The sequence below is a fragment of the Amycolatopsis pithecellobii genome (genome assembly GCF_009707865.1).
GTDB classification, from domain to species: Bacteria; Actinomycetota; Actinomycetes; order Mycobacteriales; family Pseudonocardiaceae; genus Amycolatopsis_E; species Amycolatopsis_E pithecellobii.
In genome coordinates, this window is record NZ_WMBA01000060.1 from 1 (window position 1) to 47889 (window position 47889).

Consider the following 47889-nt stretch of genomic DNA (forward strand, 5'->3'; position numbering starts at 1 on the left):
GTCGTGGGGTGGGGTCGTGGCCGTCACCGGGGTGGTTGTGCTGCTGCTCCTGGTCGACCTCGCGCTGGCCGGCGGCGTGCGTCAACTCACCTTCGCCCGCTCGGGCGCGACCTCGACTCGCCTTGGTGAGCCCGCCGAAGTGCAGCTCACCATCACCAACCCGGGCAGCCGCCCCATTCGCGGGATCGTGCGGGACGCGTGGCCGCCCAGTGCGGGGGCCCAGCGCGACCGTCACCCTGTCGACATCCTGCCCGGGCACCAGCGCACGATCACCACCACCCTCCGTCCCACCCGGCGCGGGGAACGGGCCGCCGCGCGGGTCACCGTGCGCTCGGTCGGGCCACTCGGGCTCGCCGCCCGCCAAGGGGCGCACCGCGTCCCGTGGGCCGTCCGGGTCCTGCCACCGTTCCACAGCCGCCGCCACCTGCCGGCCCGGCTCGCCCGCCTCCAGCAACTCGACGGCCGCCAAGCCGCGCTCATCCGCAGCCCCGGCACCGAGTTCGACTCCCTCCGCGAGTATGTCATCGGCGACGACGTCCGCTCGATCGACTGGCGCGCCACCGCCCGCGCCGCCGACATCATGGTCCGCACCTGGCGCCCCGAACGCGACCGCCGCGTGCTGCTCGTCCTCGACACCGGGCGCACCTCAGCCGGCCGCGTCGGTGACGAGCCGCGCCTCGACGCGATGCTCGAAGCCGCACTTCTGCTGGCAACACTGGCTTCCCGCGCCGGCGACCGCGTCGATCTACTTGCCTACGATCGGCAGCTGCGGGCGAAAGTCACCGGCGGCTCGCTCCCCGAACTCGTACACGCGATGGCGCCGCTCGAACCGAGCCTGCTGGAAACGGACGCCCGGGGCCTGGCCGGCGAAATCCTCAGCCGCCAGCGTTCCCTCGTCGTGGTCCTCACCGCACTGGACGCCGCGCCGCTCGAAGAAGGACTGCTGCCGATCCTGCCGTCGCTGACCGCACGGCACCGGCTGCTCGTCGCCTCCGTCGCCGACCCGCGCATCGCGGAAATGGCTCAGGGACGCGGAAACGCCGAAGCCGTCTACAACGCCGCGGCCGCCGAACGCACCCTCGCCGAGCGTCGGCACGCCACGACGTTGCTGCGCAAGCACGGCGTCGAGGTCGTCGACGCCATGCCCGCGGAGCTGCCCCCGGCCCTCGCGGACCGTTACCTGGCCATGAAAGCTAGCCGGTGAAACCGCGGAAAAGGTTCGTGAATTCGTACTGCGCCTGGGAAATACTGCTGCACGTCGGTGAAACCCCGCCGCCGGGGCACGATCCGTTGTCCCGGCCCGCGGACCAGAACGCGAGCCGCCCGATGTGGTTCGCATTCGCCCAGCTGACCAGTTGCGCCGCGTCGCTCTGGTCGAAAACCTTGCCGTTGTAGTTCCGGCCGATCATCGGTGTCACCCCGAGATGCCGGTGCAGGTCGGCGTCCGACATCCCCGGCCACACCTGTTTCAGCTGCCCCAGTGTGCTCTGCGCGGCGGCGATCACCGCGTCACCCCAATCGGGCCTGCTCGTGCCGAATTCCATCGTCATCGGGTTCACCAGCACATCGACCCCGTGCGCCGCCGCACTTTGCAGCACCGTCACCGAATACGGATCCATCCCGAAATCGTCGCCCTGTACCCGCATCGTGTAGCTGATCGTCGTGCCGCGCTCTCGCTGGATCGTGGCCAGGGCGTCGTTCACGGTGTCTTGCGGGATGGTCGCCTCGACGTCGACATCGAGACTGTTCGTGCCCACCGTGTCGAGAATCTTGCGGTACGCGTTCGCCAGCGCCGTCGCGTCACCGCAGGTGTACTCCAGATACGGCCCCGCGGCACCGCCGGTCGCCACGATGACCTGCCCGCCCATGGCCTGAAAAGCCTTGATATCGCTCAGAATCCGGGAATCGTCGAGCGGGATCACCCCGCCCCACGACGGGTTGCAGCCGGAACTGTCGGCGAGCACGAAGGCCAGCGTGAAGGTCTTCTGCCCGGTGGCGTTGGCAATGTCCACAAGGGACGGTGTAGCCATCGTGATGTCGAGATAGGGAGCCGATCCCGGCGAGGTCACCGCCGCTTGGGCGGGACTCGCGAAACCGAGCACGGCCAGCGCGGCCGCGAAGCAGAGTCCGATCCGGGTCTTCCAGTGGGCCACGTCGACCACCTCCACCGGGTGTGTGATTTCCCAACGGTAGATGGTCTAGACCAAGTGAGTCAAGACGTGGTGAGCACCATGAACAGCCTCGTGTTCACGGTTTCCAGCAGCTGCCCGGAAATCTCGCCGGCGAGTTCGCCGAGTGAGTCCTTCGGCAGATGGTCCAGCCGGGTGTAGGAGATGTGCAGCCCGTCCGGTGTCGTCACCGTGAGGGGATCGGGCGTGTCCACCACATCCATCGTGATGACATACGGCACGGCGTCGAGATCGTTGAACATGTCGCCGCTGTAGACCAGAACGCGACGCCGGTCCGGGCCGGCGACCGTCCACAGCTGCCCTCTACGCGGCCGAGGTGCCACGCCACTCCTGGCGGCGGTGGTACGCGGCGGTTTCCGCACGCGCCTCGTCGGGATGGGCCTGCCACCACTCGTCGGTCTTTTCGCACAGCTGCCGGAACGCCTCGCGCTCGACGGCAGCGACGATCCACGCGTGCGCCGACACGCCCGCCTCCGCCGCAAGGGCCTTCACCTGGGCATGCGTGTCGTCCGACAGTGACAACGCCAGCCGCTTCCCCATGCCGTCACCCTACGACGGCATGCCACGACGTCGGCTGAAGCGCGGCGGGCGTGTCGTTCACCCCGCCTCCGGCCGCACGTCACCCCCGTAGGCGGCATCGACGTCGCCGGTCACGCCCGCCCGCGCGGCCCGCCTGCCGAGTACGAACACGTACGTCAGGAACGCCAGCTCGGCCACCGCGCCGATGCCGATACGGGCCCACGTCGGCAGTCCGGACGGGGTCACGAACGCCTCGATCACCCCGGACACCAGCAGCACGCAGGCGAGCCCGAGCGCCATCGCCGCCGTCGCGCGGCCCTCCTGCGCGAGTGCGACGGCGCGGCTGCGCGGGCCCGGGTTGATCACCGCCCAGCCGAGCCGCAGCCCGGTGCCCGCCGCGACGAACACGGCGGTCAGCTCCAGCAGGCCGTGCGGGGTGATGAGGCCGAAGAAGATGTCCAGCCGCCCGGCCGCGGACATCAGGCCCGCGGACACCCCGACGTTCGCCGCGTTCGCCCACAGTGCGGCGAACACCGGAATCCCAGCCAGGACACCGAAAAACAGGCACGTCGCGGCGACCCACGCATTGTTCGTCCATACCTGCGCGGCGAACGAACCCGCCGGATTCGACGAGTAGTACGTTTCGAATTCACCGCCCGGCTCGGTCAGCCTGCGGACCTGCTCGGGTGCGGCGATACTTGCCTGTACCCGGGTGCTGGTGGCGACCCAGGCGGCGAGCAGTCCGCTGACCACGATCGTCACCGCCGCGGTGGACAGCCACCACCGGCGGGCACGGTAGACGGCGGCCGGAAACCGTTGTGCGAAGAACAATCCGACCTCGCGCCAGGCCGGGTTGTGCGTGCCGGTGACCGCGGAGCGGGCGCGCGTGACCAGTGTGGAAAGCCGGGACAGCAGCGCGGGATCCGGTGCGGACGAGCGCAGCGCCGACAGGTGCGTTGCCGTGCGCTGGTAGAGCGCGATGAGCTCGTCAGCCTCGGCGCCGGACACCCGGCGCCGCGCGAGCAGCTCACCGAGCCGGTCCCATTCGGCGCGATGGGCCGCGACGAAGAGATCGACGTCCACGCGGCCAGATTACCAATCCGACCAAAAGCAGGCAGACCCCGAGCAATACGTAACCGTTGCTACGCAAGCAAGACAGCCATGACAAACGGCGCAGTACAGTGAGCGGGTGAGTCCCGAACCCGATCTGGTGACCGGCGACGCGGTCGTGCTGGATCTGCGGCTGGCCCGGCTGGCCAGCCGGGGGCTGGCGTTCGCGATCGACGCGGTCATCCAGCTCGGCATCCTGCTCGCCGGGTTCTTCGTGGTGCTCATCGCGGGGCCGGATGACGAGGCGCTGCGTGCCGCCGTCCTGCTGAGCATGCTGGTGCTGGTGCGGGTCGGTTATGCGCTCCTGTTCGAGGGGCTGGGCCGCGGTCGCACCCCGGGCAAGGCGGTGTTCGGGTTGCGTGCGGTGCGGGACGACGGCGGGCCGATCCGGTTCCGGCACGCGCTGACGCGGGCGCTCGCGAACGCGATCGTGGACTTCGGGCCGGTGTTCATCTGGGGCGCGGTGGCGCTGATCTGTTCGCTGGTGTCGGAGAAATCCAAGCGGGTAGGGGACTTTCTCGCCGGCACCGTGGTGGTGCTGGAACGCGCGCCCGAGGAGCTCAGGGTGGACATCGTGATGCCGCCGCCGTTGATGTCCTGGGCCGCGGGGCTCGAGCTGTCCGGGCTGCCCGACGATCTCGCGCTCGCCGTGCGCCAGTACCTCGCGCGGTACTCCTCCCTGCGCCCGGAGGCGCGGGACAGCCTGGGCCTGAATCTCGCGCACGAGGTCGCGGGCCGGATCGGCGCGCCGGTGCCGCCGGGCGTGCCGCCGTGGGCGTATCTGATGGCGGTGCTCGCCGAGCGTCGCAACCGCGCGGCGGGATGGGTCAGCTGACGTCGGCGTCGGCGGCGGCGAAGGTGTTGCACTGGGCGAGCCGGTCGCTCTGCGCGCCCTTTCGCCACCAGGCCGCGTAATGCGCGTTGGTGCCGTGGTCGTGGCTGCCGGAAGTGTTGTCACCGCGGGTGTCCTGGTCGTACCAGGCGGTGTCGAACACGGCCTGCGTCACCGTGCCGCCCTGGTTGGCCGTCGCGCCGAGGAACATGCCCGAGAAGCACTGCGCCTGCAGTTCCTTGCGGCGCGACATCTCCAGGCCGTTCGCGCTGTCCTGGCCGTCGGTGTAGATCTGCTGCCACACCGCGTCCATCAGACCGACCAGGTCCTGCACATGATGCCCGTATTCGTGGGCGAACAACGCGAGGTAGACGCCGGGTTTGTTGCCGTACTGGTCGGTCTGCAGCCCGCGATACGGGACGTACAAGTGGTCCTTGCAGTAGTAGGACGCGGTGGACAGGCCGACGTCGATCGTGCCGCACTCGGTGGTGAAGCTGGGGCCCGACGGGAATTCCAGCTGGGGCGGGTGGAACGGCAGGTTCATCGACGTCAGCAGCTGGCCCCACCGGGCGTTGAGGCAGTCGGCCGCCGCGGTGAAGAACGCCTTCGACGCGGCCGGGCTGCTCGGCCAGCCGGGCACGGAGCAGGAGGCGTTCGACAGGCCCGCGGTCGGGTTCGTCAGCAGCGGGTGGTCGGCGAGGGTGTAGATCTTCCGCGGCACGGCCGACGACGAGCGCGTGGTCGTCGTGCTGGTGGTCGTGGTGGTGGTGGACGAACGGGTGGTGCTCGTGCTGACCGGAGCCGGCGTCGTGGTGTCGTACGAGGACGCCGTGCTGGAATGGGACGAACCCGAGGTCAGCACGATGACGAGGGTGACCGTGAGCAGCACCGTCGCACTCAGTGAGATGGCGACGATGGCGCCGACGGGTTTCTTCTTCGGCGCGGGCGGCGGGTAGGGAGTCCACGGCGGCGGCCACTGGCCCGGTGGAGGTTGGCTCATGGCCGGCTCGTCTCCTGCTGCTCGGGGTGCGGTTGCAGCATACGGGCCGGCGCCGATTCGATCATCGACGCGCTGCCCGGTGGCCACTCCGTGGCCGTAGAGTGGGGCGCATGCCCGACAACTCGCGCTTCACCCTGGCCAACGGCTTACGCGTCGTGCTCGCGCCTGACCCGACGGCGCCCGTCGTCGGCGTCTCCGTGCACTACGACGTGGGTTTCCGTTCGGAGCCCGAGGGGCGCACCGGTTTCGCGCACCTCTTCGAGCACCTGATGTTCCAGGGCAGCGAGAGTCTGGAGAAGCTGGCGCACTTCAAGATCGTGCAGTCCAGCGGCGGCACCTTCAACGGTTCGACGCACCCGGACTACACGGACTACTTCGAGGTGCTGCCGTCCGCGGCGCTGGAGCGGGCGCTGTTCCTCGAGGCCGACCGGATGCGCGCGCCGAAGCTGACGCAGGAGAACCTCGCCAACCAGATCGACGTGGTGAAGGAGGAGATCCGGCTCAACGTGCTGAACCGGCCGTACGGCGGGTTCCCGTGGATCCTCCTGCCTCCGGTGCTGTACCAGACCTTTCCCAACGCCCACAACGGCTACGGTGATTTCACCGATCTCGAGCAGGCGAGCCTCGACGACTGTGCGGCGTTCTTCGACACCTATTATTCGCCGGCGAACGCGGTGCTGACCGTCGCCGGTGACTTCGAGCCGGATCGTGCGCGTGAGCTGATCGAGAAGCATTTCGGGGACGTGCCGCACCGCCCCGCGCCGCCGAAGCGCTCGTTCGCCGAGCCGCGGCCGTCGGGTGAGCTGCGCGGCAGCCACACCGACCCGCACGCCCCGCTGCCGGCGCTCGCGGTCGGCTACCGGATGCCGGACCCGGTCAACGAACTCGACGGCTACCTGGCGAACCTCGTGCTCGCCGGGGTGCTCACCGATGGCGACGGCGCCCGGCTGCAGCAGCGGCTCGTGCACCGCGAGCCGCTCGTCACCGATATCGGCGCGGGTGCCGGGTTGTTCGGCCCGTTCGAGGCGCGTGACCCGGACACCTTCTCCATCACCGCGATCCACACCCCGGACGTCTCGCCGGAGCGCGTTCTCACGGCGGTCGACGAGGAGCTCGAGAAGCTCGCCGCGACCCCGCCCGAGCCGCAGGAGCTGGCGAAGGTCACCGCCCGCTGGAGCGCGAGCCTGCACTCCGAGCACGACCGGCTGGTGTCGCGCACCCTCGGCCTCGGGTCGTTCGAGCTGCTCTACGGCGACCCGTCCTTGATCTACCGGCTGGCGGACCGGATGGCCGCCGTCACCGCCGAGGATGTCGCGGCGGCGGCGAAGGCCCTGCGCCCCGATTCACGCGCGGTCCTCGTCGTCGAGCCACAGAACGGAGAAAGCAAGTGAGCACTGCGACGCATCGCGACGCGGCGGAGATCGGCCGGACGGACAAGGGCCCGCGTCCCGTGCCGCCGCTCGGGGACCAGCGCGCCGCTGCCGATCTGTCCTCCGTGGACACCACGCTCGGCAACGGGCTGCGGGTGCTGGCCGTGCGCAAGGCGAATGTGCCGCTCGTCGAGGTGCGGCTGCGGATTCCCTTCGCAGGCAGCGATCCGCTCCACGCGGCGACGGCCGAAGTGCTGTCGGAGACGCTGTTCACCGGTACCGCGCGGCGCGACCGCGTCGAGATCGACACCGAGCTGGCGCTGATCGGTGGTGAGCTGAGCGCGAGCGTCGACCCGGAACGCCTTGCCATCACGGGGAACGCGCTCGCGAGCGGGCTGCCGACACTGCTGGACGTGCTCGCCGACGTGCTCACCTCGGCGTCCTATGTGGACAATGAAGTGGGCCGGGAGTCGGCGCGGCTGGTCGAGCGGCTCGCCGTGTCACGCACCCAGCCGCGAGTGATCGCGCGGGAGGCGCTGCTCAAGCACGTGTACGGCGAGCACCCGGTCACCCGCGAGATGCCGGAGGCCGAAGACGTCGCGAAGGTGACCCCGGACGCCGTTCGTGCGCTGCACGCCAATGCGGTGCTGCCGCGCGGTTCGACACTGGTGATCGTCGGTGACATCGCGCCGGATGACGTTGCCGGCCAGCTCGAAAATGCCTTGCAGAGCTGGCAATCCGGTGCCGACGCGGCGGTGCTGCCGGAGCTGCCGGCGCTGAGCGGCGGGGACGTGCTGCTGGTGCCGCGGGCCGGTGCCGTGCAGGCGCAGATCCGGCTCATCGCCCAGGCGCTGCCGCGGACCGATCCGCGTTACGCCGCGTTGCAGCTGGCGAACCTGGTCTACGGCGGGTACTTCTCGTCGCGGCTGGTGGAAAACATCCGTGAGGACAAGGGTTACACCTACAGTGCGCACTCCGGGTTCGAGTTCACCGGCGCCACGGCCACGGTCGGGGTGGATGCGGACACCGCGAACGACGTGACGGCCGCGGCGGTGCTGGAGACCTTCTACGAACTGGGCCGGCTCGCGCTTGTGCCGCCGACTGAAGAGGAAGTCGAGTCGGTGCGCCAGTATGCGGTCGGCTCGCTACTCACCTCGACCGCCTCGCAGGCCGGCTTGGCCAGTCAGCTGTCCGCGCTCGCGGCGGCCGGGCTCGGCGCGGAGTGGCTCGCCGAACACCCGGCGCGCCTGCAGGCCGTGACGGTGGACGAGGTCGCGCAGGCCGCGCTGGACTTCTTCGCACCGGCGCGGTTCACCGGCGTCGTCGTCGGTGATGCGGAAAGTCTCGCGCCGAAGCTGGCCGCGCTCGGCGGATTCACGGTGGGAGAGCCTGCGCAGCGATGACATCCCCGTTTCAGCTCGGCAAGCTCCCCACCCTGTCCCGGTCCACTGTGGACCGTCACGAACAGCTGCGCGCCAACCCGGAGCAGCGCCTCGCGCGCTGGTCCGAGGCTCAGGTCGTGGTGCTCGACAGCAAGGCGCGCACTCCGGTCCGGGAGGGCGAGCGGGTGCTCGCGACCCGGAAAGCGCTTACTTTCGGGGACACGCCGCCGGATGAGGCGTTTTTCCTCGGTGAGTGGGAAGGCGTCGACTACTGGTCGTTGCCGGGTGAGCCCGCCGGTGAGCCGGAGCTGCTGGAGGCGAGCGGCAGCTGGGGCTTCGCCGAGCAGATCCCGCGCTACGACGGGGAGTTGTGGGTCGACCTGCGCGCGTATGGTGAGCGGCTCGACGACACGTCGGCCGGTTTGTTCACCACGGCGCAGTCGCTGCGCCACTGGCACCGGAGGGCGCGTTTCTGTGCGCGCGACGGCAGCCCGACCCAGCGGATCCTGTTCGGCTGGGCGACCCGGTGCGAGGCGCAAGGGCATGAGGAGTATCCGCGCACCGACCCGGCGGTCATCTGCCTCGTGCACGACGAGGTCGGCGTCAACGGGGAGCATGTTCTCCTTGCCCGCCAACCGATCTGGCCGAAGGGCCGGTACTCGGTGCTCGCCGGTTTCGTGGAAGCGGGGGAGTCACTGGAGGGCTGCGTGACGCGGGAAATCCGCGAGGAGGTCGGCATCGAGGTGCGGGATGCGCGGTATCTCGGCAGCCAGCCGTGGCCGTTCCCGCGCTCGATCATGCTGGGTTTCGCGGCCTGCGCGGAATCCTCGGCCCCATTGACGCCCGCCGACGGCGAGATCGAAGAGGCGCTGTGGGTCTCGCGTGCGGACGTCCGCGCGGCGTTCGAGAACGAGGGCCGGCCGACCCCGATCGGCGATGGCGCGGCGTCCATGATGCTGCCTGGCAACTCGTCGATCGCCCGCGTGATGCTGGAAGCCTGGGCGAACGCCGACTCCGGCGCGTGAAGTGCGTTTGCTGAACGAGGGTCTGGCCTTTCTGCTGGAACTGCTCGCGTTGGCGGCACTGGCGTACTGGGGATTCACCGCCGGTCACGGAATCGGCTGGAAAATCGGGCTCGGCGTCGGCGCTCCCGTGGTGGCCGCCGTCGTGTGGGGCTTGTTCGCCGCGCCGCGCGCGACGTTCAGCCTGCCGGTCGCGGCCGTACTGGTGGTGAAAGCGCTCGTCTTCGGCGCGGCAGTCGCGGTCCTTTTCCTGACCGGAAATATCGTGATCGCCGCGGTTTTCGCGGTATTGGTGGTCGCGAACACCGCTTATGTGACCGTGGCCCGTCGTTGACCACGGCCAAGATCAGGTCGGTTTCAGCGCGTTGAGCGCCAGCCGGATGATCTCCTCCGGCGTGTCGGTGATATTCACGACCACCCCCCATTCGCCGGCTCCCAGCGGCTCGAGGTCGGCCAACTGAGAGTCCAAAAGGGACACTGGCATGAAGTGGCCGGGGCGGGTGGTCATCCGGGTGGCGATGAGCTCCCGAGGCCCGTCGAGATGGAGGAACAACACGTCGCCCCCAGCACGGAGTACGTCGCGATAGCGGCGTTTGAGCGCCGAGGACGACACGACACCGCCGCTGTCCTGGTGGTCCCGGATCCACGCGGCGATCGCGTGCAGCCACGGCCCGCGATCGGCATCGGTCAGCGGGTGGCCTGCCGACATCTTCTCGATGTTCGCCTTCGAGTGGAACGTGTCGGCCTCGGCGTACTCCACACCGAGCCGCGCCGCCAGCTCCTGCCCGACCGTCGTCTTCCCCGAACCGGCCACACCCATCACGACAACGACCGTCACGACAGCAGTATGAAGCAGGCGCCCGGCGAGGTCGTCGCACAGTTCGAGTAACCTTCGCCGCGAACACGACTACGGGGGCATTGATGGACGCGGCGCGAGCGGTCGGGCTGCTGCTGGGGGCGGCCGCCGACGGGGTGATCGAGCGACGTGAGCCGGTGCTGGCCGGGCGCAAGCTGCCGGCCGCTGGACTCGCAGGCGGGCTCGTCGCGGCTGGAATCGTCGTCGAGCGGGTCACCCGGCGCGGCCCGGTGTTGCAGGCGCTCGGCACCGCCGTCGCGACCTGGGCGGTGCTCGGCGGCGCGAAACTGGCGGCCGAAGGCACAGCACTGGCCCGGGATCTCGAAGAGAGCCGCCTCGACGACGCCCGTGCCGCACTCGCCGACCTCGACCCCCGGCGCACCGAAAGCCTCGACGTCATCGGGCTTTCCCGCGCCTCGATCGAGTCGCTCGCCCGGCACACGTCGGATTCCGTTGTGGCGCCGATGTTCTGGGGCGCGGTCGCCGGGATTCCCGGTCTCGTCGGCGCGCGGGCGCTCGGTCTGCTGCGCCACGACCGCCTGGTCGGACGCCTGCACGAACTCGCCGGCTTCGTCCCGGCCCGGCTCGCCGCGGCGCTGACCGTCGCGGGCGCACCGGTCGTCGGTGGCTCGGCCCGTGGGGCGTGGCGGGCGTGGCAGCGGGACACGGTGGCGCATCCGGACCCGAACACCGCCCGCGTCGACGCGGCGTTCGCGGGCGCGCTGGAAGTGCGCCTCGGCGGACGCGCGGTCTACCCACACGGGATCGAGGAGCGGCCGGTGCTGGGGGAGGGACGCAACCCCGACGCCGGGCACGTGACCCGCGCGGTCGAGCTGTCGCGCGTCGTCGGGTGGCTGGCCGCGGTCAGTTCCGCCGTGCTGGCCGTTCTGACGGGTCTGCGGCGGCGTTCTCGCTAGCGTTGTCCTCGGCCAGGATCTGCGCGACCGACTTCCGCTTCCGCTTGGCCCGCTCGCCCATTTCGGCCAGCGCCCCACCCGGTTTGAGTTCGCGGACGGTGAAGTACGTCAGCCCGCCCAGCGCCATCACGCCGAACGCGATCCATTGCAGCGCATAGGAAAAGAACGGCCCCGAGTCCAGTTGCGGCAGCGGCAGCGCGTTCAGTACGCCGGGTGCGCCCTGATCCAGCTGGAAGTAGCCACGCCGGATGTCCAGCCCGCTGGACGCGGCGACCACCCGGGAATCCACGACGTAGCTCTGCAGCTTGCCGCCGGTGGAGGCGTCCGCGAAGGCGGGCCGGTTCTTCGGGTCGGTCTCGTCCTGCCGGACCCTGGCCACCACCTCGACGGTGCCTGCGGGCGGCGCGGCATACGGCGGCACGGAGTTGTGATCGCCCGGCTGGACATAACCGCGGTCGATCACCACGACCTCGCCGTTCGCGGTGCGGAACGGGGTGAGGATCTCGAACGCGGGCTCACCGAGCACGGTGCGCAGCCGCGCGACCACCTCGTCCTGCGGCAGGTAGCTGCCGGTGATGCTGACCCGGGTCCACTCGGTGTGCTGATCGGGCACGGCCCCGGGCGCCAGCACGCTGTCGAGCGGCTTGGGCTGGGCGGTCATGGACGCCTGCACGGCGCTGTTCTGGGCCTCACGCTCGGAGTTCCGGCTGAACTGCCACGGCGAAAGCAGGTAAAAACAGGCGAAAGCGAACACCAGCACTCCGGCGAACAACGCCAGCCAGCTGGGCCGGAGCAAGAACTTCCACCGCACGCTCCCACGGTAGCCCGACGCGCTCAGCGTGGCGCCGCCCGGGCCGCCGACAGCGCTTGGCGGACGTATCCGCCGCCGAACACCGCCGCGTGCATGAGCAGCGGAAACAGCTGGTGTACCGGCACTCGCTCGCGCCAGCCGTCGGCCAGCGGCCTGCCCTCGTCCTGGGCGCTTTCGGTGTACGCGCCGAGAATGCGGCTCAGTTGCGACGTGCCGAACAGCTGGAGCATCGCGAGGTCGCCTTCGCGGTGCCCACCGTGCGCGGCGGGGTCGATCAGCCACACTCCGTCACGCGCCCAGTGCACGTTGCCGCTCCACGCGTCGCCGTGGATCCGTGCGGGGGGCTCGGGCTCGGCCAGCTCACCGAGCCGTTCGCACACGTCGTCGAACACCTGGACCTCGTCGGTGGTGAACAGCTTCTGCTCGACGCATTCCCGCAGGTACGGCAGGACGCGGTGCTCCGCGTAGAACGACGCCCAGTCGGGGCACACCTCGTTGCGCATCGGCGCGACGCCCATCCACGCGTCCACCGGCCCGCCGGGCGGCGGGCTCCCGAACCCCTCGGCGCCACGCAGATGCAGCTTCGCCAGGTTCCGGCCGAACGCCTCGGCCGTCTCCGGGGTGGGCGGCGCGGGCGGGACGTACTCCATGACCAGCCACTCTTCGTCGTGCTCGTACACCCGCGGCACCAGCACGTCGCCGGACTCACCGAGCCAGCGCATACCGGCGGCCTCGGCCCTGGTCGCGCCAGGTCCGACCCCGCGTTTGGCGATCACGGTTTCGCCGTCGTCGAAGCTGACCAGGAAAACCGAGCCGTCCGACTGCCGGATCCCGGTGACCCGCCCACCATGCAGTCGCTCCACGGCTTCGCGGGCGTTCACGGGAGGAGCTCCGTGTGCCTCGTCACGCGCGTAGTTTGCCCAACTGAGCCCGCGTCCAATCGAGCAGGGCGGGAACGGTGCGCTCGATCATCGCCAGCACCTCGTCGAAACCGTCGTCGCCGCCGTAGTACGGGTCGGGCACCTCGGCGCCGGCGGGTGCCGACGGGTCGAACTCGCGCAGCAGGTGGACCCGGGACGGGTCGTCGAGCTTGCGGCGCAGCTCGCGCACGTGCCCGGAGTCGGCGGCCAGGAGGAGGTCCGCGTCCAGGTGTTCGGCGCCGACCTGGGCGGCGATGTGCTCACCGCCGTAGCCGTGGGCCTCGAGAGTGGCCAGCGCCCTGGCGTCGGCCGGCTCCCCGACGTGCCACGGGCCGGTCCCGGCGCTGGTCACCCGCACGTCATCGGCGAGCCCCTCGCGCCGGAGGTGCTCCCGGACGACGAGGGCGGCCATGGGGGAGCGGCAGATGTTGCCGGAGCAGACGAAGCAGATGTGCAAAGCGGTCACGCCGGATAGCTTGCCGGGTGGGCCCGGATGATCGCTTCGACGGTGCCGGGGTCGTCCGGCGTCACGAACGGGCGCACCGTCCGGCCGACGTCGAGGATCAACCCGACCTTCTTGTGGGGGCGTGCCGGGTCGAGGCTTGCCCAGTACCGGAAGTTCGCCGTGCCCCAGATACGTCCGCGCCCGGTGAACGCCCCCATCTCGACCCGGCGCACCGACCGGATCGACCGGTACGGGATGCGTTTCGTGCCCCACGGGAAGTAGTAGCCGCGGATCCGGATCTCCTCCGCGGTGCATTCGATCCACCGGTCGCGGTACTCGCTCATCGGCTCAGCCTGACACCGGGTCGCGGGCGCGGCAATCAGTGAGTGCGAAGATCCCCGGTATGCCCGCACTCGCACGAATCATCGACGCATTGGCGCACGCCTACCCGCCTGAGCTGGCCGAAAGCTGGGACGCCGTCGGGCTCGTGTGCGGAGATCCGGCCGAGGACGTGGACCGGGTACTGGTATGCGTCGATCCCGTCGAGGCCACCGTCGACGAGGCCATCGAACGCGGCGCGCAGCTGATCGTCGCGCATCATCCGCTGCTGTTGCGCGGGGTGCACGGCGTGCCGGCGGACACCACGAAGGGCCGGCTCGTGCACCGCATGATCCGCGCCGGGATCGCGCTCTACTGCGCCCACACCAATGCCGACTCCGCCAGCCCCGGTGTTTCCGACGCGCTCGCCGAGGCGATCGGGCTGCGCGTGCTGCGGCCGCTCGAGCCCACCGGGGAGAGCACCGGTATCGGCCGGATCGGGGAGCTGCCGGAGGCGGAACCGTTCGCCGTCTTCGTGCAGCGCGTGGCCGAGGCGTTGCCGGAGACCGAGCCCGGTGTGCTCGGTGCCGGAGCGCCGGACCGTCCGATCAGGACGGTCGCGGTGTCCGGCGGAGCGGGCGACAGCTACCTCGCCGCCGCGGCCGAAGCCGGTGTCGACGCCTACGTGACCGCCGATCTGCGCCACCACCCCGCGGGCGAGCACTTGGCGGCGCCCGGCCCGGCGCTGGTCGGCGTGACGCACTGGGCGAGCGAATGGCCGTGGTGCGAGCAAGCCTCGGGGGTTCTGCGGCGCGCCTTTGCGGGTAACGTCGACATCCACGTGTCCACCCGCCGCACCGATCCGTGGACCATCCGAACTTCAAGGGAGCGCAACCAGTGAAGGCAGAACCAGCCGTTCAGCGTCAGCTGCTCGAGCTCGCGAAGGTGGACGCCGAGCTGTCCCGCGTCGAGCACCGGCGCCGCACGCTGCCCGAGCTGGCCCAGATCGACGACGCCGAGAAGCTGGTCCGCAACCGCCGCGACGCGCTCGTCTCGGCCCAGACCGCCGGCTCCGACCTTGACCGCGAAATCGCGCGCCAGGAAAAGGAGATCGAGTCGGTGCGCGCACGCGAGGACCGCGACCGCAAGCTCATGGAGTCCGGTTCGGTGCAGGCCAAGCAGATGACCGACCTGCAACACGAGCTGGACACCCTGGCGCGCCGTCAGTCCGCGCTCGAGGACGACCTGCTGGAGCTGATGGAGCGGCGCGAAGCCCTCGAACTGGACGCGCAGCGCACCGGCGCCGAGGTGGACAAGGCCGAACAGGATCTGGCCGACGCGCAGCGCCGCCGCGACGAGAGCGTCGCCGATCTCGACACCACGCAGGCGCGTCGTGACGAGGACAGGGTGAAGCTGCTGCCCCGTTTCCCGGAGCCGTTGTTGAAGCTGTACGAGCGGGTGCGCGGGCACAAGGGCATCGGTGCGGCGTTGCTGCGGGCCCGCCGCTGTGGTTCCTGCCAGCTCGAACTGGACCGGAACACGATCGCGGAGATCAAAGCCGCCGCCGACGATGAAGTCGTGCAGTGCGAGAACTGCGACGCAATCTTGGTGCGGACGCTGGAGTCCGGTCTGTGAACGTCATCGTCGAAGCTGACGGTGGTTCGCGGGGCAATCCGGGGCCCGCCGGTTACGGCGCGGTGGTCAAGGACGCCGAGACGGGCTCGATCCTGGCCGAGCGCAAGGAAGGGCTCGGCGTGGCGACCAACAATGTCGCCGAGTACACGGGTCTGATCGCCGGACTCACCGCCGCCGCCGAGCTCGGAGCGTCCACTGTGGACGTACGAATGGACTCGAAGCTCGTGGTCGAGCAGATGTCCGGGCGGTGGAAGGTCAAGCACGCCGCGCTGCAATCCCTTGCGCAGCAGGCGCGGGAGCTGGCCGCCCGATTCGACCAGGTGCGCTACGAATGGATTCCCCGCGCGCGGAACGCGCATGCGGACCGGCTGGCCAACGAGGCGATGGATGCCCAGACGACGCCGGCCAGCACACCCGCGCGGTGGACCGGCGCGCAGGGCAAGCCGACGCGATTTCTGTTGCTGCGCCATGGACAAACCGAGTTGTCGATCGACCGCCGCTACTCCGGGCGAGGGGATCTGCCGCTCACCGAGGTGGGCAGGCAGCAGGCGGCGGCCGCGGCGAAACGGCTCGCCGGGATGGCCGGTGGCGAGCCGATCCCGGTGGTTTCCTCGCCGCTGACCCGGACGTTGCAGACGGCACAGGCCGTCGCGGACGCGATCGGGGTCCGCGTCGAGACGAACCAGGGCTTGGTGGAGACCGACTTCGGCGAATGGGAAGGCCTGACGTTCCGCGAGGCGGCGGAACGGGATCCGGAGCTGCACGGGCGGTGGCTGCGGGACAGTTCGGTCCCCCCGCCGGGTGGGGAGAGCTTCGACCGGGTGCACCGCCGGGTGCTGGCCGTCCGCGACGAGCTGGTCGCGTCGTACGCGGAGCGCACCGTGGTGGTGGTCAGTCACGTGACTCCGATCAAATCCTTGCTGCGCCTGGGTTTGGACGCCGGTCCGTCGCTGTTGTTCCGGCTGCACCTCGATCTTGCGGCACTGTCGATCGTCGAGTTCTACCCGGACGGGAACGCTTCGGTACGGCTGGTGAACGACACCTGTCACCTCGCTTGAAGGGCCAGCCACAACGCCACGACCGACGCGGCGAGTGTGGCGGGCACGGTCAGCGCGCCGAGGAGCGTGAAGTCGCGCCAGCGGGGCTGTTGGCTGCGCGGCAGCACCCGGCGCCACAACAAGGTCGCCAGTGAACCGAGGTAGGTCGCGTTCGGGCCGAGGTTCACGCCCAGCAGCACGGCGAGCAGCAGCCCCGGATTGTGGTGCAGCAACGGCAACAGCAGCAGGGTCGCCGGCAGGTTGTTGACCAGGTTCGCCAGCACGGCCGCGATGAGCGCGGCGAGCAGGAGGTCCGGCAGGCTGGTCCCGTCCGGCAGAAGCGCCTGTAACGGCTCGCCGAGCAGATGCGCTGAAAGCGCTTGCACCACGACGGCCAACCCGATGACGAACAGGCACAGCAAAGGATTCGCCTCGGCGACGAGCGTCGTGAGTTTCACCCGGCGAGCCGAAAGTGCCCGCGTCGCAAGGACTGCGGCCGCGATCGCGGCGACCGCCACCGGCTCGACGCGCACCAGCGGCGCGATCCCGAACCCGGCGAGCGTCACGCCCAGCACCACGAGCGCGAACACCGGTGCCGGCGGGTGTTCGCCGGGCTCGGCGCCGGTGTGCCCGTTGAGGTCGCGGGCGAAGAACCGGAGGAACACCGCCAATTCGACGGCGATCGTCACCAGCCACGGCAACGCCATCAGCGCGGTGAACCCGGCGAAGCTCAGCCCGGACACCGAGAACGCCAGCAGGTTCGTCAGGTTCGATACCGGCAGGAGGGTCGACGCCGAGTTGGCCAGATGCGCACACGCGTAGAGATGCGGTCGCAGCGGCAGTTCGAGCCGTTTCGCCGTCAGGAACACGACCGGGGTGAGCAACACGACCGTCGCGTCGAGGCTCAGGACCGCGGTGGTCCCGGCGGCCGCGGCGAACGTCAGCACCAGCAGCCGCCGCGGGCTGCCCCGGCAGGCGAGCGCGAGCCGCGAGCCGAGCCAGGTGAACACGCCGTCGAGATCGGCCAGGTGCGCCAGTAGCAGGATCGCGGCAAGGAAGCCCAGCGTCGGCAGCAGGGTGAGAATCTCGTGCCAGGCGTTGGAAACGCTGACCCAGCCCGCGGCGAGCACGATCCCGGCAGCGGGGAGCGCGATCGTCGCCTCCGGCAGCCCGCGTGGCCGTGCCGTGGCGAACCCGAGTACCGCGATCAGCAGGGCGAGACTCCCGGCGGCCGCTGGCACCTGGTCACGCTACCCTGGACGCGCGGACGAGTTGGCCGGGCGGCCGCGAGGGTGTGAGCCTTCGAGGAAAGTCCGGACTCCGCAGGGCAGGGTGGTTGCTAACGGCAACCCGGGGCGACTCGCGGGACAGTGCCACAGAGAACAGACCGCCCCAGCGTGGCTGGGGTAAGGGTGAAACGGTGGTGTAAGAGACCACCAGCATCCCGGGTGACCGGGATGGCTCGGTAAACCCCACCCGGAGCAAGGCCAAGAGGGCACCTTCACCGGTGCCTGCGCAGGCGTTCGAGGGCTGCCCGCCCGAGCCTGCGGGTAGGCCGCTCGAGCCCGCCGGCAACGGCAGGCCTAGATGGATGGCCGCCACCGCTTCGGCGGTACAGGATCCGGCTTACAGGCCAACTCGTCCGCCCGCGTTGCGCGAGTTGAACGTTCGCGTCGGGTGAGTTGAACGTTCCGTGCGACCGGAACGCGCAACTCGGACGCACGGAACGTGCAACTCGCGTGAGGCCACCGGGTGACGCGGCATGATCGACTACGCAGTCCGTCCGGTCATCGTCGGGGAGAACGCGTGCCTCCGAACGGGTCATGACAAACTATGTCCCGCTGCCCCCGTGCGGCAGTTCGGCCAACTCAGAGTGAGCAATACGCCCAGCAGGTGGCCGAACTACGAAATACGGGTGGACGGGGTTAATCCTGAGCGGCCTTGCAGGCGATGATGGAGGGCGACGAGTTCAGGGAGAGTGGCCGTACTGTGCCTGGTGAGGAGTGGCAACCTAAGACGGAGAGCACTTTGACCGTTACGGGTAGTCACGCCATGATGATGTAGGCGCCAGACCAGACAACTCCAACCCCGTGGGCCCCGCCCGGCGAGACCCATCCGACCACGCTCCTCGCACCCGGGAGTACGCGATGACCATGATGACGCTTGTGCAGCACCTCGCACAGGGCGAGATCAAGACACGAGGCGTCCAGCAGTGGATGCTTGACAACGTTATCCCGCTGGTACTGCTGGCCGTCGCGTTGCTGCTGCTCTGGCTCGGCGGCGGCAAGGGCGACAACGCCGGGGTGATGCGCCGCCTGGCTGGTGTCGTGATCGCGCTGGCGATCATCGGCCTCGCGGTCAGCGGGCTCGGCGTGAACGTCGGCGAATGGATCGCCGGCCTGTTCACCGGCTGACGGAGCCCCGGCGTGCGGATTCGAACCGATGACGAGGTCTACCGGGTCGACGCGGTCTGGCTCGGCCCGCCGAAGGCCACGTTCCCCTGGCGCGCCCGGTATGTGGCGTGGGGTGTGGGCATCGCGATCTTCCTGATCGTGCTGACGGTGGAGCGGCAGCTCGGCGTCGGGTTCGGGTTCTTCTCCACGGCCTGGGCCTTCGTGGCGACGATCTTGATCACCAGGCTGATCACGAGAAAGATCAGCCACGAGCGCCCACTCGGCGCCGTGTTCACGATGTGGCTGCGTGAGCTGCACACCCCGCGCGAGCGGCCACGAGGGGACGGCGGTGCGGTCACCGCCGCCAAGCTCCGGGTCCAGCCGCGCCGTCCACTGCCCAAACACAAACGCGCGGTGGGGGTGGGCCCCCGCCAGGGGGCCGGAAATGACACTGCCAGGTCCCGAGCACGCCAACGCCACCCCCGTGGCCGCGGCGAGGAGGTCACTGTTGTTCGGTCGCGGTAAGGACCGGGAGCCCGACGCGGGCGGCGCCACGCAGTGGCAGCCGCGGCCCGGCCGTGGCGTGCCGCTGGACGCCAGGAAACCGAAGCAGAGCCGGCGGTTACCCGGCGAGCAGGCCATCCCGAGCTACACCCCGTCCATCGGTGCGCGCAGCATCGATGGCCACCTGCTGCGCACCAGCCATGAGGTGTACGCCTGGTACCGGCTGGCGCCGCAACGCTGGTCGTTCCGCTCCGATTCGCAACGCCGCGACCTGATCGCCGCGATCGCCGGGCAGTACGCGGAGCTGCAGGGCCGCTGGCTGCACCTGCGCGTGACGACCCGGCCGTACCCGATCCGGATGTGGGCCGAGGCGCATGTGCACAACGCGGTCGGCCGCCCCGCCGACACTCCGGGCACGCTGTCCTTCGACGACTACCTGATCGGCGAGCAGCAGCAGCTCATGGGTCGCTCGATGGCCGAAAAAGAGGTCTACATCGGCGTTCAGGTGCAGACCCGCCGGATGGTGGACCGCGCGGTGGAAAGCGCCGCGCCGCTGCTGCGCCGCATCCTGCCGGAGGCGGTGGACGCGGAGCTGACCGCGCTGGACTCCGAGGTCGAGCATCTCGACCAGGTCATCGGCTCGTCCGGGTTGGAGGGCCGCCCGGTGCATGCCGAGGAGATGTCCTGGCTGATGCACCGCTCGTGCTCTCTCGGGCTGCCCGCGCCGCGAAACATGCCCGCGGTGCCGGGCGCGGAATGGGAGCCGGAGGACCTGGCGAGCTTCACCGACGCGGCGGACTTCCACGCCGAGCCGTACGCGCCGACGCTGACGGTGCGCGGGCGCACCGGGTCGAATGCCGGGGTGCGCCGCCATGTCGCGGTGCTGACGGTGGGCCAGATGCACGGGTTGCAGATCCCCGAGGTCGACGACCCATGGGTGCAGCACGCCGACCGGCTGCCCGCCTCGGTCGAGTGGTCCGCGCGGATCTACGTGCGCCGTCCCGAAGAGGTGGCCGGTGAGCTCCAGCGCCAGATGAACAAGGTGCGCTCGCAGGTCAAGCACTACACCGACGAACACGAACTGGAGCCGCCGCAATCGCTTTCCCGCCAGGCTTCCCGGGTGCTCGAGATCGACGACGAGATGACCTCGGGCTTCACCGCGCTGGCCACCCGGGTGCGTTCGTGGTGGCGGCTGGCGGTCTCGGGCCCGACCGAGCGGGACGCGTTGCGGCTGGCCCAGCAGTTGCTGGACCTGTACAAGCCGAAGATCGCGATCGAGCATCCCGAAGCGCAGTACGCGATGGCGCGCGAGTTCATCCCCGGCGAGCCGCTCGCTTCCTCGGCGTACATGCGCCGCGGGTCGGTCGTGTGGGCCGCCGCCGCGGTGCCCACGGCGACCGCGGAGGTGGGCGACCGGCGCGGCATCCTGCTCGGCGAGACGGTCACCGCGACGCGGCGGCCGGTCGCCTGGGATCCGTGGATGGCGCAGGAGATCCGCGACGGCTCCGGGCTGACCGCGATGGTCGCCGGCCTCGGTGGCGGCAAGTCGTTCCTCGGCGGTGGCATCGTCTACAAGACGCTGCGTTCCGGGGCGCATTGGACGCTGCTGGACCCGTCGGGCCCGCTGTCGAGGCTGTGCGAGCTGCCGGAGATCAGGCCGTACGCGCGGCCGATCAACCTGCTCAACGCCCAGCCCGGCATCCTCAACCCGTACCGCGTGGTCGCCGAGCCGCTGCTCGAACACTTCCTCGACGAGGAGAACCCGGAACGCGCGTGGCGCCGCGAGCGGGCGCTGGCCGGGGCCACCCGGCGGCGGCTCGTGCTCGACGTGCTCACCGGGATCCTGCCGTACGAGGTCGCGCGCATGCCGCAGAGCCGGATCGTGCTGCTTCGTGCGGTCCGCGCGGTCGGTGGCCGCTACGACGCCGACCCCGGGCAGGTCATCGACGCGCTGCGCCGTGACTCCAGCGAACATCACGAGCACGCGGTCGTCGTCGCGGACTTCCTCGACGAGATGCGCGAGCGGATGTCCTTGCTGATTCCGGAAAACGACGCCGACCCGTACTCCGAAACCCGTGACGACCGGCTGACGGTATTGACCATGGCCGGGCTGACCCTGCCCAAGGACGGGGTCGGCCGCGAGCACTGGACCGACGCCGAGGCGCTCGGTGTGGAGATGCTCAACCTCGCGGCGTGGCTGACCCAGCGCTCGGTGTACGAGAAGCCGAAGGACCAGCGCAAGGGTGTCTGGATCGACGAGGCGTTCTTCCTGTCCGAGGTGCCGACCGGTCGCGTGCTGATGAACCGCTTCGCCCGTGACTCGCGCAAGTGGAACGTCCGCGTGCTGCTGTCCTCGCAGATCCCGGCGGACTTCCTGAAAATCCAGGGTTTCGTGGCGCTGCTGGACTCGGTGTTCGTCGGCCGCCTCGACGATGACGAAGCGCAGGCGGATGCGTTGCGGTTGTTGAAGGTTCCGGTCGGGGTCGGCTACGAGCAGGTCGTCGCCGCGCTCGGCCGTCGTCCCGGCGCGCACCGCGATGTCGAACGTGACCGTGAGCCGCGGCAGTTCATTTTCGGTGACGGGGCCGGTGGCGTGGAACGTATTCGCGTCGACTTCTCCGGCCCGCACCTGGAGCATCTGCGGGCCGCGATGGACACGACCCCAGGTTCGAAGGACGCGTTGCCCGCGGACAACCGCGCGACGCGCGAGGCCGAGCAAGAGGAGGCCGCGTACGTGCCCGTCCCGCCGCTGGATGACGACATCGAGCAGGACCTGGAGCTGGCGGCCGAGCGAGAGGTCGGCCTGACCGAGGAGCAGTTGCTCGCCGAGGAGGTCCCCGGCGGGAACGGCACCGAGCCGGAGGGGGAGCACGCGACCGCGGGCAAGCGGGGCGGTCACGGCCGGGACGCCGCATGACCACGCTCCTGACCCTGGGAACCGTGCTGGCCATCGCCTGGGGCTGGTACGCGCTCAAGGGATTCGTCCGCCGTGGCGGGTTCCGCGGCAGGCGGCCGGGACGCTGGGCGACCACGTTCGCCGTCGCGCTGCTGCTCGGATTGCAAGCAGTGGCAACGGCTCCGGCCGCGTCCGCCGCGGCGTGTGGTGACGCGCCGACGCCGGAACGGCCCGGCGCGGGCATGGTCGGCGCGATCGACCCGCCGGCCACGCACGGCGAGAACGGCAGCGCGTATCTGGATTACAGCTACGCCGGAATGGTCTGGTACGTCTACCAGACCGACTGTGGTCCGCTGTCCGGGATCACCAGCCCGAACTCGACGATCGACACCTGGGCCGGCAACGCGCTGTTCAACATCGGCAAGAACCTCGTCGGGGCCACCAACTCGCTGCACTACACGGTGATGGAAGGCGGGCTGCTCAACCCGATCTACAACGCGGTCAAGAGCGGCGCGGAAAAGGTCTACAACAACATCTACGGCCAGCTGTTCGGGCTCGCCGCGCTCCTGCTGGCGATCATGATGTTCCGCAACATCTGGCGCGGTGACCTTTCCGCGGTGTCCAAACGCGCGTTGTACGGGCTGGGCGCGGTGTGGCTGGCCGCGTCGTCGCTGGCGATGTTGCGCTACTTCGACCCGATCGACAAGGCGATTGTCCAGACCACCACGAACATCCAGGCCGGGTTCGTCGACGACTCCGGTGACCGGGTGGTCCGCGAGATTCTCCCGACCGAGCTGCACACGCAGGTGGTCTACAACAACTGGCTGCGCGGCGAGTTCGGTGCGCCCGACGCGTCGCAGGCAACCCAGTTCGGCAGGCCGCTGCTGGACGCGCAGGCCTTCACCTGGGACCAGGTCCGCAACGGAGACGACGCGAACCAGGGCGTGGTGGACGCGAAAAAGGCCGCGTACAAGAACATTTCCACCCAGCTCGGCCCGGCGACGCCGTACTTCACCGGTGAGGGCGGCAGCCGCACGGGTTCCGGTTTCCTCGCCATGCTGCAAAGTCTCGTCTACGCGCTGTTCCAGTTGCTGGCCAAGGCTTCCGTGTTGCTGGCGCAGGTGCTGATCCGGCTGTTCGCACTGACCGCGCCGCTGATCGGCCTGGTCGCGCTGGTGCATCATGACATCCTCCGCCGGGTCGGGAAGGTGCTCGGCGGTGTCGCGTTCAACCTGATCGTGCTCGCGGTGCTCGCCGGGGTGCATGCCTTGCTGCTGCAGGCCATCTTCACGGCGGGTAACTCGCTGTCGATGCTGACGCAGATGGCGATGGCCGGGCTGGTCACCGTGTTGCTGTTCCTGGTCGGGCGCCCGGTGCGGCGGCTGTGGCAGATGGTCGAGATGTCCGTCGGCATGGTCGGCTCGTCGATTCCGGCGCCCAGCGGCGGGATCTTCTCGCGGTTGCGCCGCAAGCAGGGGCCGACCCCGCAGGACGAGTTCTGGCAGAACGTCCGCGAATCCGACGACAGCGACCTCGAAACGCGTGGCCCGATCGGCGCGACGGCCGGTGGTGGCCGGTACCGACCGGAGGCGACGATTTTCGCGAACTCGCAGCGGCTCGACGGCGCCGGTTCGATGGCCGGTCGCCCGGCGGCCGCGTGGTCGGGTGCGCCGTGGCCGGGTGGGGGAGCCTTGCCGGGCAACGGAAATCGCGCTGCGCTGCCCTCCGGCGGCGGGCCCGGCCTGTACCCGGGGCACGCACCGCGTGGCGGTGGTTCGGACGACTACGTGTACTCGGCCCCGCCGGGCACAACGCGTCGCGCCGACGCCGGGTGGGCGCCGCCGCAGCCGCAGAGCCGGCGCGTGGACACCTCACCGGTGTTCACCCGGGACGATCTGCCGGACTCGGTCGTCGTGCCGTCGCGCATGCGGCACACGCCGTCGGCGCCGCGGGTGCCGGTCCAGATGCGCCGCGCCGAACGGGAACTCGTCGGCGGCAGGCCGGTCCACGTGATCTACCGGCCCTCCCGCGGGATCGAGGTGCGGGACGAACCGCGCGACACCGAACAAGTCGTGAGGTAGCAGATGCCGATCAGGACCAATCGTGGCCGGGCCGCGGTTTACCGCCGCCTGTGGGGATTCCCGTTGCGTTCGCCACGGCATCTCGCCGGTACCGCGATCGGGGTGGCGATCCTGATCATCGCCATCGGCATCCTCGTGCCGCAATTGCTGGGGCCACGGCAGGACAACTCGGTCACCCCGGCCCGGATCCCAGACCCGGCTTCGTCGGCGGCGGCCCGTCCGCCTGCCGGCTCCTCGGTGCCGGTGTCCACGCGGCTGACTGCGCCGCTGGCGCAGCCGACGTCGGCACTGCCGAGCGCGGATGCCCTCAACATCGCGAAATTGTGGGCGCTGGCGTGGGTCAACCACCCGGCCGGGATCACCAACGCGCAGTGGCTGGACGGGCTTCGTCCTTACACCACGGACGAGTTCCTGCCGCAGATGTCCACTGTGGACCCCGCGAACATCCCGGCGAGCCAGGTGACCGGTGAGCCGGCTGCCGCCCAGTCCTACACCTCTTCCGTCCTCGTCGTCGTGCCGACCAACGGCCCCAAGCTCAGCATCACCGTCGCGCAGACCACCGCCGGCTGGCGGGTGGCCCAGTACGACCAGGCGAGCTGAGCATGCGGCTGGGGGTTCTGATCGGGGTAGTGGTCGCCGCGCTGTTCGCGGCGGTGGTCACCACCGGCGTCGTGGCGAAGGTCGTCACCGACCAGCAGGCCGCGCAGGCGCAGGGGGTGCGCAACACCAGCTGCGACGCGGCGATCGGCCCGACCAACCCGGGGCAGGCGCAGACCTCGCAGGGACAGGCGAACAACCTCGACGACGAGCAGCGGCAGATCGTGCGGCAGATCGTCGACATCGGCAAGCAGCGCGGGCTTTCCCCGCGCGCCTGGCAGGTCGCGATCCAGGCCGGGATGACCGAGTCGGGGCTGCACAATCTCAGCTATGGCGACCGCGACTCGCTGGGCATCTTCCAGATGCGGCCGTCGATGGGCTGGGGCACCGAGGCGCAACTGCGGGACGTCGGATACGAGGTCAACAAGTTCTACGACGTGCTGCTTGGTGTGCCGGGCTGGGATCAGCAGCGCCCGGGGTCCTCGGCGCAGGACGTCGAGCGTTCGGCGTTCCCCGACCGGTACCACCGGTGGGAGCCGATGGCGGCGTACCTGGTGGAGAACGTCGGCCAGGTGGCCGACATGGTCGGCTGCGGGCAGAGCGCCGGGCTGGTGCTGCCGCCGAACCAGGCGGCCGCCGCGGCGATCGCGTTTGCCTTGGGGGAGCGGGGAAAGCCGTACGTCTGGGGTGCGACGGGGCCGAATTCGTATGACTGTTCCGGCTTGATGTTGCGGGCGTACCAGGCTGCCGGCATCACTCTCGACCGAGTGTCGCAGGACCAGTACCACGACGGCGCGATGTTGCCGGTGCGCACCGCCCAGCCTGGTGACCTGCTGTTCTGGGCCTATGACCCGTCGAACCCCAACACCATTCACCATGTGGCGATGTACCTGGGCGATGGAAAAATAGTGGAGGCCCAGCAGACCGGGGTGCCGGTGCACGTGCGGCCGGTGTCATTCGACGAGAACGAGCTCGTGCCGCAGGCCGTGCGGCCGGGTGTGTGACCAACGGAGTGTTCTGTGGCCAAGAAATTCGGGAAGAAACGCAGCCCCGGCAAGGACCCGCGGGATCTCTTCGGTGCGCCACCGCCGCCGGCCCGGTCGGCCGCGCGGCCGGCGTCGAGCACCCCGCTGGCCGACTACCTCGCCCCGGACTGGCCGGGGGTGGACGAGAACTACGTCGTGCTGCCGCGCTCGCTCGCCGAGGGCATGTCCTTGCCGTGGCAGCAGCAGATGTCCGCGTTGCTGGCGCAGTTCCACCAGGCGCACCAGCGCCTGTCGTGGCCGGTCTACCGCGTGGTGCCCTCGCGGTACGAGAACCTGGTCGACCTGGACGAGGAGCAGCTCGCCGAAGCGGGGTACCTCGTGGAGATCGACGCCGACGGGGACATGGTGTACCGCGAGCGCAGTGGACGGAAGGTCGAGGACCCGGAGCACACGCGGGTGCTGGTTTCGGTACTCGACCCGATCGCGCCGCGGACGGCCAGGCCGGTGCCGACGGAGCCTGAGCCCGAGCGCCCGCGTGCGGCGCCGATGAACATCCCGCCGGCCCCGGTCTGGCGCACCACGCCGAAACAACCGCCGGCGGACATGCCGCCGTTGCCGCAGCCCAGCCGGATGCAGGAACCGCGCGTGGAGCCGGAATCGCCTGTGGAGCCGGAGCCGCGTGCGGAGGAGCAGGCCAAGCCTCGGGTGGCGCCATTGGGTTTCGATCCCGCCGTCGTGGAAAAGCCCGCCGAGCCCGTTGAGGAGCCCGCCGAGGAGTCCTCGTGGCAGGAGCGGGCCGCGCGGCTCGAGCCCGAAGCTGCCCAGCCGGAGGACTCCGACACCCCGCAGCGCGGCATCCCGCAGTCCGACCGTGGCTGGTTCGACGAGTTCCCCGAAGACACGCCGACGCAGTTCGGCCCGACCGGGCAACCGACCGAGCTCCCGTACCGCTACCGGCCATGACGGCGACGGCATGACAGCGGGCGCGCGACATGCGACGCTGGCGGGCATGAAGGATCCAAATCCGGACCAGGGTTGGTACTACAACACGAAAACCGGCGAGGTCGAGCATCTCGACCGCTCGCGCGCGATCGACCTCCTCGGCCCGTACCCCGACGAGGCGACCGCCCGCCGCGCACTGGAGATCGCCCGCGAGCGCACGAAACAGGCCGACAAGGAAGACGCCGACTGGAACTGACCGGGCGCGAGCCCCGTCGTGGGACGTGCGTCAGTGCGTCACCGCGGCTGGGCCGGGTACGAAGTCCGGATCCACCTGGGCGGCCAGGTCCTGGCCCGTCCGGTCGTTGCCCCACGACCGCGCGTTGCGCAGGTGGAATTCCACGGCCTGCTGCTGGTACCGGGTCCAGTCCCGCTCCACGGAGTCCACAGTGGACACCAGCTTTTCCAGTGCCGCCAGGTTTTCCGGCTCCAGCGTATCGATCGGCCGCACCTGTCCACGCTCGGTCGCGCGGACGTGTCCGGAGCCGGTCAGCCAGCCCAGCAGTGCGTCACCGAGCTGCTCGCGCAGGAACGCGACGTCCTCTTCGTCGGTGACCTTGTTCCCGACCACCGCGAGCCGCACGCCGAAATCGCGTGCGTAGTCGGCGTACTGCCGGTACACGCCGAGGCTGCGCATCGTGGGTTCGCACACCAGGAACGTCACGTCGAAGCGCGTGAACAGGCCGGAGGCGAACGCGTCCGCGCCCGCGGTCATGTCCATCACGACGTATTCGCCCGGTTCGTCGACGAGGTGGTTCAGCAGCAGCTCGGCCGCGCCGACCTTCGAGTGGTAGCACGCCACGCCCAGATCGTCCTCGGTGAAGCGGCCCGTGACGCCGAGGCGCACCCCGCTCACCGTGCGGAAGCACTGGTCCAGCAGCGGGTCCGCGGCGAACGGCCGCAGCAGACGCGATCCGCTTCCCGGCGGGGTGGTCTTGATCATCGCGTCCGCACTGGTGATCCGCGGGTTGTCCCCGCGCAGGTGCTCCTTGAGCTCCGGTAGGTGATCTCCGAGCGTCGGCAGCGTGATCGCTTCCTCTTCGCTCGCGCCGAGTGCCACGGCGAGGTGCTGGTTGATATCGGCGTCGATGGCGAGCACCGGTTTGCCCCGTGCCGCGAGGTAGGCGGTGAACAGGGAGGTCAGCGTCGTCTTCCCGCTGCCGCCCTTGCCGACGAAAGCGACCTTCACGGTGTACTCCGTTCGAAAACGATATCGGTTTTCATTACTGTCGCGGAAGATACACCCGAGTGGCCCAACGACGAACAAGGGATCAACTCGGCGCCGGCGCGTCACCAAGCCGACCCGAAAGCAGGCCGACCCGATCAACGGGCAGCCGGCCTGCGTTTGGTCGATTGCCGTGACTGCCGGTCGGCTTGGTGACTACAGACACAGTAGGGTGAGTATGTGCCTCGTTTCACGGCCGGCTCGCCTGCGGCGGACGGGGGCTTCGGTCACCTGCGCGCCGAGTTCGAGCTGCCGGATTCCTTCACCGCGGACGTGCTCGCCGAGGCCGAGGCGGCGGGCGTGGACCCGCGGGAAACCGTGGGTGAGGACGCCACCGACCTGCCGCTGGTGACGATCGATCCGCCGGGCGCCAAGGATCTCGACCAGGCCATGCAGCTTTCCCGCCGCGGTGACGGGTTCCGGGTGCAGTACGCGATCGCCGATCTGGGCACATTCGTCGCACCGGGCGGGCCGGTGGACCGCGAAGCCCGCCGTCGCGGCCAGACGTTGTACCTGCCCGACGGCAATGTCCCGTTGCATCCGCCGGTGCTGTCCGAGGGCGCGGCGAGCCTGCTGCCAGGGGAGATCCGGTCCGCGGTGCTGTGGACGATCGACCTGGACTCGCGCGGTGAGCCGGTCGCGACCAGGGTCCGCCGCGCGCTGGTCCGGTCCACCGAGCAGTTCGACTACGAAACCGTGCAGGCGGCGCTGGAAGCGGGCACCGCGCATCCCTCCATCACCGCATTGCCGGAACTCGGCCGCCTGCGGCGGGAACTGGCCGTGCGGCGCGGTGCGGTCGAGCTGCAACTGCCCGAGCAGGCCGTCAACGGCGGCGCCGGTGATGGCTGGGCGCTGGGCACCCGGCCGAGGAACGACGTCGACGCGTGGAACGCGGAGATCTCGCTGCTGACCGGAATGGCCGCGGCCACGATGATGATCGACGCGCGGGTCGGCGTGCTGCGGACGCTGCCCGAAGCGGACGACGACTCGATCGCGTGGTTGCGCCGGTCCGCGCAGGCGCTGGGTATCGAGTGGCCCGATGCCACGTCGGTTTCGCAGCTGCTTGCCGGCCTGGACCCGGCGCGGCCCGAGTCGATGGCGCTCTACACGTGCACCACGAGGCTGTTGCGCGGCGCGGGCTACACGTCGTTCGCCGGGGAGCTTCCGCCCTCGACCACGCATGCGGGCATCGGTGCGCCGTACGCACACGTGACCGCGCCGATCCGGCGGCTCGTGGACCGGTTCGCCGCCGAGGTGTGTCTTGCGGTGAGCGCGGACCACGACGTGCCGGAGTGGGTGCGGGCCGCGCTGCCGAACCTGCCGCTGCTGATGAGCACGTCGGACTCGCTGGCCGCCCGCGTCGAGCGGGCGTGCATCGACCAGGTCGAGGCGTGGATGATGGCCCAGCGGATCGGCGGCACGTTCGAGGCCGTGGTGTTGCGCGCGGACGAGGCCCGCGCGGAGATCCTGGTGGAGGACCCGCTGGTGATGGGCAAATGCGCCGGCGAGAACCTGCCCGAGGGTGCGCGGATCACGGTCCGGCTCACCGCGGTGGACGTGGTGAAGCGCAAAGTGTCGTTCGAGCGAGCGTGAGGATGGACTGGACCGCGAACGAACGTGAGCTGGCGGAGCGGTTGGACGCCGGGCGCGCGATCCTGGTCAACGTGCGGAAGTCGGGGCCACACAAGCATCTTGTGCTCCTGCTCGCCGAGCGCGGGCTGGTCACGTACATCGGGCACGCCGGGCCGAGGCATTCCTGGCCCGAGTCGGACTTCGCGAATCCCTTTGTGCGCGAAGCGAAAACCGGCCGCGAGGCGATGGTCCGCCACTTCCGCGAGTATCTCGAAGGGCGGTCCGAGCTGCTCGCGCGGTTGCCGGAGCTCGAGGGGCGTGCGCTCGGCTGCTGGTGCGCACCGCGGCCGTGTCATGGCGATGTCCTGTTGGAGCACCTGAAATGACCCTCTTCGACGACCTCGGTGAGGACGTTCCGCTGCGGGGCGTGCCGCGCCGAGTCGTGTCACTGGTGCCGTCGCTGACCGAGGCGATTGCGACCACGCTGCCGGGCGTACTCGCCGGTGCGACGGACTACTGCACGCATCCCCCCGGCCTCGACGTGCCCCGGGTGGGCGGGTCGAAGTATCCGAAGGTGGACCGGGTGCTGGACCTGCGGCCGGATCTCGTACTCGCCAACTCCGAGGAGAACCGCCCGGAAGACGTGGAACGCCTGCGCGCCAACGGGTTTCCGGTCTGGGTGACGGAGGCGCCCGCCACCGTGCCGCACGCGCTGGCGTCCCTGCGCCGCCTGCTCACGCAGGCGTTCGAGGCCGGCGAGCCGGAGTGGCTCGTGCGGGCCGAAGAACTCTGGCGAGACGTCCCGCCGGTGCGCCGGCACGCCGTGGTGCCGGTGTGGCGCAAGCCGTGGGTGATCCTGGGCCGGGACACCTTCGGGGGTGACGTGCTCCGGCGACTCGGTGTGTCCATTGTGTACGGTGAGCACGAAGACCGTTATCCGCGCCCGAAACTGGACGAGCTGCGGTCGTGGTTCGCTTCGGGGAAGGCAGATCTTCTCGTGCTTCCCGACGAACCGTACGAGTTCACCGCCGCCGACGGACCTGAGGAGTTTCCCGGCGCCGGTTACGTACTGGTGTCCGGGCGTTACCTGACGTGGTATGGACCGTCCCTTGTGGACGCACACCGGGAGCTCAGCCGGGCACTGTGACCCGCGCCGGGCTCCTTTGCCATCCGCTCATCTTGCCTCGGGTACCTTCATGGCGGATTACCGCGTCGCACTGAGGGAAAGGCCCCCATGTCCGCTGTGACATATTTCGAGGCAATTGTCGTGGGCGCGCTGCAAGGTGTGTCTGAATTGTTCCCGGTGTCCAGCCTTGGGCACAGCATTCTGCTTCCGGCGTGGCTCGGGGGCAAATGGGCACAGGACCTGAGCATGGGCCACGACTCGCCGTATCTCGCGGTGCTCGTCGCGATGCACGTGGCCACCGCGATCGCGCTCGTGGTCTTCTTCTGGCGCGACTGGGTCCGCATCGTCCGTGGCCTGTGGACGTCGATCCGAGACCGTGAGGTCGTCGACGCGGATCAGCGGCTCGCCTGGCTGCTCGTGCTCGGCACGATCCCGGTGGGCATCGCGGGTCTGCTGCTGGACAAGGTCGTGCGCGAGTACCTGGGTACGCCCATCCCGACGGCGATCTTCCTGACGCTCAACGGTGCCGTGCTGCTGGCGGTCGAGCGGTTCAGCAAGGCACGCAAGCAGGTTCCCGTCGCCGCGGAGCAAACCGTCGACTTCTCCGCCGAGGTGACCATGCCGATGCGGGCGATCAGCGTCGAGGAGGCGTCCGACATGCGGTTGTCCAAGCTGCGCGTCGGCGAAGCCGTGCTGATCGGCGCCGCGCAGATCCTCGCGCTGTTCCCGGGAATCAGCCGGTCCGGCATCACGATGGTCGCGGGTCTGCGCCGCGGCCTCGACCACACCGATTCCGCCAGGTTCGCGTTTCTCCTTGCCACACCGGCGATCCTGGGTGCCGGGGTGGTGAAGGTGCCGACCTTGCTGACCGCGGATAACCGGGCGTCACTCGGACCGGCGCTCGCCGGCAGCCTGGTCGCGGGGATCGCGGCCTATATCGCAGTGCGTTTCCTCACCTCGTATTTCGAGACGCGTACGCTGAACCCGTTCGCGATTTACTGTGTGGTCGCCGGAATCGGTAGTTTGGTGTATTTCGTGGCATGAATGTCCCACTTTCCTGGGGGCGAGTTTTCGGGGCCTGGACGGTCGATGTCCCGGCGATCGTTTTCGTCTTCGTGCTCGGCGCGTGGTACGTACTCGCGGCCCGCCGCGTGCCGGGGTGGCCGCGGGGACGGACGACGGCGTTCTTCAGCGGCCTGGCCACCATCCTGCTGCTGACCTGTTCGTTCCTCGGCGTCTACGACGACACGCTCTTCTGGGCGCGCGCGGTGCAGGTCGTCGTGCTGCTGATGGTCACTCCGCTGTTGCTGGCCCTCGGCGCTCCGCTGACGCTCATCCTGGCGACAGCGCCGTTCGCGGACCGGCTGCGCGTACTCGGCCGTAGTGCGGTGGCGCGGGCGCTGACGTTTCCCTTGGTGATCACGGTTTTGCTGATCGTGCCGCCGTTTGCGCTGTACCTGACGCCGCTGTACGAAAGCACGCTGCGGCATGCGGCGGTCGATGAGCTCGTCCGGCTCGGGCTGCTGTGCTGCGGGTTCGTGTACTTCTGGACCCGCCTGCGGGTCGACCCGACCCCGCGCGAGGACCACCACCTGGTGTCGTTCAGCATCAGCTTCGCGGAGGTCGTGGTGGATGCCGCGCTCGGGCTGATCCTGTGGCTGGGACCGCTGCGCGCGGCCGGCTACTACCAGGAGCTGGCCCGCGCGTGGGGGCCTGATCTGCGAACCGATCAGATCATCGGCGCGGGCATCCTATGGATCGGCGGAGACCTGGCCGGCCTGCCGTTCGTCGGCGCGTTGTTCACCCGGTGGATGCGCGACGACGACCGGCAGGCCGAACGGATCGACCGTGAGCTCGACGAACAGCCGCAGACGGGCGGTCTCTGGTGGGAGAACGACCCGGAGCTGGCTGAGCGTTTCCGTCGCCGCAATTAGTGGAAAGTGTGCTCGGGCGCGGGGAATTCGCCGCGCCGCACCTCCTCCGCGAACGCCGTCGCGGCACCGGACAGCACTCCGGCGAGGTCGGCGTAACGCTTCACGAAGCGTGGCGACTTGCCGCGGCGTAGCCCCGACATGTCCTGCCACACCAGCACTTGCGCGTCGCAGTCCGGTCCGGCGCCGATGCCGACGGTGGGGATTTTGAGTTCATGCGTGATCCGCTTCGCGACCTCCGCCGGCACCATCTCCATCACGACGGCGAACGCGCCGGCTTCCTGTAGCGCGAGTGCGTCCTGGACCAGTACGTCACCGGCCTCGCCGCGGCCCTGCACCCGGTAACCGCCGAGGTTGTGCTCGCTTTGCGGGGTGAACCCGATATGGCCCATCACCGGCACGCCGGCGCCGGTGAGCGCCTCGACATGCGGGGCGAACCGGCGGCCACCCTCGAGTTTGACGGCGTGCGCCCGGCCTTCCTTCATGAACCGGACGGCCGTCGCGAGCGCTTGCTCGGGGGAGAGCTGGTAGGACCCGAAGGGCAGGTCGGCGACGACGAGCGCGCGTTTGGTCGCCCTGGTGACGGCGCGGACCAGCGGGAGCAGCTCGTCCACCGTGACCGGCAGCGAGGTGTCGTAGCCGAACACGTTGTTGGCGGCCGAATCGCCGACGAGGAGCACGGGAATCCCGGCTTCGTCGAAGAGCTCGGCGGTGTACATGTCGTAGGCGGTGAGCATCGGCCACGGCTCGCCGCGATCCTTGAGTTCCTGCAGATGGTGGATGCGAACCTTCTTGACGGGCGCCGCCTGCTGTGGGCCGTTGCCATAAGGTGCGCTGAGCTCACCAGTATGGGTGGACATCGTCGTCGACCAACCTTCCCTCGAGGCCCTCGTCGGGTCCCCGGGTCGTGGATCTGGGAACACCAGCGTGACACCGCGGAAGCGGCGCCCCCAAGCGGCTGCGATGAGCTTCACATGTGGTTTCGCCGGCGCGCGTCGCGAGCCGGAAAACTGTCGTACCCCGGTGCGAGGATGCCTCTACGACCGCATCCGAGAAAAAGGAGCACCCGATGTCCGGCAACGTTCGCCCTGTCCGTGATGAGCGCGATGGTTTGCTCGCTTACCTGGCACAGCAGCGTTATGTCCTGCGCCTCGCGGCGTACGGCCTGACGGATGAGCAGGCGCGGCTGGTGCCGACCCGCAGCGCGCTGAGCGTCGGTGGCCTGATCAAGCACGTCACGGCGACTGAGCGTGGCTGGATGGATACCCTGCTGCAACGGGAACCACCAGGGACGCTGGAGGAAAGAACGCGGAAGTACCAGGATGATTTCCGGTTGACCGAGGAGGAGACGCTGGCGGCGGTGATCGCGGACTACGAGCAGGCAGCACGCGAGACGGAAGAGATCGTCGCGGGCATCGCGGATCTGGGCCAGCCGGTCCCGGTGCCGAAAGGTGTGCCCTGGTTCCCACCTGATGTAAAGGCCTGGTCGGTCCGGTGGGTTTTGCTGCACCTGATCCAGGAAACGGCTCGCCACGCCGGCCATGCCGACATCATCAGGGAACACATCGACGGCGCCACAGCTTTCCCGCTGATGGCCGCGGCCGAGTCGTGGCCCGCGTCCCCCTGGCTCAAACCCTGGCAACCGAGCCCAAGCTGACCGGTTAGCGGCCCCCGCGTCGCGTCGCGCTTCTGGGCTTTGTGCCGGCCGCGCTTCTGTGCCGCCGCGATTCTGGGGCCGCCGCGCTTCGAGTGTGGCCGCACTTCTGGCGCGGTTGCGATTCGGGCCGGTTGTGCGGTCCAGGTGCCGCCACGTGTTCGTGTGCCCCGGTTCTGATTCCGTCGCACGCGATCCAGGAGTCGCCGTGCTTGTCATGTTGTTACGGCGCGCGTGCTGTCACGGGTAACGCCGTTGCGGTCACGGTGCCGTCGCCGTGTTGGTCCGGTCGCCCTTGTGTGCCGCCGCAGTTCTCGTGTCGTCACGGTTGGTGCCGCCGCTCTTCACGTGCTCTCGCCGCCGCGCCCACCGCGTCGCCATCGAGTCGGCCGCTCGCGCTGGCAGGTTCCCCGCTCCGCTACTGGGTCCGGTTCCTGCCTGCGTTCGATGTCGGTGATGGGTCGCGCTCGATACGCCCGCCACGACCAACAAGCGCCCGACTTGCGGAGCGCCACGCTGCGCTGCTCAGCCCCGGGTTGATCAGAAGAGTGTCGGCTCGTCGGCCCGGGCGCCTTCGATCACGAGCATTTTGCGCTTGGTCTCCACCCCACCGGGCGCGGAGAACCCGACCATCTTCCCGTCGGCGCCCAGCACCCGGTGGCACGGCACGACAATCGGAAAGGGGTTGCGTCCCAGCGCCCTTCCCACAGCCTGCGCCGACCCCGGCATCCCCAGCCGGCTGGCGACTTCACCGTAGGTGAGCGTCTTCCCCGGCGGGATGGTGCGCGCGATCTCGTACACCCGGCGATGAAACTCGGGCACACCGTCCAGGTCGAGCGGGACCGCCAGCAGATCCCGCGATTCTCCACGCAGCAACGCGACGATCTCCGCGATCGCCCACCGAACCGCCTCAGGCGGCTCGGTCTCGACAGCGTCGGGGAAGTTCGCCCGCAACCGCGCCCGCGTGGTTGTCGCGCTGCCCTCGGGCAGGCACACACTGACCACGCCACGCTCGCCCCAAGCGATACCGCAGTGCCCGATCGCGGTCTCGAACACCGCGAAGCCCGTGCCCGTCATAATCATCCCATTCTGCGCCGGTCAGCACCCTTCCGGCCAGCACCCGACCTGCAATAGCCGCGCCGCCCCGCGGCGCGGAGTCATGCCCCCGAAGCCGCGTCGGGTTCATCGCAGAGGCACTCGCCCGCCGAACCCGCCGCCCGCCAAAGCCGCACTGACCCGCGAACGGGATCCGCCTGCCGAAGCAGTACCCGCTCCCGAAAGTACGGATCCCAACGCCAGCCCCCCAAAAAAACTCAGTCCCGCTGCGCTCCTTCGCGCCAACCGTTCGTGATGGGCAGGCGGCGGTCCCGGCCGAAGGCCTTGAACGTGATCTTCGTGCCGATCGGGTACTGCCGCCGTTTGTACTCGGCTCGGTCGACCATCCGGATCACGCGGTCGATGGTCTCCGCGTCGAAACCGGCCGCCAGTAGGTCCGCATAGCCCCGGTCGCCCTCGACGTAATCGTCCAAAATATCGTCCAGCAGCGGATAATCCGGCAACGAATCGGTATCCAGCTGGCCCGGTCGCAGCTCCGCGGACGGCGGTTTCGTGATCGAGTTTTCCGGGATCGGCGGCGTCTCACCGCGCTTCTCCGCCTCCGCGTTCCGCCACCGCGCCAGCGCCCACACCTGCGTCTTGAACACGTCCTTGATCGGCGCGAACCCACCGACCGCGTCACCGTAGATCGTCGAGTATCCGACCGCCAGCTCGGTCTTGTTCCCCGTCGCCAGCACCAGGTGACCATCCAAATTGGACAGTGCCATGAGCAGCATGCCACGTACCCGCGCCTGGATGTTCTCCTCCGCGAGCCCGGTGAGGTTCAACTGGTCCACGTACACCCGCACCATGTCCTCGACCGGCTCGGTCCGGAAGTGGCATCCCAGCCGCCGCGCCAGTTCCGCCGCATCCGACCGGGAATGCTCCGACGAATACGCCGACGGCATCGAAACCCCGTACACCGCATCGGCCCCCAGCGCGTCCGCCGCGAGCGCCGCCGTCACCGCCGAGTCGATCCCGCCCGAAAACCCGAACGTCACCGAGCGGAACCCGTTCTTGCGCACATAGTCCCGCAGCCCGACGACAAGCGCCGACCACACCTCGGCCTCGTCCGACAGCGGTTCCGAAATCGGCGCGGCCAGCGGTTCGTACGCCGGCACCGGCTCCGAGGTCAACACCCGGCGCCGCACGGAAAGACCCTCGAAGGACCCCTCGGCGCTGTGCCCACCAGCCGGCAGGTCGAGGTCCACCACCAGCAGATGCTCGACGAACTGCGGCGCCCGCCCCAGCAGCGAACCGTCCGCGCCCACGACGATCGAGTCCCCGTCGAACACGAGATCGTCCTGACCGCCGACGAGATTGGTATAAACCAAGGGCGCACCGGCCTCGGCGGCGCGCCGGGCCACCAGTGGCAGCCGGATGTCGTCTTTGGACTGTTCGTACGGCGAGGCGTTCGGCGCCACCACCAGATCGACGCCCGCCTTGCCCAGCGCCGACACCGGCCCGCCGTCCTGCCAGATGTCCTCGCAGATCACCATGCCGATGTCGAGCCCGCGCAGCCGGACCACGTCGAGCGTCTGCCCGGCCTTGAAGTACCGATGCTCGTCGAACACGCCGTAGTTCGGCAGGTGGTGCTTGAACTGCCGCCCGACCACTTCGCCGCCGTACAACGCCGCTGCGGCGTCGCGCGGCCCCACGTCGTCAAGGTCGAGATATCCCAGATACACCAGCAGTTCGCCGCAGCCGGCCTCGTCGAGGCGCCGCGCCAGGTCGTCGACCGCCGCGCGGGAGGCCTGCGCGAACGTCGTTCGCAGCGTCAGGTCCTCGACGGGATAGCCGGTCAGCGACATCTCCGGGAACACCACGACCTGCGCACCCGCCTCGGCGGCTTTCCGTGCCCAGTCGACGTGCAGTTGTGCGTTGCCCTCGATGTCGCCCACCGTCGAGTTGATCTGGGCCAGCGCGATCCTCAGTTGCGGCATGCCCACATTCTTGCCCACCCGCGGGCGGTCCACACCAGAATGTGCCCAACGGCAATCGCGTTCAGTCGCGCCCGCGCTTGAGCACGCTGCGCACCTGTTTGAGGGTCTGCTCGAAGTCCGAGTCGAACGGGCTGTCGTGCACCAGGTACGTCCAGGTCGAGCTCGGCCGCCGTACACCCGAGGCCGACAGGTCGAGCGCGCCGTCGCTGATCTCGGCCTCTTCGAGCGTTTTCACCGAACGTTCCTCGAGCGCAGGAATGATCTTGTGGAATTCGGGGATCGCGAGCCGGTGGAACTCGTCAAGCGGTGTCTCGCGTGCGATCGCCCGCAGGTGGATGCTTTCCCGCACGTCGGTCAGGTACGCCAGGTGATCCGACCACAGCTCGTCCAGCTGGAACAGCATGATTTCGCGGCACACCTGTGCCAGCGCCTCGTCGTCGAGTTCTTCCGCGAGCTCGCCGAACCGTTTCGGTGCTGCGTCTTTCAACGTCGTGGCGGCAAGATCGGTCCGCAGCAGCTTGTCGCGATGCGCGAGCAGCTCGTTGCGCTGGTGCTCGATCAGCCGCGTGTACCGCCAGGTGTTGCGGTGGATTTCCAGGTGCACGCCCTCGGCGACCCGCTGCGCGTGGTTGATCTGCCGCTGCGCCGCGGAATCGGTGATCTCGCCGGTCTCTTCGTCGGCGCGGATGCCCTCGGGCACATCGGGCGCGTTCGACAGCACCAGCTCGTCGTTCAGCGAAGCGAAGAACACCGCACTGCCCGGGTCGCCCTGACGACCGGACCGCCCGCGCAGCTGCCCGTCCAGCCGGCTCGACGGGTACCGCGCGGTGCCGATGACGTGCAGGCCCCCGAGTTCGGCGACGCGTTCACGATCCTTGCCGTCCGCCCCGCCGAGCCGGATGTCCGTGCCACGGCCGGCCATCTGTGTCGACACGGTGACCGCGCCGTACGCGCCGGCCTCGGCGATGATCGCGGCCTCTTCGGCGTCGTTGCGTGCGTTGAGCACGACACACGGCAGATCGACCTTCGCGAGTTTTTCCGCCAGTTCTTCGGATTCGGCGACGTCCTGGGTGCCGACCAGGATCGGCCGTCCGGTCTCGTGTACCTCACGGATCTCCGCCTCGATCGCGCGCAGCTTTTGCGACGGCGAGGCGAAAATCCGGTCCGGCCGGTCCTCGCGGATGTTCGGCTTGTTCGGCGGGATCACCGCGACCTCGAGCTTGTAGAACTCCCGCAACTGCTCGGCGACCGCGACCGCCGTCCCGGTCATGCCCGCCACCAGCGGGTACCGCGCCATCAGCGCCTGCACGGTGATCGAGTCGAGGATCTCGCCGCGATCGGTCGCCTCCAGCTGTTCCTTCGCCTCGACCGCCGCCTGCAGACCGTCCGGCCACCGCTGCAGCTCGGCGATCCGCCCGCGCGAAGTGTTGATCAGATGGACCTTGCCGTCACGAACGATGTAGTCGACGTCGCGGGTCAGCAGCGCGTGCGCGTGCAGCGCCACGTTGACCGCCGCGAGCCGGTCGGAACCGGAGTCGCCGTACAGGTCGATCCCGCCGAGCGACTTCTCCACGACCGACGCGCCGGCCGTGGTGAGCCACGCGTTGCGGCCGTCGGAGTCGGTCTCGTAGTGCAGGCCCAGCCGCAGCCGACGGACCACGTTGGCGACTTCGACGTCGGCCTCCGCGTGGTCCACCGAACCCGCCATCACCAGCGGCACCCGTGCCTCGTCGACCAGCACCGAGTCCGCCTCGTCGATGATGGCGACTTCCGGTGCAGGTTGTGTGAGGTCTTCGACGCGGGTGACCAGCCGGTCGCGCAGCACGTCGAAACCGATCTCGCTGACGGCGCCGTAGGTGATCTCCTTCGCGTACGCCTCGCGCCGCTCGTCCCTGGTCAGCACCGGCTCGACCCAGCCGACGGACACACCGAGCAGGTCGTACACCGGTTTCATCCACTCCGCGTCGCGTCGCGCCAGGTAGTCGTTGACGGTCGTGACGTGCACTCGCTTGCCTTGCAGGGCGTACCCGGCGGCGGCCAGCGCGCCCGCAAGCGTTTTCCCCTCACCGGTCTCCATCTGCACGACATGCCCGGTGAGCAGGCCCATGGTGCCCAGCAGCTGGACGTCGAACGCGCGCTCGTCCAGCGCACGCCGCGCGGCCTCCCGGCCCAGCGCGCACACCTCGACGAGCTGGTCTTCGCCGAATTCGGCTTCCAGGCGCAGTTTCCCGGCGCGCTCGGTGAGCTCGGTGTCACTGAGCGCTTCCAGTTCGGCTTCGAGCTCGCCGATCGAGGGCAGCAACGCCTCGTACCTGGTCAGCTCGGCGCTGCCCGGCCGCTCGATGAGCCTGCGCAGGCGCTTGCCCATCCGGGTGATCAGTGCTGGCACCCTGGTCTCCTGTCTCGTTCTGCGATCGACCTGCCAACGAGGTGGTGGCCGTCCCGTGTTCCCCGTCAGGATGGCACGCTTACGTTGTGCCCTTCCTCCAGCGAGCCCGGTCGCGAACCGCGAGTGCAGCCGTCCTCACCGGTATCTGCCTGCTGACTCCGCTCGCCGCCTGCGCCTCGACGCATCCGAGCACCGCGCAACCACAGAGCGAGACGGAGCAGAAGGGACCGGCCGGTCCCGTCCCTGCTGGTCTGGACAAGTTCTACGCGCAGCCGTTGACCTGGGCCGACTGTGCACCCTACGCGACGTCCGACGACGCGAGATCCCTCTTTTCTAGCCAAGACCTGCAATGCGCGCGACTGACCGTGCCACTGGACTACGCCGCTCCGCAGGGGGACACCATCACCTTGGGGGTGTTGCGGCACAAGGCTTCGAACGACCGGATCGGCTCGCTCGTGCTCAACCCCGGCGGGCCGGGCGCGTCCGGCATGGTCGCCGCGGCATCCCTGGCGTCCCAGGTCTCGAACACCGAACTGGGCCAACGGTTCGACCTGGTCGGTTTCGATCCGCGGGGAATCGGCGCGAGCGAACCGGGGGTGACTTGCCTGACCGACGCCGAGCGTGACACCGAGCGTGCCGAGGACCTCGACACGGACGGTTCGCCCGCCGGGGTCGCCAAGCAGGAGGCGGAGGCCAAGGACTTCGCGGCCAAGTGCGCGCAGCGGACCCAGCACGGCACCGCGATGCTGGCCAACCTCGGCACCCGTGACGTGGCAAGGGACCTGGACGTCCTGCGCTCCGTCCTCGGCGAACAGAAACTGACCTATCTGGGCTATTCGTATGGCACCCGCATCGGCTCGACCTACGCCGAGGCGTTCCCGGGCAACGTCCGCGCGATGATCCTGGACGGCGCGCTCGACCCCAACCAGGACGAGACGGCGTCGCTTGTCGCGCAGGGCGCCGGCTTCGGCTTGGCGTTCAACCAGTTCGCCGCGTGGTGCGCCGCACGGCAGGACTGCGCGCTCGGCCGCAACGCCGCCGGCGCCACGAAAGCGTTCCAGAACCTCGTCCGCCCGTTGACGCAAAACCCGGTGCGGCTGAACGACGGTCGCGTGCTCACGTTCGACGACGCGACACTCGCCGCGATTCAGGCGCTGTACTCCCAGCAACTGTGGGAGTCGCTGAACACGGGTCTCAACGAGTTGCACCGGGGGACCGGCGCGACCCTGATGGCGCTCGCCGACCAGTACAACGAACGCGACAGCAGGGGGCACTACACGAACACGCAGGACGCGTTCACCGCAGTGCGCTGCGTCGACGACCCGCGGGTCACCGACAAGACCGAGATCCTCAACGCCGAGAACCTGTACGACCGGGTCGCGCCCTTCCTCGACGACGGCAGGTCCAACGGGGCGGCGCTCGACGCGTGCGCGTTCTGGCCGGTGCCCAACACTTCCCAGCCGCATGAGCCGAAGGTCGCCGGTCTCCCGCCGGTCCTCGTGATCTCGACGACAAAGGATCCGGCCACCCCGTACGAAGCGGGCGTGAACCTGGCGAAAGCGATGAACGGCGCACTGCTGACCTTCGAGGGCACGCAGCACACCGTTTTCCTGCAAGGAAATTCCTGCGTCGATCAGGCGGGCACCGACTATCTCGTGAAGGGGACACTCCCACCGTCCGGCAAACGCTGCGCCGGACAGTGACGAGACTGGCACGATGTGAGAGATGCCTTTCCGCCGCAGCCGGTTGCCGGCCGCGCTGGGCCTGGTGCTGTGCCTGCTGATCGCATGCACGCCGGACCAGGTTCCACCGCGACCGCAGCCTTCACCCGTGTCCGACGTCCACGTACTCGATCGGTTCTACGACCAGAAGCTCGCCTGGGGTGACTGCGCGCCATACGCGACGGAGGCACAGCAGCAGGACGCGTTCCGCGCCAAGGGTGTGGAGTGCGCGCGGTTGAGCGTGCCGCTGGATTATGCGCGGCCGCAAGGGAAAACGATCACAGTTGGCGTGCTTCGCCATCGCGCGGCCGACCAGCAGGACCGGATCGGTTCGCTCGTCATGAACCCGGGCGGCCCCGGTGGTTCGGGGATGGAGGCGGCGGCGCGGCTCGTGCCCGCGGTCGCGAACACGGCGATCGGGCTGCGGTTCGATCTCGTCGGGTTCGATCCACGCGGAGTCGGCGCGAGCCGGCCGCAGGTGCAGTGCCTGACCGACGCGGAACGCGACGCGGCGCGGGCGAAGCATCCCGGCGACGGCACCTCTGTGGAATCGGCCGCGGCGTGGGCGGCGGACGCGCAGGATTACACCGCGAAATGCGTGCAGCGCACGGAAAACGGCGCGGAGATGCTGGCCAACATCGGCACCCGGGACGTCGTGAAGGACCTCGACGTCCTGCGGGCCGCGTTGGGGGACCGCAAACTCAGCTATCTCGGTTACTCGTACGGCACGCAGATCGGTTACAGCTACGCGGAGGCCTTCCCGGCGAACGTCCGGGTCTTGTTGCTGGACGGCGCGATCGACCCGACCGAGGGCGAGATGCAGTCGCTCGTCGGCCAGGGCGCGGGTTTCGCGCGGGCTTTCGGGCTTTTCGCGGCCGAGTGCGCGAAGCACGCGGGGTGTGGTGTCGGCCCCGACCCGGCGAAGGCCGTTGCCACCTTTGAAGACCTGACCAGTCCGTTGCCGGCAACCCCGGCGCCGGCGGCGGGCGGTCGCAAGCTGTCCTACGACGACGCGATGACCGGTGTCGTCGAGGCGATGTACTCGCAGCAGTCCTGGCCGATTCTCAGCACCGCGCTGAACTTGTTGCGTGCCGGGGATGGGAGTCTGCTGCTCAAACTCGCCGACGACTACTACGAACGCGGCAGCGATGGCCGGTATTCGTCGCTGCAGGACGCCTACTATGCCGTCCGGTGCGTCGACAACCCGCAAGATCGTGACGCCGTCGCCGCGACTCACCAGCAGATGCTCGCGGCCGCGTCCTTCCTCGGTGGCGGGCGCCCGGACCAGGGCGAACCCGATATCTGTGCGTCCTGGCCGGTGCCGAGCACGTCCCGGCCGCACCGCCCGGTCGTGCCCGGGGTGCCGCAGCCGCTGGTGATCTCCACGGTCGACGACCCCGTCACCCCGTACCAGGCGGGGGTGAACCTCGCCGCCGAAATGAACGCCGGCCTGCTGACCTACGAAGGCGCGCAGCACACCGCATTCCTGCATGGGGACCGCTGCGTCGACGTCAACGGCCTCGCCTACCTCGTCGACGGGACACTGCCCCCGCCAGGCACCCGCTGCCCTTAGCCGGGTGGCGTCGTGGTCGGGGCCGGCGTGTTCAGCCCGGACAAGCCCAGCTCGAGCATCACGGCGCCCTCGTTCGGTTGCCGCGGCGGTACCTGCACCCACACCCGCACCAGCGTGTGCGGCTCGGCCCGGGTGACCCAGAACTTGACGTCCACATCGGACCAGATCTGCGGCAGCACCGTGGTGATGACCGCCTGGCTCAGCGTGCCGGTCACGCGGTAGGTCTCGACGCCCTTGACGTCTTCGCGCGTCTCCGTTTTCAGCCCGGTCGCGCTGGTCAGCAGTTTCGGCAGCCCGCGCCCGGCGGTGAGCAGCGTCGCCGGGTTGTACCCGGCGGGCGCCGGCTGCTGCGTGCGTATCCCATGCTGATCGGTCAGCACCAGCTGGTTCCCGCTGATCTCGTACCTGAGCTCGAAGCGGTTGGCCGACTCCTGCATGTCCGCCTGGCCGGTGGAGGTACCGGCGGGCCCGCCGTCGCGACTCGCCCAGCCGGTGACCTCGCGGACGTCGAGCCCGGGCACGCTGCCGCTGATGCTGAAGTCGTAGTGAAAGCTGCGTACGCCACCGAGCGTCGCGGCCGCGGCGTTGACCAGTTCGCCGGCGTCCGGCAGCGGACCGCGCGTGTCGGGCGAAGACGAGCAGCCACTGGCAACGGCCAGAATCAGCAGGAGCACACCCGCGGTGTGGCGCCGGAGCATGCCGAACACGGTAGCGGGGCCGGTCAGGTGCTCGAGAAGGTGCGCCGGTAGGCGAGCGGTGCGACGCCGATCGAGGCGTGCAGGTGCTGGCGTAACGACGCGGCCGTGCCGAGCCCGGACTCCGCGGCGACGCGGTCCACCGGCAGGTTCGTGGTCTCCAGCAGGTGACGCGCGTGCAGGACCCGTTGCTGGTTGAGCCAGGCGCGGGCGGACATCCCGGTTTCGGCGCGGAACCGGCGGCTGAACGTTCGCACGCTCATCCGCGCATGCTTCGCGAGCGAGTCCAGGTCGAGCGGTTCGCTGAGCCGTTCCAGTGCCCATGCGCGCGTGGCGGCGGTGCTGCCTTCCTCGGTGGGCAACGGCCGCTCGATGAACTGCGACTGGCCGCCGTCGCGCCATGGCGGCACGACGCAGTACCGCGCCGCCTGGTTCGCGACCGCGCTGCCGTGGTCGGAGCGGATCACATGCAGGCACAAGTCGACGCCCGCGGACAGCCCAGCCGACGTGAACACGTCCCCGTCGTCGGTGAACAGCACGTCCTCGTCCAACTTCACCTCGGGGTACAGGCGACGGAACTCCGCGGCGTGTGCCCAGTGGGTCGTCGCGCGGCGCCCGTCGAGAATTCCGGCGGCGGCGAGGACGAAGGCGCCGGTGCAGATGGACATCACGCGGGCGCGGGCGGGGATGAGCGCCAGCGCGTCCGCGAGCTTGCCGGACACCGTGCCTTGGTGACGGGGGCCGGTGGCGCGCGTGCCCGGGATGATCACCGTGTCGGCCTCGGCGAGTACCTCCGGCCCGTGGTCGAACCGGGCCTCGTAGCCGTAGCTGACCCGCACCGGCCGGTTGTCGATCCCGCAGATCCGCACGTCGTACAGCGCCCGCCCGTCCTTGCGCGCGCTGCGGAACACCTGCGGCGGGATGTTCAGGTCGTAGCCCACGACCTCGGAAACCGCGAGTACCACTATTCGGTGCATGGCCGGATTCTTTCACATATTGGCGCTTCGGCCACTCGATCAACGTCGTGAAATCTCGCAAGCTGGCCGGGTGACAACTCGAACGGGGATGCACCGTGCCTGGCTGGTGGCGTTCGCCGCCTTCGTCGCGCTCGTCGGAGCGGCCGGTTTCCGCGCCGCGCCGAGCGTGCTCATCGATCCATTGCACGAGGAATTCGGCTGGTCCACCGCCATGATCTCGTCCGCGGTCTCGATCAACCTCCTGCTCTATGGCCTGACCGCGCCGTTCGCCGCGGCGCTCATGGAACGGCTCGGCATGCGCCGGGTCGCCGTCGGCGCGCTGCTGCTGGTCGCCGCGGGCAGTGGGCTGACCGTGTTCATGACCGCGAGCTGGCAACTGTTGTTGTGCTGGGGCGTGCTCGTCGGCACCGGCACGGGGTCGATGGCCCTTGCGTTCGTGGCCACGGTGACGGGTCGCTGGTTCGTCCGGCACCGCGGGCTGGTGAGCGGTGTGCTCACCGCGGCGGGCGCGGCCGGTCAGCTGGTGTTCTTGCCGGTCATCGCGATGCTCGCGATGGATCGCGGCTGGCGCTCCGCGTCGCTTCTGGTCGCCGGTGGCGCACTCGTGGTGGTGCCGATCGTGCTGATCCTGCTGCGTGACCATCCCAGCGAAGTCGGCACGACGGCATATGGCACGACCGAACCGGAGGAGAAGCCGCCGCCGTCCCGCGGCAGTGCCGCCCGCGCGCTGACCGCACTGCGTGACGCCGCGAAGACCCGCGTTTTCTGGTTGCTGGCAGGCGGTTTCGCGATCTGCGGGGCATCGACCAACGGCCTCGTCGGCACACATTTCGTGCCCGCTGCGCATGAACACGGTATGCCGCCCACGACCGCGGCTTCACTGCTCGCGCTGGTGGGGCTCTTCGACGTCGCGGGCACCATCGCGTCGGGCTGGTTCACCGACCGCGTCGACCCGCGCCGGCTCCTGGCCGGTTACTACTTCCTGCGCGGAATCTCGCTTTTGCTGCTGCCGCACCTGTTCGCGCCGACGACCGAGCCGCCGATGTGGGCGTTCATCATCTTCTACGGTCTGGACTGGGTGGCCACCGTGCCGCCGACGGTCGCGTTGTGCCGCGAGCGGTTCGGCATGAGCGGTCCGATCGTCTTCGGCTGGGTGTTCGCCTCGCACCAGATCGGCGCGTCGATCGCCGCGTACGGCGCCGGCCTCATCCATGACCGGCTGGGCAGCTACGACCTGGCCTGGTATCTCGCCGGCGGGCTGTGTGGCCTCGCCACCCTGTTCTCGATCGCGATTCCCTCCGTCGGGGCACGGAGAGAACCAGGAAACATGGCGTTAACAAGGCGCGCATAGGGTGCGTCCATGGATCGCCAGCAGGAGTTCGTGCTGCGCACGTTGGAAGAGCGGGACATCCGGTTCGTTCGGCTGTGGTTCACCGACGTTCTGGGGTTTCTCAAGTCGGTGGCGGTCGCCCCCGCGGAGCTCGAGGGCGCGTTTTCGGACGGGATCGGGTTCGACGGATCGGCCATCGAAGGCTTCGCGCGCGTCTACGAATCGGACATGATCGCCAAGCCCGACCCGGCCACGTTCCAGGTGCTGCCGTGGGAAACGGAGGAAGGCGGGCACTACTCGGCACGCATGTTCTGCGATATCGCGATGCCCGACGGCTCGCCGTCGTGGGCCGATCCGCGGCATGTGCTGCGCCGCCAGCTGTCCAAGGCCGGTGAGGCGGGTTTCACCTGCTACGTGCATCCGGAGATCGAGTTCTTCCTGTTGTCCAAGCTGACCGAGGACGGGACCGAACCCGAGCCCGCGGACAACGGCGGGTACTTCGACCAAGCCAGCCACGCGACCGCGACGCACTTCCGGCGGCATGCGATCGAAACGCTCGAGGCGATGGGCATCTCGGTCGAGTTCTCCCACCACGAGAACGCGCCCGGTCAGCAGGAGATCGACCTGAGGTACGCCGATGCGCTGACGATGGCGGACAACGTGATGACGTTCCGCTACGTCATCAAGGAGGTCGCGCTCACCCAGGGCGTGCGAGCCACGTTCATGCCGAAGCCGTTCACCGCGCAGCCGGGTTCGGGCATGCACACCCACGTCTCCCTGTTCGAGGGGGACCGCAACGCCTTCCACAATCCCGAGGACCCGTTCGAGCTTTCGGAGACGGGCAAGGCGTTCGTCGCCGGTCTGCTGCACCACGCGCGGGAGATCTCGGCGGTCACCAATCAATGGGTCAACTCCTACAAACGGCTGATCAGCGGCGGAGAAGCCCCGACGACCGTGTCATGGGGCCGTGCCAACCGTTCGGCGCTGGTGCGGGTGCCCAACTATTCGCCGGGAAAGGCGTCCTCGCGCCGGGTCGAAATCCGCACGATCGACTCGGCGTGCAACCCGTACTTGACGTATTCGGTAGTGCTCGCCGCTGGGCTCAAGGGGATCGAGAAGGGCTACGAGCTGCCGCCGCCCGCCGAGGACAACATCTGGTCGCTGACCGACGCCGAGCGCAAGGCGGCCGGGTACGAGCAACTGCCGCAGAACCTCGGTGAGGCGCTGGCGGAGATGGAGCGTTCCGAGCTGTTGCCCGAAGCACTCGGCGAGCACGTCTACGACTTCTTCCTCCGCAACAAGCGAGTGGAGTGGGACAACTACCGCAGCTCGGTCACGCCGTACGAGCTGAAGACCTTGCTTCCGGTGCTCTGACCAGGCGTTTCACCGTTAGTGGACCCCCCTGTTCGCAAGGGGTTCCGGCCTGTGTAATCTTTTCTTCGTCGCCAGGAACACCGAGCGGACGGGGCCCAAAACCCCGGCTGACGGGGCCAGGGTCGGGCGGTTGACACCGCGAACCGAACCCGGTAATGTACTGCGACGGCCCCGAAGTGGAGCCGCCAACCACCACTACGATTCAGTAGCGGTAGAGGCAGCCCTTCTTGGGGAAACACAAAGCTTTAAAAAAGAAATGCAGAAACAGCTGCGTGTTGTTTGAGAACTCAACAGTGTGCTAGTGAACTAAGCCAGTAGAGCTTTTGTTTTGAACCCCTTTTTTGTGGGTTCCTTTGAGATTGATTTTCGAGTCGATCGAACTTGTCATTGTTGGAGAGTTTGATCCTGGCTCAGGACGAACGCTGGCGGCGTGCTTAACACATGCAAGTCGAACGCTGATCCGGT

Annotated in this window: 46 protein-coding genes, 1 rRNA gene and 1 other RNA gene; 30 read left to right on the forward strand and 18 right to left on the reverse strand. The window is 69.2% G+C overall.

Going from position 1 to position 47889, the window contains the following annotated elements; genetic code table 11:
- A partial coding sequence (locus GKO32_RS29555) for a DUF58 domain-containing protein (protein WP_154760199.1) occupies positions 1-1204 on the forward strand: 1204 nt, incomplete at its 5' end.
- Here the strand turns inward: GKO32_RS29555 and GKO32_RS29560 are convergent.
- From GKO32_RS29560 to GKO32_RS29575, 4 genes are read right to left on the reverse strand one after another with little or no spacing between them, the layout of a single operon-like run.
- Positions 1194-2153 carry a chitinase gene (locus GKO32_RS29560; RefSeq protein WP_312868756.1) on the reverse strand — a complete coding sequence of 320 codons (960 nt, stop codon included), beginning with the start codon at positions 2151-2153 and terminating at the stop codon, positions 1194-1196. The genes GKO32_RS29555 and GKO32_RS29560 overlap by 11 nt on opposite strands.
- Positions 2154-2212: 59 nt before the next feature.
- On the reverse strand, positions 2213-2512 hold the full coding sequence (locus tag GKO32_RS29565) for a hypothetical protein (protein WP_154760200.1): 300 nt from the start codon (positions 2510-2512) through the stop codon (positions 2213-2215).
- Positions 2493-2729 carry a hypothetical protein gene (locus tag GKO32_RS29570; RefSeq protein ID WP_154760201.1) on the reverse strand — a complete coding sequence of 79 codons (237 nt, stop codon included), beginning with the start codon at positions 2727-2729 and terminating at the stop codon, positions 2493-2495. The genes GKO32_RS29565 and GKO32_RS29570 overlap by 20 nt, the downstream gene beginning before the upstream one ends.
- 57 nt (positions 2730-2786) lie before the next feature.
- A complete protein-coding gene (locus GKO32_RS29575) occupies positions 2787-3791 on the reverse strand; it encodes a stage II sporulation protein M (RefSeq protein WP_312868757.1) in 1005 nt (334 codons plus the stop codon).
- A 106-nt stretch (positions 3792-3897) separates the two neighbouring features.
- On the opposite strand from GKO32_RS29575, the gene GKO32_RS29580 reads away from it, so the two are divergent.
- Positions 3898-4653 carry an RDD family protein gene (locus GKO32_RS29580; protein WP_312868758.1) on the forward strand — a complete coding sequence of 252 codons (756 nt, stop codon included), beginning with the start codon at positions 3898-3900 and terminating at the stop codon, positions 4651-4653.
- On the opposite strand, the gene GKO32_RS29585 is transcribed toward GKO32_RS29580, so the two are convergent.
- A complete protein-coding gene (locus GKO32_RS29585; RefSeq protein WP_154760202.1) occupies positions 4646-5650 on the reverse strand; it encodes a neutral zinc metallopeptidase in 1005 nt (334 codons plus the stop codon). The two genes, GKO32_RS29580 and GKO32_RS29585, sit on opposite strands and share 8 nt — an antisense overlap.
- Before the next feature lie 110 nt (positions 5651-5760).
- On the opposite strand from GKO32_RS29585, the gene GKO32_RS29590 reads away from it, so the two are divergent.
- The 4 genes from GKO32_RS29590 to GKO32_RS29605 are packed head-to-tail and all read left to right on the forward strand — an operon-like array spanning position 5761 to position 9758.
- Positions 5761-7041, forward strand: coding sequence for a M16 family metallopeptidase (locus tag GKO32_RS29590; protein ID WP_154760203.1), 1281 nt, complete (start codon positions 5761-5763; stop codon positions 7039-7041).
- A complete protein-coding gene (locus GKO32_RS29595) occupies positions 7038-8423 on the forward strand; it encodes a M16 family metallopeptidase (protein WP_312868759.1) in 1386 nt (461 codons plus the stop codon). The genes GKO32_RS29590 and GKO32_RS29595 overlap by 4 nt, the downstream gene beginning before the upstream one ends.
- Positions 8420-9427: an NAD(+) diphosphatase gene (gene nudC / locus GKO32_RS29600; protein ID WP_154760204.1), complete on the forward strand. Its 1008-nt coding sequence runs from the start codon at positions 8420-8422 to the stop codon at positions 9425-9427. The genes GKO32_RS29595 and nudC overlap by 4 nt, the downstream gene beginning before the upstream one ends.
- A 1-nt stretch (position 9428) precedes the next feature.
- Positions 9429-9758, forward strand: a complete 330-nt coding sequence (locus GKO32_RS29605; RefSeq protein WP_312868760.1) for a YrdB family protein — start codon at positions 9429-9431, stop codon at positions 9756-9758.
- A gap of 12 nt (positions 9759-9770) precedes the next feature.
- On the opposite strand, the gene GKO32_RS29610 is transcribed toward GKO32_RS29605, so the two are convergent.
- Positions 9771-10262: a gluconokinase gene (locus GKO32_RS29610; RefSeq protein WP_312868761.1), complete on the reverse strand. Its 492-nt coding sequence runs from the start codon at positions 10260-10262 to the stop codon at positions 9771-9773.
- An 83-nt stretch (positions 10263-10345) separates the two neighbouring features.
- On the opposite strand from GKO32_RS29610, the gene GKO32_RS29615 reads away from it, so the two are divergent.
- A complete protein-coding gene (locus GKO32_RS29615) occupies positions 10346-11197 on the forward strand; it encodes a cobalamin biosynthesis protein CobD/CbiB (RefSeq protein WP_154760205.1) in 852 nt (283 codons plus the stop codon).
- On the opposite strand, the gene GKO32_RS29620 is transcribed toward GKO32_RS29615, so the two are convergent.
- Genes GKO32_RS29620 through GKO32_RS39390 form a run of 4 tightly spaced genes read right to left on the reverse strand, consistent with a single transcriptional unit; the run spans position 11145 to position 13717 of the window.
- Complete coding sequence (locus tag GKO32_RS29620; protein WP_312868762.1) at positions 11145-12008, reverse strand: SURF1 family cytochrome oxidase biogenesis protein; 864 nt, start codon at positions 12006-12008, stop codon at positions 11145-11147. The two genes, GKO32_RS29615 and GKO32_RS29620, sit on opposite strands and share 53 nt — an antisense overlap.
- Positions 12009-12031: 23 nt before the next feature.
- A complete protein-coding gene (locus GKO32_RS29625; protein WP_312868763.1) occupies positions 12032-12889 on the reverse strand; it encodes a fructosamine kinase family protein in 858 nt (285 codons plus the stop codon).
- 22 nt (positions 12890-12911) lie between these two features.
- On the reverse strand, positions 12912-13394 hold the full coding sequence (locus GKO32_RS29630) for a low molecular weight protein-tyrosine-phosphatase (RefSeq protein WP_312868764.1): 483 nt from the start codon (positions 13392-13394) through the stop codon (positions 12912-12914).
- Positions 13391-13717, reverse strand: a complete 327-nt coding sequence (locus tag GKO32_RS39390; RefSeq protein ID WP_154760206.1) for a PH domain-containing protein — start codon at positions 13715-13717, stop codon at positions 13391-13393. Before GKO32_RS39390 ends, GKO32_RS29630 begins: the two co-directional genes overlap by 4 nt.
- Before the next feature lie 59 nt (positions 13718-13776).
- Between GKO32_RS39390 and GKO32_RS29640 the strand changes: the two genes are divergently transcribed.
- From GKO32_RS29640 to GKO32_RS29650, 3 genes are read left to right on the forward strand one after another with little or no spacing between them, the layout of a single operon-like run.
- Positions 13777-14592: a Nif3-like dinuclear metal center hexameric protein gene (locus GKO32_RS29640; RefSeq protein ID WP_154760207.1), complete on the forward strand. Its 816-nt coding sequence runs from the start codon at positions 13777-13779 to the stop codon at positions 14590-14592.
- On the forward strand, positions 14589-15326 hold the full coding sequence (locus GKO32_RS29645; RefSeq protein ID WP_312868765.1) for a zinc ribbon domain-containing protein: 738 nt from the start codon (positions 14589-14591) through the stop codon (positions 15324-15326). The genes GKO32_RS29640 and GKO32_RS29645 overlap by 4 nt, the downstream gene beginning before the upstream one ends.
- Positions 15323-16384, forward strand: a complete 1062-nt coding sequence (locus tag GKO32_RS29650) for a bifunctional RNase H/acid phosphatase (RefSeq protein WP_312868766.1) — start codon at positions 15323-15325, stop codon at positions 16382-16384. The genes GKO32_RS29645 and GKO32_RS29650 overlap by 4 nt, the downstream gene beginning before the upstream one ends.
- Here GKO32_RS29650 and GKO32_RS29655 read toward each other — a convergent pair.
- The gene (locus GKO32_RS29655) at positions 16372-17604 is read right to left on the reverse strand and encodes an SLC13 family permease (RefSeq protein ID WP_312868767.1); all 1233 of its coding nucleotides are present in this window, start codon (positions 17602-17604) and stop codon (positions 16372-16374) included. The genes GKO32_RS29650 and GKO32_RS29655 overlap by 13 nt on opposite strands.
- 27 nt (positions 17605-17631) lie before the next feature.
- Between GKO32_RS29655 and rnpB the strand changes: the two genes are divergently transcribed.
- From rnpB to GKO32_RS29700, 9 genes are all read left to right on the forward strand, one after another.
- An RNA gene (gene rnpB, locus GKO32_RS29660) (RNase P RNA component class A) lies at positions 17632-18008 on the forward strand.
- A 502-nt stretch (positions 18009-18510) separates the two neighbouring features.
- Positions 18511-18777, forward strand: coding sequence for a hypothetical protein (locus GKO32_RS29665; RefSeq protein ID WP_144643150.1), 267 nt, complete (start codon positions 18511-18513; stop codon positions 18775-18777).
- 12 nt (positions 18778-18789) lie between these two features.
- Positions 18790-19281, forward strand: coding sequence for a hypothetical protein (locus GKO32_RS29670; RefSeq protein WP_312868768.1), 492 nt, complete (start codon positions 18790-18792; stop codon positions 19279-19281).
- Positions 19265-22177, forward strand: coding sequence for an ATP-binding protein (locus GKO32_RS29675; RefSeq protein WP_154760237.1), 2913 nt, complete (start codon positions 19265-19267; stop codon positions 22175-22177). Before GKO32_RS29670 ends, GKO32_RS29675 begins: the two co-directional genes overlap by 17 nt.
- A complete protein-coding gene (locus GKO32_RS29680) occupies positions 22174-24237 on the forward strand; it encodes a magnesium transporter (RefSeq protein ID WP_154760208.1) in 2064 nt (687 codons plus the stop codon). Before GKO32_RS29675 ends, GKO32_RS29680 begins: the two co-directional genes overlap by 4 nt.
- 3 nt (positions 24238-24240) lie before the next feature.
- The gene (locus tag GKO32_RS29685; RefSeq protein WP_154760209.1) at positions 24241-24837 is read left to right on the forward strand and encodes a hypothetical protein; all 597 of its coding nucleotides are present in this window, start codon (positions 24241-24243) and stop codon (positions 24835-24837) included.
- 2 nt (positions 24838-24839) lie between these two features.
- Entirely contained in the window at positions 24840-25838 is a 999-nt protein-coding gene (locus GKO32_RS29690; protein WP_154760210.1) for an NlpC/P60 family protein, read from the forward strand.
- A 15-nt stretch (positions 25839-25853) separates the two neighbouring features.
- Positions 25854-26783, forward strand: coding sequence for a hypothetical protein (locus GKO32_RS29695; RefSeq protein WP_312868769.1), 930 nt, complete (start codon positions 25854-25856; stop codon positions 26781-26783).
- A gap of 46 nt (positions 26784-26829) precedes the next feature.
- Positions 26830-27018 carry a hypothetical protein gene (locus GKO32_RS29700; RefSeq protein ID WP_154760211.1) on the forward strand — a complete coding sequence of 63 codons (189 nt, stop codon included), beginning with the start codon at positions 26830-26832 and terminating at the stop codon, positions 27016-27018.
- A 30-nt stretch (positions 27019-27048) separates the two neighbouring features.
- Here the strand turns inward: GKO32_RS29700 and GKO32_RS29705 are convergent, their stop codons facing one another.
- The gene (locus GKO32_RS29705; protein ID WP_312868770.1) at positions 27049-28008 is read right to left on the reverse strand and encodes an ATP-binding protein; all 960 of its coding nucleotides are present in this window, start codon (positions 28006-28008) and stop codon (positions 27049-27051) included.
- A 216-nt stretch (positions 28009-28224) separates the two neighbouring features.
- Between GKO32_RS29705 and GKO32_RS29710 the strand changes: the two genes are divergently transcribed.
- The 5 genes from GKO32_RS29710 (at position 28225) to GKO32_RS29730 (ending at position 32676) form a co-directional block, all read left to right on the forward strand.
- The gene (locus GKO32_RS29710) at positions 28225-29637 is read left to right on the forward strand and encodes an RNB domain-containing ribonuclease (RefSeq protein ID WP_312868772.1); all 1413 of its coding nucleotides are present in this window, start codon (positions 28225-28227) and stop codon (positions 29635-29637) included.
- Between the two features lie 2 nt (positions 29638-29639).
- The gene (locus GKO32_RS29715; protein ID WP_154760213.1) at positions 29640-30002 is read left to right on the forward strand and encodes a DUF4326 domain-containing protein; all 363 of its coding nucleotides are present in this window, start codon (positions 29640-29642) and stop codon (positions 30000-30002) included.
- Entirely contained in the window at positions 29999-30763 is a 765-nt protein-coding gene (locus tag GKO32_RS29720; protein ID WP_154760214.1) for a helical backbone metal receptor, read from the forward strand. The genes GKO32_RS29715 and GKO32_RS29720 overlap by 4 nt, the downstream gene beginning before the upstream one ends.
- An 87-nt stretch (positions 30764-30850) precedes the next feature.
- On the forward strand, positions 30851-31786 hold the full coding sequence (locus tag GKO32_RS29725; RefSeq protein WP_154760215.1) for an undecaprenyl-diphosphate phosphatase: 936 nt from the start codon (positions 30851-30853) through the stop codon (positions 31784-31786).
- A complete protein-coding gene (locus tag GKO32_RS29730) occupies positions 31783-32676 on the forward strand; it encodes a cytochrome c oxidase assembly protein (protein ID WP_154760216.1) in 894 nt (297 codons plus the stop codon). Before GKO32_RS29725 ends, GKO32_RS29730 begins: the two co-directional genes overlap by 4 nt.
- Here the strand turns inward: GKO32_RS29730 and panB are convergent.
- Complete coding sequence (panB, locus tag GKO32_RS29735; protein ID WP_154760217.1) at positions 32673-33533, reverse strand: 3-methyl-2-oxobutanoate hydroxymethyltransferase; 861 nt, start codon at positions 33531-33533, stop codon at positions 32673-32675. The two genes, GKO32_RS29730 and panB, sit on opposite strands and share 4 nt — an antisense overlap.
- A 209-nt stretch (positions 33534-33742) precedes the next feature.
- Between panB and GKO32_RS29740 the strand changes: the two genes are divergently transcribed.
- Positions 33743-34330, forward strand: coding sequence for a DinB family protein (locus GKO32_RS29740; protein ID WP_154760218.1), 588 nt, complete (start codon positions 33743-33745; stop codon positions 34328-34330).
- Between the two features lie 537 nt (positions 34331-34867).
- On the opposite strand, the gene GKO32_RS29745 is transcribed toward GKO32_RS29740, so the two are convergent.
- From GKO32_RS29745 to secA2, 3 genes are all read right to left on the reverse strand, one after another.
- Positions 34868-35404 (reverse strand): methylated-DNA--[protein]-cysteine S-methyltransferase, encoded by a 537-nt coding sequence (locus GKO32_RS29745; RefSeq protein ID WP_154760219.1) that lies wholly within the window; start codon positions 35402-35404, stop codon positions 34868-34870.
- Positions 35405-35640: 236 nt separating this feature from the next.
- A complete protein-coding gene (locus tag GKO32_RS29750) occupies positions 35641-37365 on the reverse strand; it encodes an NAD+ synthase (protein ID WP_154760220.1) in 1725 nt (574 codons plus the stop codon).
- 61 nt (positions 37366-37426) lie between these two features.
- Entirely contained in the window at positions 37427-39754 is a 2328-nt protein-coding gene (gene secA2, locus GKO32_RS29755; protein WP_312868773.1) for an accessory Sec system translocase SecA2, read from the reverse strand.
- A 143-nt stretch (positions 39755-39897) separates the two neighbouring features.
- On the opposite strand from secA2, the gene GKO32_RS29760 reads away from it, so the two are divergent.
- Together GKO32_RS29760 and GKO32_RS29765 are read left to right on the forward strand one after the other, a co-directional pair.
- The gene (locus tag GKO32_RS29760) at positions 39898-41457 is read left to right on the forward strand and encodes an alpha/beta hydrolase (RefSeq protein ID WP_376766010.1); all 1560 of its coding nucleotides are present in this window, start codon (positions 39898-39900) and stop codon (positions 41455-41457) included.
- Between the two features lie 22 nt (positions 41458-41479).
- Positions 41480-43048 (forward strand): alpha/beta hydrolase, encoded by a 1569-nt coding sequence (locus GKO32_RS29765; RefSeq protein WP_154760221.1) that lies wholly within the window; start codon positions 41480-41482, stop codon positions 43046-43048.
- Here GKO32_RS29765 and GKO32_RS29770 read toward each other — a convergent pair.
- Both GKO32_RS29770 and GKO32_RS29775 read right to left on the reverse strand, forming a co-directional pair.
- Positions 43045-43746 (reverse strand): LppX_LprAFG lipoprotein, encoded by a 702-nt coding sequence (locus GKO32_RS29770; protein ID WP_154760222.1) that lies wholly within the window; start codon positions 43744-43746, stop codon positions 43045-43047. The genes GKO32_RS29765 and GKO32_RS29770 overlap by 4 nt on opposite strands.
- A 23-nt stretch (positions 43747-43769) precedes the next feature.
- Entirely contained in the window at positions 43770-44720 is a 951-nt protein-coding gene (locus tag GKO32_RS29775) for a GlxA family transcriptional regulator (RefSeq protein ID WP_154760223.1), read from the reverse strand.
- Positions 44721-44808: 88 nt separating this feature from the next.
- Between GKO32_RS29775 and GKO32_RS29780 the strand changes: the two genes are divergently transcribed.
- From GKO32_RS29780 to GKO32_RS29790, 3 genes are all read left to right on the forward strand, one after another.
- Positions 44809-46071 carry an MFS transporter gene (locus GKO32_RS29780; RefSeq protein WP_246244925.1) on the forward strand — a complete coding sequence of 421 codons (1263 nt, stop codon included), beginning with the start codon at positions 44809-44811 and terminating at the stop codon, positions 46069-46071.
- Between the two features lie 9 nt (positions 46072-46080).
- The gene (gene glnA / locus GKO32_RS29785; protein WP_154760225.1) at positions 46081-47424 is read left to right on the forward strand and encodes a type I glutamate--ammonia ligase; all 1344 of its coding nucleotides are present in this window, start codon (positions 46081-46083) and stop codon (positions 47422-47424) included.
- A 387-nt stretch (positions 47425-47811) separates the two neighbouring features.
- A 16S ribosomal RNA gene (locus GKO32_RS29790) occupies positions 47812-47889 on the forward strand; the annotation flags it as partial.

What these genes read in the sequence shown, in the direction of transcription:
- GKO32_RS29585 (WP_154760202.1), bottom strand. Translation starts at nt 5,650, where the DNA reads ATGAGCCAACCTCCACCGGGCCAGTGGCCGCCGCCGTGGACTCCCTAC.
- GKO32_RS29685 (WP_154760209.1), top strand. Translation starts at nt 24,241, where the DNA reads ATGCCGATCAGGACCAATCGTGGCCGGGCCGCGGTTTACCGCCGCCTG.
- GKO32_RS29590 (WP_154760203.1), top strand. Translation starts at nt 5,761, where the DNA reads ATGCCCGACAACTCGCGCTTCACCCTGGCCAACGGCTTACGCGTCGTG.
- GKO32_RS29745 (WP_154760219.1), bottom strand. Translation starts at nt 35,404, where the DNA reads ATGACGGGCACGGGCTTCGCGGTGTTCGAGACCGCGATCGGGCACTGC.
- GKO32_RS39390 (WP_154760206.1), bottom strand. Translation starts at nt 13,717, where the DNA reads ATGAGCGAGTACCGCGACCGGTGGATCGAATGCACCGCGGAGGAGATC.
- GKO32_RS29730 (WP_154760216.1), top strand. Translation starts at nt 31,783, where the DNA reads ATGAATGTCCCACTTTCCTGGGGGCGAGTTTTCGGGGCCTGGACGGTC.
- GKO32_RS29765 (WP_154760221.1), top strand. Translation starts at nt 41,480, where the DNA reads ATGCCTTTCCGCCGCAGCCGGTTGCCGGCCGCGCTGGGCCTGGTGCTG.
- GKO32_RS29615 (WP_154760205.1), top strand. Translation starts at nt 10,346, where the DNA reads ATGGACGCGGCGCGAGCGGTCGGGCTGCTGCTGGGGGCGGCCGCCGAC.
- GKO32_RS29640 (WP_154760207.1), top strand. Translation starts at nt 13,777, where the DNA reads ATGCCCGCACTCGCACGAATCATCGACGCATTGGCGCACGCCTACCCG.
- GKO32_RS29720 (WP_154760214.1), top strand. Translation starts at nt 29,999, where the DNA reads ATGACCCTCTTCGACGACCTCGGTGAGGACGTTCCGCTGCGGGGCGTG.
- GKO32_RS29750 (WP_154760220.1), bottom strand. Translation starts at nt 37,365, where the DNA reads ATGCCGCAACTGAGGATCGCGCTGGCCCAGATCAACTCGACGGTGGGC.
- GKO32_RS29700 (WP_154760211.1), top strand. Translation starts at nt 26,830, where the DNA reads ATGAAGGATCCAAATCCGGACCAGGGTTGGTACTACAACACGAAAACC.
- GKO32_RS29715 (WP_154760213.1), top strand. Translation starts at nt 29,640, where the DNA reads ATGGACTGGACCGCGAACGAACGTGAGCTGGCGGAGCGGTTGGACGCC.
- GKO32_RS29775 (WP_154760223.1), bottom strand. Translation starts at nt 44,720, where the DNA reads ATGCACCGAATAGTGGTACTCGCGGTTTCCGAGGTCGTGGGCTACGAC.
- GKO32_RS29725 (WP_154760215.1), top strand. Translation starts at nt 30,851, where the DNA reads ATGTCCGCTGTGACATATTTCGAGGCAATTGTCGTGGGCGCGCTGCAA.
- panB (WP_154760217.1), bottom strand. Translation starts at nt 33,533, where the DNA reads ATGTCCACCCATACTGGTGAGCTCAGCGCACCTTATGGCAACGGCCCA.
- GKO32_RS29665 (WP_144643150.1), top strand. Translation starts at nt 18,511, where the DNA reads ATGACCATGATGACGCTTGTGCAGCACCTCGCACAGGGCGAGATCAAG.
- GKO32_RS29570 (WP_154760201.1), bottom strand. Translation starts at nt 2,729, where the DNA reads ATGGGGAAGCGGCTGGCGTTGTCACTGTCGGACGACACGCATGCCCAG.
- GKO32_RS29770 (WP_154760222.1), bottom strand. Translation starts at nt 43,746, where the DNA reads ATGCTCCGGCGCCACACCGCGGGTGTGCTCCTGCTGATTCTGGCCGTT.
- glnA (WP_154760225.1), top strand. Translation starts at nt 46,081, where the DNA reads ATGGATCGCCAGCAGGAGTTCGTGCTGCGCACGTTGGAAGAGCGGGAC.
- GKO32_RS29680 (WP_154760208.1), top strand. Translation starts at nt 22,174, where the DNA reads ATGACCACGCTCCTGACCCTGGGAACCGTGCTGGCCATCGCCTGGGGC.
- GKO32_RS29690 (WP_154760210.1), top strand. Translation starts at nt 24,840, where the DNA reads ATGCGGCTGGGGGTTCTGATCGGGGTAGTGGTCGCCGCGCTGTTCGCG.
- nudC (WP_154760204.1), top strand. Translation starts at nt 8,420, where the DNA reads ATGACATCCCCGTTTCAGCTCGGCAAGCTCCCCACCCTGTCCCGGTCC.
- GKO32_RS29780 (WP_246244925.1), top strand. Translation starts at nt 44,809, where the DNA reads ATGCACCGTGCCTGGCTGGTGGCGTTCGCCGCCTTCGTCGCGCTCGTC.
- GKO32_RS29740 (WP_154760218.1), top strand. Translation starts at nt 33,743, where the DNA reads ATGTCCGGCAACGTTCGCCCTGTCCGTGATGAGCGCGATGGTTTGCTC.